The 54,277-nt window shown below is 71.9% G+C and carries 59 protein-coding genes (1 of these 59 cut by a window edge); 32 read left to right on the top strand and 27 right to left on the bottom strand.

All coding sequences use genetic code 11. From position 1 onward, the window contains the following. Window positions 1-742, top strand: the 3' portion of a protein-coding gene (locus AQJ64_RS04625) for an enoyl-CoA hydratase/isomerase family protein (RefSeq protein WP_059202427.1). Its footprint begins 62 nt before the window's first position; only the last 742 of its 804 coding nucleotides appear in the window; its start codon lies beyond the left edge, outside the window; it ends in the stop codon at window positions 740-742. Window positions 743-755: 13 nt separating this feature from the next. Here the strand turns inward: AQJ64_RS04625 and AQJ64_RS04620 are convergent, their stop codons facing one another. Next, window positions 756-1,478, bottom strand: a complete 723-nt coding sequence (locus AQJ64_RS04620; protein ID WP_059202426.1) for a hypothetical protein — start codon at window positions 1,476-1,478, stop codon at window positions 756-758. An 88-nt stretch (window positions 1,479-1,566) separates the two neighbouring features. Between AQJ64_RS04620 and AQJ64_RS04615 the strand changes: the two genes are divergently transcribed. Genes AQJ64_RS04615 through amaP form a run of 5 tightly spaced genes read left to right on the top strand, consistent with a single transcriptional unit; the run spans window position 1,567 to window position 3,864 of the window. Further along, entirely contained in the window at window positions 1,567-2,049 is a 483-nt protein-coding gene (locus AQJ64_RS04615; RefSeq protein ID WP_055637652.1) for an Asp23/Gls24 family envelope stress response protein, read from the top strand. Between the two features lie 30 nt (window positions 2,050-2,079). After that, complete coding sequence (locus tag AQJ64_RS04610; protein WP_055637653.1) at window positions 2,080-2,265, top strand: hypothetical protein; 186 nt, start codon at window positions 2,080-2,082, stop codon at window positions 2,263-2,265. Next, a complete protein-coding gene (locus AQJ64_RS04605; protein ID WP_055637654.1) occupies window positions 2,262-2,645 on the top strand; it encodes an Asp23/Gls24 family envelope stress response protein in 384 nt (127 codons plus the stop codon). The genes AQJ64_RS04610 and AQJ64_RS04605 overlap by 4 nt, the downstream gene beginning before the upstream one ends. Then, the gene (locus tag AQJ64_RS04600; protein ID WP_055637655.1) at window positions 2,642-3,280 is read left to right on the top strand and encodes a DUF6286 domain-containing protein; all 639 of its coding nucleotides are present in this window, start codon (window positions 2,642-2,644) and stop codon (window positions 3,278-3,280) included. Before AQJ64_RS04605 ends, AQJ64_RS04600 begins: the two co-directional genes overlap by 4 nt. A gap of 5 nt (window positions 3,281-3,285) precedes the next feature. Then, window positions 3,286-3,864, top strand: a complete 579-nt coding sequence (amaP, locus tag AQJ64_RS04595; RefSeq protein ID WP_055637656.1) for an alkaline shock response membrane anchor protein AmaP — start codon at window positions 3,286-3,288, stop codon at window positions 3,862-3,864. Between the two features lie 85 nt (window positions 3,865-3,949). Here the strand turns inward: amaP and AQJ64_RS04590 are convergent, their stop codons facing one another. From AQJ64_RS04590 to AQJ64_RS51645, 6 genes are all read right to left on the bottom strand, one after another. Continuing rightward, window positions 3,950-4,705, bottom strand: a complete 756-nt coding sequence (locus AQJ64_RS04590; RefSeq protein WP_055637657.1) for an SDR family oxidoreductase — start codon at window positions 4,703-4,705, stop codon at window positions 3,950-3,952. A gap of 5 nt (window positions 4,706-4,710) precedes the next feature. After that, on the bottom strand, window positions 4,711-6,498 hold the full coding sequence (locus AQJ64_RS04585; RefSeq protein ID WP_055637658.1) for a glycoside hydrolase family 15 protein: 1,788 nt from the start codon (window positions 6,496-6,498) through the stop codon (window positions 4,711-4,713). 34 nt (window positions 6,499-6,532) lie between these two features. Beyond that, window positions 6,533-6,862, bottom strand: coding sequence for a hypothetical protein (locus tag AQJ64_RS04580; RefSeq protein ID WP_055637659.1), 330 nt, complete (start codon window positions 6,860-6,862; stop codon window positions 6,533-6,535). Further along, complete coding sequence (locus tag AQJ64_RS04575; RefSeq protein ID WP_055637660.1) at window positions 6,859-7,434, bottom strand: RNA polymerase sigma factor; 576 nt, start codon at window positions 7,432-7,434, stop codon at window positions 6,859-6,861. Before AQJ64_RS04575 ends, AQJ64_RS04580 begins: the two co-directional genes overlap by 4 nt. Beyond that, window positions 7,431-8,987, bottom strand: a complete 1,557-nt coding sequence (locus AQJ64_RS04570; RefSeq protein ID WP_055637661.1) for a sodium:solute symporter family protein — start codon at window positions 8,985-8,987, stop codon at window positions 7,431-7,433. Before AQJ64_RS04570 ends, AQJ64_RS04575 begins: the two co-directional genes overlap by 4 nt. A gap of 206 nt (window positions 8,988-9,193) precedes the next feature. Then, entirely contained in the window at window positions 9,194-9,322 is a 129-nt protein-coding gene (locus tag AQJ64_RS51645; RefSeq protein WP_276206717.1) for a hypothetical protein, read from the bottom strand. Between AQJ64_RS51645 and AQJ64_RS04565 the strand changes: the two genes are divergently transcribed. The 3 genes from AQJ64_RS04565 (at window position 9,271) to AQJ64_RS04555 (ending at window position 12,632) form a co-directional block, all read left to right on the top strand. Beyond that, complete coding sequence (locus AQJ64_RS04565) at window positions 9,271-11,424, top strand: carbon starvation CstA family protein (protein WP_059202425.1); 2,154 nt, start codon at window positions 9,271-9,273, stop codon at window positions 11,422-11,424. The two genes, AQJ64_RS51645 and AQJ64_RS04565, sit on opposite strands and share 52 nt — an antisense overlap. Continuing rightward, window positions 11,421-11,612: a CstA-like transporter-associated (seleno)protein gene (locus tag AQJ64_RS04560; protein WP_059202424.1), complete on the top strand. Its 192-nt coding sequence runs from the start codon at window positions 11,421-11,423 to the stop codon at window positions 11,610-11,612. Before AQJ64_RS04565 ends, AQJ64_RS04560 begins: the two co-directional genes overlap by 4 nt. A 66-nt stretch (window positions 11,613-11,678) precedes the next feature. After that, entirely contained in the window at window positions 11,679-12,632 is a 954-nt protein-coding gene (locus AQJ64_RS04555) for a hypothetical protein (protein WP_059202423.1), read from the top strand. A gap of 6 nt (window positions 12,633-12,638) precedes the next feature. On the opposite strand, the gene AQJ64_RS04550 is transcribed toward AQJ64_RS04555, so the two are convergent. From AQJ64_RS04550 to AQJ64_RS04540, 3 genes are all read right to left on the bottom strand, one after another. Further along, entirely contained in the window at window positions 12,639-13,433 is a 795-nt protein-coding gene (locus AQJ64_RS04550; RefSeq protein WP_055637332.1) for an SURF1 family cytochrome oxidase biogenesis protein, read from the bottom strand. Window positions 13,434-13,494: 61 nt separating this feature from the next. Next, entirely contained in the window at window positions 13,495-13,728 is a 234-nt protein-coding gene (locus AQJ64_RS04545; protein ID WP_079061473.1) for a hypothetical protein, read from the bottom strand. A gap of 80 nt (window positions 13,729-13,808) precedes the next feature. Further along, window positions 13,809-14,801, bottom strand: a complete 993-nt coding sequence (locus AQJ64_RS04540; protein WP_099054089.1) for a DEDDh family exonuclease — start codon at window positions 14,799-14,801, stop codon at window positions 13,809-13,811. Between the two features lie 114 nt (window positions 14,802-14,915). On the opposite strand from AQJ64_RS04540, the gene AQJ64_RS04535 reads away from it, so the two are divergent. From AQJ64_RS04535 to AQJ64_RS04520, 4 genes are all read left to right on the top strand, one after another. Beyond that, window positions 14,916-15,650: a VIT1/CCC1 transporter family protein gene (locus tag AQJ64_RS04535; RefSeq protein ID WP_244902634.1), complete on the top strand. Its 735-nt coding sequence runs from the start codon at window positions 14,916-14,918 to the stop codon at window positions 15,648-15,650. Between the two features lie 128 nt (window positions 15,651-15,778). Further along, entirely contained in the window at window positions 15,779-16,675 is an 897-nt protein-coding gene (locus tag AQJ64_RS04530; protein ID WP_055639163.1) for a sterol desaturase family protein, read from the top strand. After that, window positions 16,672-17,364 carry a lysoplasmalogenase gene (locus AQJ64_RS04525; protein ID WP_059202422.1) on the top strand — a complete coding sequence of 231 codons (693 nt, stop codon included), beginning with the start codon at window positions 16,672-16,674 and terminating at the stop codon, window positions 17,362-17,364. Before AQJ64_RS04530 ends, AQJ64_RS04525 begins: the two co-directional genes overlap by 4 nt. A 36-nt stretch (window positions 17,365-17,400) precedes the next feature. Then, complete coding sequence (locus tag AQJ64_RS04520) at window positions 17,401-18,444, top strand: zinc-dependent alcohol dehydrogenase family protein (protein WP_055638753.1); 1,044 nt, start codon at window positions 17,401-17,403, stop codon at window positions 18,442-18,444. A 193-nt stretch (window positions 18,445-18,637) separates the two neighbouring features. Here the strand turns inward: AQJ64_RS04520 and AQJ64_RS04515 are convergent, their stop codons facing one another. Continuing rightward, a complete protein-coding gene (locus AQJ64_RS04515) occupies window positions 18,638-20,002 on the bottom strand; it encodes a CoA transferase (protein WP_059202421.1) in 1,365 nt (454 codons plus the stop codon). Window positions 20,003-20,073: 71 nt separating this feature from the next. Next, window positions 20,074-21,615, bottom strand: coding sequence for a S8 family serine peptidase (locus tag AQJ64_RS04510; protein WP_055636394.1), 1,542 nt, complete (start codon window positions 21,613-21,615; stop codon window positions 20,074-20,076). A 251-nt stretch (window positions 21,616-21,866) separates the two neighbouring features. On the opposite strand from AQJ64_RS04510, the gene AQJ64_RS04505 reads away from it, so the two are divergent. The 3 genes from AQJ64_RS04505 (at window position 21,867) to moaA (ending at window position 24,987) form a co-directional block, all read left to right on the top strand. Beyond that, the gene (locus AQJ64_RS04505) at window positions 21,867-22,223 is read left to right on the top strand and encodes a DUF485 domain-containing protein (protein WP_055636395.1); all 357 of its coding nucleotides are present in this window, start codon (window positions 21,867-21,869) and stop codon (window positions 22,221-22,223) included. Beyond that, complete coding sequence (locus AQJ64_RS04500) at window positions 22,220-23,848, top strand: solute symporter family protein (protein ID WP_055636396.1); 1,629 nt, start codon at window positions 22,220-22,222, stop codon at window positions 23,846-23,848. The genes AQJ64_RS04505 and AQJ64_RS04500 overlap by 4 nt, the downstream gene beginning before the upstream one ends. A gap of 149 nt (window positions 23,849-23,997) precedes the next feature. Continuing rightward, complete coding sequence (moaA, locus tag AQJ64_RS04495) at window positions 23,998-24,987, top strand: GTP 3',8-cyclase MoaA (protein WP_055636397.1); 990 nt, start codon at window positions 23,998-24,000, stop codon at window positions 24,985-24,987. Between the two features lie 6 nt (window positions 24,988-24,993). On the opposite strand, the gene AQJ64_RS04490 is transcribed toward moaA, so the two are convergent. Both AQJ64_RS04490 and AQJ64_RS04485 read right to left on the bottom strand, forming a co-directional pair. Beyond that, entirely contained in the window at window positions 24,994-25,209 is a 216-nt protein-coding gene (locus tag AQJ64_RS04490; RefSeq protein WP_055636398.1) for a hypothetical protein, read from the bottom strand. 195 nt (window positions 25,210-25,404) lie between these two features. After that, complete coding sequence (locus AQJ64_RS04485; RefSeq protein ID WP_055636399.1) at window positions 25,405-25,770, bottom strand: DUF3099 domain-containing protein; 366 nt, start codon at window positions 25,768-25,770, stop codon at window positions 25,405-25,407. Window positions 25,771-25,971: 201 nt separating this feature from the next. On the opposite strand from AQJ64_RS04485, the gene AQJ64_RS04480 reads away from it, so the two are divergent. Next, entirely contained in the window at window positions 25,972-26,250 is a 279-nt protein-coding gene (locus AQJ64_RS04480) for a GlsB/YeaQ/YmgE family stress response membrane protein (RefSeq protein ID WP_055636400.1), read from the top strand. Window positions 26,251-26,331: 81 nt separating this feature from the next. On the opposite strand, the gene tyrS is transcribed toward AQJ64_RS04480, so the two are convergent. From tyrS to AQJ64_RS04465, 3 genes are read right to left on the bottom strand one after another with little or no spacing between them, the layout of a single operon-like run. Continuing rightward, the gene (gene tyrS, locus AQJ64_RS04475) at window positions 26,332-27,600 is read right to left on the bottom strand and encodes a tyrosine--tRNA ligase (RefSeq protein ID WP_055636401.1); all 1,269 of its coding nucleotides are present in this window, start codon (window positions 27,598-27,600) and stop codon (window positions 26,332-26,334) included. 43 nt (window positions 27,601-27,643) lie between these two features. Further along, window positions 27,644-29,038 carry a metallopeptidase TldD-related protein gene (locus AQJ64_RS04470; protein WP_055636402.1) on the bottom strand — a complete coding sequence of 465 codons (1,395 nt, stop codon included), beginning with the start codon at window positions 29,036-29,038 and terminating at the stop codon, window positions 27,644-27,646. Continuing rightward, window positions 29,035-30,558, bottom strand: coding sequence for a TldD/PmbA family protein (locus tag AQJ64_RS04465; RefSeq protein WP_055636403.1), 1,524 nt, complete (start codon window positions 30,556-30,558; stop codon window positions 29,035-29,037). Before AQJ64_RS04465 ends, AQJ64_RS04470 begins: the two co-directional genes overlap by 4 nt. A gap of 243 nt (window positions 30,559-30,801) precedes the next feature. On the opposite strand from AQJ64_RS04465, the gene fabG reads away from it, so the two are divergent. The 3 genes from fabG (at window position 30,802) to AQJ64_RS04450 (ending at window position 32,745) form a co-directional block, all read left to right on the top strand. Further along, entirely contained in the window at window positions 30,802-31,521 is a 720-nt protein-coding gene (fabG, locus tag AQJ64_RS04460) for a 3-oxoacyl-[acyl-carrier-protein] reductase (protein ID WP_055636404.1), read from the top strand. A 5-nt stretch (window positions 31,522-31,526) separates the two neighbouring features. Further along, window positions 31,527-32,294, top strand: a complete 768-nt coding sequence (fabI, locus tag AQJ64_RS04455; RefSeq protein ID WP_055636405.1) for an enoyl-ACP reductase FabI — start codon at window positions 31,527-31,529, stop codon at window positions 32,292-32,294. A 127-nt stretch (window positions 32,295-32,421) separates the two neighbouring features. After that, window positions 32,422-32,745 carry a hypothetical protein gene (locus AQJ64_RS04450; RefSeq protein ID WP_055636406.1) on the top strand — a complete coding sequence of 108 codons (324 nt, stop codon included), beginning with the start codon at window positions 32,422-32,424 and terminating at the stop codon, window positions 32,743-32,745. Between the two features lie 25 nt (window positions 32,746-32,770). Here AQJ64_RS04450 and AQJ64_RS04445 read toward each other — a convergent pair whose 3' ends face one another. Beyond that, a complete protein-coding gene (locus AQJ64_RS04445; RefSeq protein WP_055636407.1) occupies window positions 32,771-33,463 on the bottom strand; it encodes a FadR/GntR family transcriptional regulator in 693 nt (230 codons plus the stop codon). Window positions 33,464-33,519: 56 nt separating this feature from the next. On the opposite strand from AQJ64_RS04445, the gene AQJ64_RS04440 reads away from it, so the two are divergent. The 4 genes from AQJ64_RS04440 (at window position 33,520) to AQJ64_RS04430 (ending at window position 35,994) form a co-directional block, all read left to right on the top strand. Beyond that, the gene (locus AQJ64_RS04440) at window positions 33,520-34,851 is read left to right on the top strand and encodes a CynX/NimT family MFS transporter (protein WP_079061471.1); all 1,332 of its coding nucleotides are present in this window, start codon (window positions 33,520-33,522) and stop codon (window positions 34,849-34,851) included. A 43-nt stretch (window positions 34,852-34,894) separates the two neighbouring features. Continuing rightward, window positions 34,895-35,008 carry an SGM_5486 family transporter-associated protein gene (locus tag AQJ64_RS51640; protein ID WP_099054046.1) on the top strand — a complete coding sequence of 38 codons (114 nt, stop codon included), beginning with the start codon at window positions 34,895-34,897 and terminating at the stop codon, window positions 35,006-35,008. Between the two features lie 151 nt (window positions 35,009-35,159). Beyond that, on the top strand, window positions 35,160-35,375 hold the full coding sequence (locus AQJ64_RS04435; protein ID WP_055636409.1) for a hypothetical protein: 216 nt from the start codon (window positions 35,160-35,162) through the stop codon (window positions 35,373-35,375). Between the two features lie 100 nt (window positions 35,376-35,475). After that, window positions 35,476-35,994, top strand: a complete 519-nt coding sequence (locus tag AQJ64_RS04430; protein WP_055636410.1) for a SixA phosphatase family protein — start codon at window positions 35,476-35,478, stop codon at window positions 35,992-35,994. Between the two features lie 82 nt (window positions 35,995-36,076). Here AQJ64_RS04430 and serB read toward each other — a convergent pair whose 3' ends face one another. Next, window positions 36,077-37,297 (bottom strand): phosphoserine phosphatase SerB, encoded by a 1,221-nt coding sequence (gene serB / locus AQJ64_RS04425; RefSeq protein WP_059202420.1) that lies wholly within the window; start codon window positions 37,295-37,297, stop codon window positions 36,077-36,079. Window positions 37,298-37,433: 136 nt separating this feature from the next. Next, entirely contained in the window at window positions 37,434-39,329 is a 1,896-nt protein-coding gene (locus AQJ64_RS04420; protein ID WP_059202419.1) for a streptophobe family protein, read from the bottom strand. Between the two features lie 233 nt (window positions 39,330-39,562). Here AQJ64_RS04420 and AQJ64_RS04415 point away from each other — a divergent pair, with 233 nt between their 5' ends. After that, window positions 39,563-42,115 (top strand): ABC transporter ATP-binding protein/permease, encoded by a 2,553-nt coding sequence (locus AQJ64_RS04415; protein WP_059202418.1) that lies wholly within the window; start codon window positions 39,563-39,565, stop codon window positions 42,113-42,115. Window positions 42,116-42,218: 103 nt separating this feature from the next. On the opposite strand, the gene AQJ64_RS04410 is transcribed toward AQJ64_RS04415, so the two are convergent. The 3 genes from AQJ64_RS04410 to AQJ64_RS04400 form a co-directional block, all read right to left on the bottom strand. Continuing rightward, complete coding sequence (locus tag AQJ64_RS04410; protein WP_059202417.1) at window positions 42,219-42,965, bottom strand: transglycosylase SLT domain-containing protein; 747 nt, start codon at window positions 42,963-42,965, stop codon at window positions 42,219-42,221. Window positions 42,966-43,264: 299 nt separating this feature from the next. Continuing rightward, window positions 43,265-44,404 (bottom strand): S-adenosylmethionine:tRNA ribosyltransferase-isomerase, encoded by a 1,140-nt coding sequence (locus AQJ64_RS04405; RefSeq protein WP_059202416.1) that lies wholly within the window; start codon window positions 44,402-44,404, stop codon window positions 43,265-43,267. After that, window positions 44,401-45,099: an SDR family NAD(P)-dependent oxidoreductase gene (locus tag AQJ64_RS04400; protein ID WP_055638757.1), complete on the bottom strand. Its 699-nt coding sequence runs from the start codon at window positions 45,097-45,099 to the stop codon at window positions 44,401-44,403. Before AQJ64_RS04400 ends, AQJ64_RS04405 begins: the two co-directional genes overlap by 4 nt. A gap of 239 nt (window positions 45,100-45,338) precedes the next feature. Between AQJ64_RS04400 and AQJ64_RS04395 the strand changes: the two genes are divergently transcribed. From AQJ64_RS04395 to AQJ64_RS04385, 3 genes are all read left to right on the top strand, one after another. After that, complete coding sequence (locus AQJ64_RS04395) at window positions 45,339-46,484, top strand: GAF domain-containing sensor histidine kinase (protein ID WP_055638756.1); 1,146 nt, start codon at window positions 45,339-45,341, stop codon at window positions 46,482-46,484. Continuing rightward, window positions 46,477-47,118, top strand: a complete 642-nt coding sequence (locus tag AQJ64_RS04390; protein WP_055638755.1) for a response regulator — start codon at window positions 46,477-46,479, stop codon at window positions 47,116-47,118. The genes AQJ64_RS04395 and AQJ64_RS04390 overlap by 8 nt, the downstream gene beginning before the upstream one ends. Before the next feature lie 160 nt (window positions 47,119-47,278). Beyond that, window positions 47,279-47,518 carry a chaplin gene (locus AQJ64_RS04385; protein ID WP_059202415.1) on the top strand — a complete coding sequence of 80 codons (240 nt, stop codon included), beginning with the start codon at window positions 47,279-47,281 and terminating at the stop codon, window positions 47,516-47,518. Window positions 47,519-47,654: 136 nt separating this feature from the next. Here AQJ64_RS04385 and AQJ64_RS04380 read toward each other — a convergent pair whose 3' ends face one another. Continuing rightward, window positions 47,655-48,437, bottom strand: a complete 783-nt coding sequence (locus AQJ64_RS04380; protein WP_059202414.1) for a hypothetical protein — start codon at window positions 48,435-48,437, stop codon at window positions 47,655-47,657. Between the two features lie 153 nt (window positions 48,438-48,590). Between AQJ64_RS04380 and AQJ64_RS04375 the strand changes: the two genes are divergently transcribed. The 3 genes from AQJ64_RS04375 (at window position 48,591) to AQJ64_RS04365 (ending at window position 51,009) form a co-directional block, all read left to right on the top strand. After that, on the top strand, window positions 48,591-49,388 hold the full coding sequence (locus AQJ64_RS04375) for an ABC transporter ATP-binding protein (RefSeq protein WP_055638680.1): 798 nt from the start codon (window positions 48,591-48,593) through the stop codon (window positions 49,386-49,388). An 88-nt stretch (window positions 49,389-49,476) separates the two neighbouring features. Next, on the top strand, window positions 49,477-49,911 hold the full coding sequence (locus AQJ64_RS04370) for an NfeD family protein (protein ID WP_055638679.1): 435 nt from the start codon (window positions 49,477-49,479) through the stop codon (window positions 49,909-49,911). Between the two features lie 150 nt (window positions 49,912-50,061). Further along, window positions 50,062-51,009 carry an SPFH domain-containing protein gene (locus AQJ64_RS04365; RefSeq protein ID WP_055638678.1) on the top strand — a complete coding sequence of 316 codons (948 nt, stop codon included), beginning with the start codon at window positions 50,062-50,064 and terminating at the stop codon, window positions 51,007-51,009. A gap of 116 nt (window positions 51,010-51,125) precedes the next feature. Here AQJ64_RS04365 and AQJ64_RS04360 read toward each other — a convergent pair whose 3' ends face one another. The 3 genes from AQJ64_RS04360 to AQJ64_RS04350 all read right to left on the bottom strand — a co-directional run bounded on the left by AQJ64_RS04360 (window position 51,126) and on the right by AQJ64_RS04350 (window position 53,155). Further along, window positions 51,126-51,632 (bottom strand): HNH endonuclease, encoded by a 507-nt coding sequence (locus AQJ64_RS04360; protein WP_055638677.1) that lies wholly within the window; start codon window positions 51,630-51,632, stop codon window positions 51,126-51,128. Window positions 51,633-51,785: 153 nt separating this feature from the next. Continuing rightward, on the bottom strand, window positions 51,786-52,325 hold the full coding sequence (locus AQJ64_RS04355) for a YbhB/YbcL family Raf kinase inhibitor-like protein (RefSeq protein WP_055638676.1): 540 nt from the start codon (window positions 52,323-52,325) through the stop codon (window positions 51,786-51,788). Between the two features lie 47 nt (window positions 52,326-52,372). Next, window positions 52,373-53,155, bottom strand: a complete 783-nt coding sequence (locus tag AQJ64_RS04350; protein WP_055638675.1) for a sporulation protein — start codon at window positions 53,153-53,155, stop codon at window positions 52,373-52,375. Window positions 53,156-53,305: 150 nt separating this feature from the next. Between AQJ64_RS04350 and AQJ64_RS04345 the strand changes: the two genes are divergently transcribed. Next, entirely contained in the window at window positions 53,306-53,956 is a 651-nt protein-coding gene (locus AQJ64_RS04345; protein WP_055638674.1) for a DNA-3-methyladenine glycosylase, read from the top strand. The last annotated feature ends 321 nt before the right edge of the window (window positions 53,957-54,277 follow it).

Here is a 54,277-nt window from a genome sequence, read left to right as displayed (position 1 = left end):
CGACGACGCGCTCGCCACGGTGACGCTGACCAACCCGGCCAAGCGCAATGCGCAGAGCCCCGCGATGTGGCGGGCGCTCGCCGAGGCCGGGCGGCTGCTGCCGGGCTCCGTCCGGGTGGTCGTGCTGCGCGGCGAGGGCAAGTCCTTCTCCGCCGGCCTCGACCGGCAGATGTTCACGCCCGAGGGGATCGAGGGCGAACCCTCCTTCATCGATCTCGCGCGCAGTGGCGACGCCGAACTCGACGCCGCCATCGCCGGGTTCCAGGAGGGCTTCACCTGGTGGCGGCGCAACGACGTCGTGACCGTCGCCGCCGTCCAGGGCCATGCCATCGGCGCGGGATTCCAGCTGGCCCTCGCCTGTGACCTCCGCGTCGTCGCCGACGACGTGCAGTTCGCCATGCGTGAGACCGGCCTCGGCCTGGTGCCGGATCTGACGGGCACGCATCCCCTCGTCTCCCTCGTCGGCTACGGCCGAGCGGTCGAGATCTGCCTGACCGGGCGGTTCGTGGGCGCACAGGAGGCGGTGAACTCCGGGCTCGCGAACCTCGCGGTACCGGCTGCCGAACTCGACGCGGCGGCACGGGACCTGGCCACGGCGCTGCTGGCCGCGCCGCGGGAGGCCGTGATCGAGACCAAGGCGCTGCTGCGCGGCGCGCCGGACCGGGACTACGACGGTCAGCGTGCTGCCGAGCGGGCCGCGCAGGGCAGGCGACTGCGGGACCTGGCCGGCCTGGGCGAATGAGCGGAGCCCGCCCTCACCCCACCCCCGTCACCAGCACCGTGACCGTCGGGTGATCCGCCAGGGCCTCGCTCACCGTCACGCGGACCTGCCGTGCCACGTCCACGGCCCGGTGGTCCGCCCCGACCGTGATCTCCACGCGGGTGTGCCGGTGCGGCAGGGCCGCGGCGGTGGTGTCCTCGACGCTCTCCAGACGTACCGCCCTGCCCAGCACCCCGGTCAGGCCCGTCACCCCCGGCACGGACAGGGCCGCCTCCGCCGCGAGCGCCTCCTCGCCGGTGAGGGGCGGGCCGGCGGGCGGTGCGGCCGGGGGCGCTGCCGGTGCCGGGGCGGGCTCGTCCCCGTCGAGGAGCTCCGTCACCCGCAGGTCCACCTCCGAGACCGCCAGGCCGAGCCGCTCGGTCGCGGCCGTCGCCAGTGCCCGCCGCAGCCGGGTCGCCGTCGACGGGAGCGGCTGCGCGGGTGACGCCGCGAAGTCCGCCGTCACCCGGAGGGGCCCCGGCGGCAGCCCGCTCGGCGGAGGCGGTACGACGGGTTCGTCCGCGTCCCCGGGATCCGCGGGGGCCAGCCGCAGCACCCCGAGCCGCACCCCCGGCACATCGCGGACCGCCGCCCGCAGTACGCCGTTCGCCGCCTCCTCCACAATCCACGCCCCGTCGCGCGGGCCGCCCAGGGGCAGCAGTCTGCCCAGGCCCAGCTGATGCCGTACCGCACGCGCCGCACTCGTCGACCTGTTCATTCCTCCAGCCTGCCGCATCCCCGGGGCGCGGAGGCGCAACCGCGCTTACCGTGGTCGAAGGGACGACGACCGAGAAGGACGTACGGCCATGACTGAGGCAACGGAGCAGACCCGGACGCAGGGCACGGACGGCGGCACGGAGACCGTCTCCACCCGCAAGCCGACCCGGCGCGGGGGCGGTGACCCCTCGACCCGGGGGCGGACCACCATCGCCGACGGGGTCGTGGAGAAGATCGCGGGCCTCGCGACCCGGGACGTCGTCGGCGTCCACGCGATGGGCAGTGGCCTCAGCCGTACCTTCGGGGCGGTGCGAGACCGGGTGCCCGGCGGGGCCAAGTCCGTGACACGCGGCGTCAAGGCCGAGGTCGGCGAGGTGCAGACCGCGCTCGACCTGGAGATCGTCGTCGACTACGGAGTGTCGATCACCGAGGTCTCCCGGGACGTCCGGGAGAACGTGATCGCGGCCGTGGAGCGGATGACCGGTCTGGAGGTCGTCGAGGTCAACATCGCGGTGAGCGACGTGAAGCTTCCCGATGAGGAGGACGAGGAGCCGGAGCCCCGCCTCCAGTGACGTACCGGCCGACGAGCGGAGGAACACACTATGAGCAGGGCCGTGATCGGGATGATCGCCGGTATGGCACTGGGCTTCGCCGGATACTTCGGCGGGTTCGGCGCCTTCGTCCTGGTGGCCGCCCTCGGCGCCATCGGGTTCGTCGTCGGCAGGCTTCTGGAAGGGGACCTGGAGGTCGGGGACTTCTTCCGCACACGTGACGACCGGCGCAGGTGACGGACGTGAGCGAGGGGACGGGCGCGGTCGTCCGGCGACCCGCCGACGTCCCGTCGGGAGAGCGCGGGGCGACCCGTATCGCGGACCGGGTCGTGGCGAAGATCGCCGCCCAGGCCGCGCTGGAGGTGATCAGCCCGCTGCCCCCCGAAGCGGCCCGTCCCCACGCCACCGTCGTGGTCCATCATGACGCCGCGCACCTCCACGTCCACCTCGAACTCGACTACCCCACCGACATCGGCCCCCGCTGCCAGGCCGTGCGTCGGCATGTCACCGAGCGGGTAGGCGCGTTGGTGGGAATGCAGGTTCCGGAGGTCGCCGTCCAGGTGGAGAAGCTGCATCTGACGGCGGCCCACGGCGCGCCACACGGGAGGACGCGATGAGCGAGCCCCGGGGCTCGGAGGCCACCACCCCCCTGCCCGTACTGGAGAAACCCCCGCGGGCGGACGACCCGCCCGCGGCCTCAGGCACCGGCGAGGTGCACCGCTTCTGGTCCTCGCGCCGCGTCCCGTCGGCGATCGTGGCGGCCGTGCTGTTCGTCGTCATGGGCACCTTCCTCTACGACGTCTGCGCGGTCCGGGCCGGCCGGTCCGCGCTCGCCTGGCGCCGCGAACTCGCCACCCAGCTCGCCGAACGCCCCCTCGACGACACCTGGGTGCTGGTCGGCGCGGGTGTCGCGGCGGCCCTCGGCCTGTGGCTGATCCTGCTCGCCGTCACCCCGGGCCTGCGGGCCGTCCTGCCGATGCGCCACATCCACCCCGACGTACGGGCCGGCCTGCATCGGGACGCGGTGGCGCTGGTGCTGCGCGACCGGGCCATGGAGGTCGCCGGCGTCCAGTCGGTGCGGGTCCGCGCCCACCGGCGCAGGGCCGACGTCCGCGCGCTCTCCCACTTCCGCGATCTGGACGCCGTGCACGCCGACCTCGACACGGTACTGAACCAGGCGGTCCAGGGCCTTGGCCTCGTAAGGCCGCCGCATCTGGCGGTGCATGTGCGGCGGCCCGGGAAGAAGGGGTGAGGGGCATGCTCAGGACCCTCAACCGTGTGCTGCTCGGTCTCGTCGGGCTGGTGCTCCTCGCCGTCGGCGGCGCGGTGCTGGCCGTGGGCCTGGGGGTCTCGCCGCCCTCCTGGTGGCTCCACGAGGGCCCCCACGACGTCCTGCTCAGCACCGCCGAACGCACGAAATGGAAGGACGAGAGCTGGTGGTGGCCGACGGTCATCGCCGTCCTCGCGGTCCTCGTCCTGCTCGCCCTGTGGTGGCTCACGTCGGTGCTGCGCCGCCGCCGGCTCGCCGAGGTCCTGGTGGACACCGGCGACGGCGCGGGCGCCCTGCTGCGGGGCCGCGCCCTCCAGTCGGTGCTGGCGGCCGACGCGGGCGGCCTGGAGGGGGTGTCCCACGCCCAGGTCCGTCTGACCGGCCGCAGGGACGCCCCGGAGACCCGGGTACGAATCCGGCTGGAACCCCACGTGGACCCGGGAACGGCCCTGCGCGAACTGGCCGACCGGGCCCTGGCCCACGCGCGGGACTCGGCGGCCCTGAAGAGACTCCCGGCGGACGTCAGGATGAAGGCGGCCAAGCACAGGGCAGAGAGGGTGAGCTGAGGCTTTCGGCTTCTGGCCTTTGGCCTTTCGGGGCGCGGGGAACCGCGCGAACAGCCCCCACCACCCGCACCCGGCGACGCAACGCTCAGAACCCGTGCCGCATCCCACCGTCGACAGGCACCATGATCCCCGTCAGATAGGACGCAGCCGGCGACAACAGAAACGCCGCCGTCCTGCCGAACTCCTCCGGTGTCCCGTACCGCCGCAGCGCGATCCGGGACTCGTTCGCGGCCCGGGTCGCCTCGGGATCGGCCGACAGTCCGTCCAGCTCCCGGACCCGGTCCGTGTCGATCCGCGACGGCAGCAGCCCCACGACCCGGATGCCGCGCGGCCCCAGCTCGTCGGAGAGCGACTTGGCGAAGCCCGCGAGACCCGGCCGCAGCCCGTTCGAGATCGTCAGCCCCGGGATCGGCTCGTGCACCGACCCGGACAGCACGAACCCGATCACCCCACCGGACTCCAGCTCGGCCGCCGCCGCCCGCGCCAGCCGCACCGCCCCGAGGAACACCGACTCGAACGCCGACTGCCACTGCTCGTCGGTGTTGTCCGCGACGAACCCCGGCGGCGGCCCGCCCACGCTCACCAGCACCCCGTCGAGGGCGCCGAAGGTCTCCCGGGCGGTGGCGATCAGCCGCTCCGCCGCCCGCGGATCGGCGTTGTCGACGGCCAGCCCGACCGCGTTCGGCCCCAGCTCGGCCGCCGCGTCCGCGACCCGCCGGTCGTCCCGCCCCGTCACGACCACCTTCGCGCCGTCCGCGACGAGCTCGCGCGCCGCCGCGTTGCCGAGTCCGCGCGTGGCCCCGGTGACGACGTACACCCGGTCCTTCAGTCCAAGATCCATGGCCCCTATCCTGCCTGCTCGCCCCCGTACAGGGCGAGGGCGGTGTTCACCAGGCCGAGGTGGCTGAAGGCCTGCGGGAAGTTGCCGAGATGACGGCCGGCGACGGGGTCGTACTCCTCGGCCAGCAGGCCCACGTCGTTGGTGAGGCCCACCAGCCGTTCGAACAGCTCCCGCGCCTCCTCGGGGCGGCCCGTCTCCTGGAGCGCGTCCGCGAGCCAGAACGAGCAGGCCAGGAAGGTCCCCTCGTCCCCGGGCAGACCGTCCACCGTCGCACCGTCGGTGCTGTAGCGGCGCACCAGACCGCCGTGACCCAGCTCCGCGCGGACCGCGTCGACCGTGCCCACCACCCTCGGGTCGTCCGACGGCAGGAAACCGAGGCGCGGAATGAGCAGCAGGGCCGCGTCCAGGTCGCGGGAGCCGTAGGACTGGGTGAAGGTGTTGCGCTGGGGGTCGTAGCCCTTCTCGCACACCTCCCGGTGCACCTCGTCGCGCATCGCCCGCCAGCCCGCGAGGTCCCCGCGCAGCTTCGGGTTCTCCTCCAGCGCGCGGACCGCCCGGTCGGCGGCCACCCACACCATCACCTTCGAGTGCACGAACTGCCGGCGGCCCCCGCGCACCTCCCACAGCCCCTCGTCCGGCTGCCGCCAGTTCTCGCTCAGCCAGCTCATCAGCGCGCACTGGATCGCCCACACATGCGGTTTCGTCGGCAGGCCCGCGGCGCGCGCCAGCGCCATCGAGTCGATGACCTCGCCGTAGACGTCCAGCTGGAGCTGGTTCACGGCCTCGTTGCCGACGCGTACGGGGCGGGAGTCGGCGTAGCCGGACAGCCAGGACACTTCGAACTCGGGCAGCCGGCGCTCGCCGCCGAGCCCGTACATGATCTGCAGGTCGGCGGGGTCGCCGGCGACGGCCCGCAGCAGCCAGTCCCGCCAGGCCTCGGCCTCGTCCTGGTAGCCGGCGGACAGCAGCGCGCCCAGGGTGAGGGTGGAGTCGCGCAGCCAGCAGTAGCGGTAGTCCCAGTTGCGCACCCCGCCCACCTGTTCGGGCAGGGAGGTCGTCGGGGCGGCGACGATGCCCCCGGTGGGCCGGTAGGTGAGCGCCTTCAGAGTGATCAGGGAACGGACCACGGCGTCCCGGTGCGGCCCGTCGTAGCGGCAGCGCGCGGCCCACGCCCGCCAGTCCTCGACGCTGGAGCGCAGCGCCTCGCGCGGGTCGATCAGCGGGGGACGCCGTTCGTGCGAGGGGTGCCAGGTCAGCACGAACGCGACGGACTCGCCCTCCCCGACGGTGAACTCGGAGTGGGTGGCGAAGTCCTCGCCCCAGGTGCGCACGGCCGGTTCGCTGCGCAGCCAGACCGCGTCCGGCCCGGCGACCGCCACCCGGTGGCCGTCCGCCCGGCGCATCCACGGCACGATCGAGCCGTGGTCGAAGCGCAGCCGCAGTTCGCTGCGGACGGCGACCCGGCCGCGCAGCCCTGCCACGATCCGGACCAGATCGGGATGGCGGTCGCGCTGCGGCATCAGGTCGGTGACCCGGATCGCGCCCCCGTCGGTCTCCCACTCGGTGTCCAGGACGAGGGTGTCGGGGCGGTAGGCGCGGCGGGTGCAGGCACCCTCGACGCCCTTGGGGGCGATGCGCCAGTGGCCGTTGTGCCGGTCGCCCAGCAGGCGGGCGAAGCAGGCGGCGGAGTCGAAGCGGGGCAGGCAGAGCCAGTCGACCGAGCCGTCCCGGCCGACCAGGGCGGCGGTCTGTTCGTCGCCGATGAGGGCGTAGTCCTCGATGCGGGGGTGCACGCCCTTGCGGGTTCCCGGCGGGACGGGCGGGCAATCAGGGGTTCGGCCGGGGGAGTGACGCCCCGTTCACGGCGTCCCCCGTCCCCGAGAAGATCACTCCGGGGTGGGCGGGTGCCTGGTTCAGCACCCACAGACCGATCAGGGTGGCCAGGGCGAAGACGACGGCGACCAGCACGGCCAGCACGAGCCTGCGCCGCCGCTCGCGCCGCAGCCACTCACCGCGCGCGGTGCGGTAGGCGTCGGGCAGGGGGCGCGTGGGCCGCACCCCTCCGGCGAGCGCTTCCAGCGCGTCCTGGAGCTCCCGCTCGGTCCGGGTGGGGCCGGGTCCGGTGTCGTTCATCGCCTCGGGTCCGGTGTCGTTCATCGCCGGGCCTCCATCGCCTGGGTGAGTGCGGCGAGGCCGCGTGAGGTGTGGGTCTTGACCGACCCGCAGGAGATGCCCATCGCGGCGGCGATCTCGCTCTCCTTCAGGCCCAGCCAGTGGCGCAGCACGAGCGCCTCGCGCTGCCGGGCCGGCAGCTGTTGCAGGGCGTCGATCAGCACGCGCTGGTCGTCGCGGAGCAGCGCCGCGCTCTCGGCGGAGGCGACCGTCTCGTCGGGGAGCTCCGGCGGGCTCTCGACATGCCGGCGGGCGACCTGGAGGTGCCGTATCCGCATCCGGGTCAGATTGCAGACGGTGGAGCGCAGATAGGCCTCGGCGGCCCGGACGTCCCGCAGCCGCCGCCACTTCCGGTAGATCTGGTAGTAGGCCTCGGCGACCACGTTCTCCGGATCGTCGGCGCCGAGCAGCACGGCGAGCCGCAGCATCGAGGAGTAGTGCAGCTCGAACAGCCGGGCGAGCCCGGCCTCGCGTTCCAGCTCCGCCGGGTCGGTCACGGGCAGCGCGAGCGGCTCGGCGTACGTCTCGGCCACGGGGGTCGGTTGTCTGCGTCTCACGGGTGGTTCGCTCCCGTCGTACGGGGCCGCCTGACGGTCAGGCGGGAGGGCAGGTCGGTGGTGTCGGCGCCGCGGGCGACGCCGAGGCGTTCCAGGACCGCGGTGCCGGTCACCGCGACGGTCAGATTGAGCAGCAGGGCGGCGAGCCCGGCGTAGATCTCCAGTGGTCCGAAGCCGAGGGTCACGATGGAGGAGAACCCCTCGCGGACGACCAGGACGGTCCCGGCCGTCATGCCGGCCGCCCAGCCGGCGAGCAGCGCGCGCGGATGCAGCCGCCCGGTGAACAGCCCCACGGCCACGGCCGGGAAGATCTGGAGGATCCACACCCCGCCCAGCAGTTGCAGGTTGACGGCGTCCTGGTCGCGCAGCCCGAACACGAACGCCACCGCCCCCACCTTCGCGGTCAGCGACACCGCCTTGGCGATGCGCACCTGCCGCTTGGGCGTGGCGGTGGGCTGGACGTACTCGACGTAGACGTTGCGGACGAAGCTCGTGGCCGCCGCGATCGACATCACGGCGGCCGGCACCAGCGCCCCCACGGTGATCGCGGCGAACACCAGCCCGGCCAGCGGCCCCGGCATCAGCCGGTCCACCAGCATCGGTACGGCGGCCTCGGCGCCGCCCGCCGGAGCGCGCACCCCCGCCGCGAGCGCCGCGACACCGAGGAAGCCGAACAGGGCGAGCAGCCCCGTCCACGCGGGCAGGGCCACCGAGACCTTGCGCAGGGTGCGCGCTCCGTCGGCGGCGAACCCGGCGGTGAGCACATGGGGGTACATCAGCAGCGCCAGCGCGGAGCCGAGCGCGAGGGTGGCGTAGGCGGGCTGCTGGGCGGGGGTGAGGACCAGCGGCGAGTGGGCCACGTCCGTGCCGCCGAGCCGCCGGGCCGCGCCGTCGAACACCGGGCCGGGCCCGCCGAGCTGCCGCAGCACCAGCCAGCACACGGCGGTCAGCGACACGAACACCGCCACCGCCTTGAGCGCCGAGATCACCGCCGGTGCCCGCAGCCCGTGCCGGTACGTCGCCACCGCCAGCCCCGCGAACAGCGCCACCATCACCAGATCCCCGGCCGCGCCGCGCGGGTACACGCCCCCGGCGGTCAGCACCGCCCGTATCCCCAGCAGTTGCAGCGCCAGATACGGCATGGTCGCGAGGATCCCGGTGAGCGCCACGACGAGGGCCAGCGGCGGCGAGCCGTAGCGGCCCCGCACGAAGTCGGCGGCGGTGACATAGCCGTGCCGCCGGGCCACCTCCCACAGCCGGCTCAGCAGGACGAAGGCGAGCGGGCAGACGATCACCGTGTACGGCACCGCGAAGAACGCGGGCGCCCCGTTGCCGTACGCCAGTCCCGGCACGGCCGTGAAGGTGTACGCGGTGAAGATCGTGCCGCCGAGCAGCAGCCAGGTCCACACGGGGCCGAGGGAGCGGTCGGCCAGCGCCCAGCCCTCCAGGGCGGGCAGCCGGTCGCTGGGGCGCAGCCGGCGCGCGGTCACGGCGAGCAGCGACGCCCCGCCGATCACGGCGAGGAACGTCGTCGTCATGGCGCCGTCGGCCATGGGTCACCGCCTTTGGTGTGCCTGAGCCCTCACCGGTCCAGTTGCGCGAGGGGCCCGTTCGGTTGACGGGAACCGGCGGGAAATCGCGCGGAGGATCGTCCGGGGAACCGCTGGGGAATCGCTGGGGAATCGCCGGGGGATTCGCTGTCAACCGGTGTCGGGGGGTGGGCAACTCTTGCACAGACCGACAGCGGACGGGAGAGCCGTCACCGCTGGTACCGGTCGCCGATCTCGCCCGCCTCGGGTCCCGAGGCGTACCGCACCGCCCAGGTGAGGAGCCGCCATGCCTGCGTCAGCCCTGCCCGAAACCGGCCGTCCGGCGCCGGAAAAGTCACGTATGTCACTGAAGTCCCTCGCGTTGTGGACCGGTGTCGCCCTGCTCGGCGCCGTCGCCTGGGGCGTCCTCGCGCTCTCCCGCGGCGAGGAGATCTCCGCGGTCTGGCTGGTGGTGGCCGCGCTCGGGTCGTACGCCATCGCCTACCGCTTCTACTCGGGGTTCATCGCCCGCCGGGTCCTTCAGGCCGACGACGGCCGGGCCACCCCGGCCGAGCGGCTGGAGGACGGGGTCGACTACCACCCCACCGACCGGCGGGTGCTGTTCGGCCACCACTTCGCGGCCATCGCCGGCGCCGGCCCGCTGGTCGGCCCGGTGCTGGCCGCGCAGATGGGCTATCTGCCGGGCACGGTCTGGATCATCACCGGGGTGATCTTCGCGGGCGCGGTCCAGGACATGATCGTGCTGTTCCTCTCCATGCGCCGGGACGGCAAGAGCCTCGGCCAGATGGCCCGGGACGAGATCGGCAGGGTGGGCGGCGCCGCCGCGCTGATCGGCGTCTTCGCCATCATGATCATCCTGCTCGCGGTGCTGGCGATGGTCGTCGTCAACGCCCTGGCGGAGTCCCCCTGGGGCACCTTCTCGGTCGCCATGACCATCCCGATCGCCCTCTTCATGGGCTTCTACCTGCGCTATCTGCGCCCGGGCCGGGTCGTGGAGACCAGCGTCATCGGCGTGGCCCTGCTGCTGCTCGCCATCCTCGGCGGCGGCTGGATCCAGAACTCCTCCCTGGCCGAGTACTTCGTCTGGAGCCCCGAGACCCTCGTCTTCTGCCTGGTCGGCTACGGCTTCGTCGCCTCCGTGCTCCCGGTGTGGATGCTCCTGGCGCCCCGTGACTACCTGTCGACGTTCATGAAGGTCGGCACCATCGCCCTGATGGCCGTGGGCGTGGTGATCGCGGCCCCGACCCTCAAGGCGGGCGCGGTGACCGAGTTCGCCCACACGGGCGCCGGACCGGTCTTCGCCGGCTCCCTCTTCCCCTTCCTGTTCATCACCATCGCCTGCGGCGCCCTCTCCGGCTTCCACGCCCTGGTCTCCTCCGGCACCACCCCCAAGCTCATCCAGAAGGAGTCCCAGGTCCGGCTCATCGGCTACGGCTCGATGCTCACGGAGTCCTTCGTCGCCGTCATGGCGCTGATCGCCGCGTGCGTCCTCGAACCCGGCCTGTACTACGCCATGAACTCCCCGGCCGCCCTGCTCGGCCCGACCGCGCAGAGCGCCGCCGAGGCGGTCAAGGGCCTCGGTTTCGCCATCACCCCGGACCAGTTGACCGCAGCCGCCAAGGCCGTCGAGGAACAGACGCTGGTCGGCCGCTCCGGCGGCGCCCCCACCCTCGCCGTGGGCATGTCGGAGATCTTCTCCAGCGTGTTCGGCAGCGGACTCAAGGCCTTCTGGTACCACTTCGCGATCATGTTCGAGGCGCTGTTCATCCTCACCACCGTGGACGCGGGCACCCGGGTGGGCCGCTTCATGCTCCAGGACATGCTCGGCAACGTCTGGAAGCCGATCGGCCGCGTCACCTGGAAGCCCGGCATCTGGATCACCAGCGCCCTCGTCGTCGGCGCCTGGGGCTACTTCCTCTACGCCGGCGTCACCGACCCGCTGGGCGGGATCAAGCAGCTCTTCCCCCTCTTCGGCATCGCCAACCAGCTGCTCGCCGCCGTCGCCCTCGCCGTCACCACCACCATGCTCGTCAAGTCCGGCAAGGCACGCTGGGCCTGGGTGACCGGCGCCCCGCTCGCCTGGGTCGTGGCCGTCACCTTCACCGCCGGCTGGCAGAAGGTGTTCTCCGACAACCCGAAGATCGGCTTCTTCGCCCAGCGCGACGTGTACGCCGACGCCGCCGACGCGGGCAAGCTCCTGCCCGGCGCCACCGACCTGGACGACATGCACACCATCGTCGTCAACAACACCGTCGACGGCGTCCTCATGGCGGTCTTCCTGCTGCTGGTCACGATCGTCCTGGTCAACTGCGCGGTGGTCTGCGTACGGGCCCTCAGGGCCGGCGAGCCGCTGCCGACGACCGAGACGCCGTACGTCGCCTCCCGGATCGAGGGGCCGGAGTCCCGCGACACCAAGCCGCTGGTGGGGGCGGGCTCATGACCGTCGTCCGCAGGGCGGTGGGCGTCCTGCTCTGGTACGCGCGCGAACTGACCGGCGAGGCCGAGTACGACCGCTACTGCGACCGGCACCGCCGCCACCACCCGCACGCGCCGGTACCGACCCGCCGGGAGTACCAGCGGATGCGCACGCTGTGGCGCGAGGGCGAGTCCCCCGGCCGCTGCTGCTGATGTCCGGGGCGGGCGGGCCCTGCGACGGCCCGCCCGCCCCCTGCCCTCCGTCACCCGGGGAACGAGATGCTCAGACGCCGGCCCTCCCTGCTGATCCGCCCCGCCCTCGACGACGACCTCCTCCACGCGACCCTCGCCGAACTCCGGCCCGCCCGGCAGCTCCACGGGCTCGGCGCGGGTACCACGCGTCCCGTCTGGGAGCCCGCGGCCCGGCTGCTGCGCGGCACCGGACGGGACTGGGACCGCCGGGCGCACCGGGTCTCGGTCCTGGCCGGGCAGCTGCCGGCCGTGGTCTCGCAGCGCTGGTCCGCCGACCGGCCCGGCGACGGGGACGCCCTGGTCCTGCGGGCCTGTGTGGAGACGATCCGCGCGCCCGCCGAGGGTCACGCCGCCGTGCGCGCGGCCGAACGGACCTGTCTGCGGGCCGCCGACACCTGCCCCGGGGACCCGACGCCGTGGCTGGCCCTGCTGTCCCTGATGCACTCCTGCGCCGTACCGGTGCAGGACGCGGTGCCCGTGTGGCGCGAGGCCGTCCGGCGGGCGCCGTGGCACCGGACCGCCTACCACCGGCTGCTGGGATATCTCTCCCCGCGCGGACACGGGACGCTCCCGGAGATGATGGAGTTCGCCTGGCAGGCCGCCGCCCGCGCACCGCACGGTTCACCGGTGGCCCTGCTCCCCGTCGCCGCCCGCGTCGAGCTGACGGCCCATCGTCGGGCGGCGTCCCCCCTCGACGCTCTCGGCACGAACGTCGACTGGAGCGGACCGCGCGCGGTCCAGGAGATCGACATGGCGCTCACGGGCTGGTTCCGCACCGCCGCCCCGGCCCACGCCGAGGCCGTCGCCGACCTCAACGTCCTCGCCTTCGCCCTGACCCGCGCCCACCGACCGGACGAGGCCGCCCCCGTCTTCCGGCGCGTCGGCCGCCATATGACCCGCCACCCGTGGGACCTGCTGCCCGACCCGGAACGCACCTTCGTGTACTGGCGGAACAGCCTGGCGGGCCACCGCCGGGGCTGAGGGCAGCTACACCGGAGCCGGCGCCGCTTCCTTCTCCTGCGCCGAGACGGCCGCCGCGTCCCGCTCCCGACGCTCCCGGCGGACCAGAACCACCCAGCCCACGGGGACGCCCGCGGCGAACAGCCACCACTGGATGGCGTACGCGTAGTTCAGCGCCGCGTCCTCGCTGCCGGGCTTCCCGACCAGCTCCGGGGTGTCGCCCTTCGGCTCGGGCGCGGTCTGCGCGATGTACCCGCCGAGCACCTGCGCGCCGAGCCGCCGGGCCTGCTCCTCGCTGTTGATCAGCATGATCTGCCGGTCCGGCAGGCCCTTGAGGTCCTTGATGCCGCTCGCCGCGGTCGTCTCGTCGGGCATCAGCCGCCCGGTGACGGTGACCTTGCCGGCGGGCGGCGCGGGGATCTTCGGGAACGCGGTCTGGCTCGGGCCGTTCGCGGGGATCCACCCCCGGTTGACCAGCAGCACCTTGCCGTCCGTCAGCACGAACGGGGTGAGGACGTGGAAGCCGACCGTCTCGTCGGCGTTGACCCGGCGCCGTACGACGACCTCGTGCGCGGTGTCGAAGGTGCCCGTCGCGGTCACCGCGCGGTAGCGCTCGTCACGGGTGACGGTGTGTCCCGGGGACGTCATCCGCTCCACCGGCACCGGCTTCGCGGACAGCGCGTCGGTGACCAGCTGGTTGCGCGCGGCGCGCTCGTCGTGGCGGTGCATCTGCCAGAAGCCCAGCCGGATCATCGTGGGGATGAGCAGCAGGGCGACCAGCGTGAGGATCACCCACTGCCGGGACAACAGGAAGCGGTACACCCCACGACCGTACCTCTCGGGCCGTGGGGTGCTGTCGCAGGGGTGCCGTAGGCGGGCGTCGTCAGACGCGGTCGATGATGCCCGCCTTCCCCTCGGCCCGTGCGCAGTGGGCGCCGCAGTACCAGTGGCCCTCGACCTCGACTCCCTGGCCGATGATCTGGACCCGGCAGTGCTCGCAGATCGGGGCCATGCGATGAATCGCACAGGAGAAGCAGTCGAAGACGTGCACGGCGCCCTGCGCGTGCACCTCGAAGGTCATTCCGTAGTCATTGCCGCAAACTTCGCATCTCGCCATGCGCCACAGGGTGAGCGCTCGCCCCCGCGCGGGCGAGCGGGCGGTGGGCGAGTCGCCCGGCAATCACCCGTACGTACGGCTCACCCGTCGGCTGCCTCGACATCGCGCAGCAGCTGCCCGAACGCCGCCTCGTCCACGACCGGCGTCCCGAACTGCCGCGCCTTCACCACCTTCGACGTACCCGAGTCGGGATCGTTGGTCACCAGCAGACTGGTCAGCCGGGACACACTGGTCGCCACATGCAGCCCCGCCTCGGTGGCCCGGTCCTCCAGCAGCTCGCGGTCCACGGACGTGTCGCCCGAGAAGGCCACCCGCATGCCCTGCTTGAGCCTTGTGCCGTCTTCGTACCGCCCGGGGTTCGGGTGCGGACAGAGGGGCCGCTTGCGGGACGGCCGCCAGCCGCCCGGCCGGTAGCCGCCGTAACCGCCGCCGCCCTGGCGGCCGATGCGGGGCGCGGGCCCGTCGGTCCACTCCGTCAGCGGCCGGCACTCGAGCAGCGGCAGCCGCACCCCGCCCGCCGCCGCGGCCCGCAGGCTCGGCCGGAACGCCTCCGCGAGGACGCGCGCGTCGTCGAGGGCGTGGTGCGCCTGCCGCTGGACCACGCCGAAGTGGGCCGCGAGCGACTCCAGTTTGTGGTTGGGCAGCGGCAGCCGCAGCTCCTTGGAGAGCGCGATCGTGCACAGCCGCTGCCGCACCGGCGCCTCGCGCTCCGCGCGCGCGTACTCCCGGGCGATCATCTGCCAGTCGAAGACCGCGTTGTGCGCGACGAGCACCCGCCCCGCCAGCCGCGCCGCGAACTCCTCGGCCACGTCCTGGAAGAGGGGCGCGCCCTCCAGCACCTCGCTCGTCAGACCGTGTATCCACACGGGCCCCGGGTCGCGCTCCGGGTTGACCAGTGTGTACCAGTGGTCCTCGACCTCACCGCGCGCGTCCAGCCGGTAGACGGCGGCGGAGATGATCCGGTCGTCCCGGGCCAGCCCGGTGGTCTCCACGTCAACGACCGCGTAGCCCTGGGGATACGCGGCCGGCCACTCCGTGGGGGAGGACACTGCGGTCGTGTGGTCTGCGAGCATGGTCATTGAGGATACGGGGCGCCACCGACACCGGGACACGGAAGCCCAGGAGACGCCCCCGCGGTGACGAGTCGGCGCGACACGCTGACGCACCGGATGCCATCCTCTCCTCCCGTGACGGAACGTGAGACGCACCCCGAGGCGGAACCACCCCACCGCGAGGCCCACGAGGGCACCCTCGGCTCCCGGTTGAACTGGCTGCGCGCCGCCGTGCTCGGCGCCAACGACGGCATCGTCTCCACCGCGGGCCTGGTCGTCGGCGTGGCCGGCGCCACCGACGACCGCTCGGCGCTGCTGACGGCCGGTCTGGCCGGTCTGCTGGCCGGCTCCCTGTCGATGGCGGCGGGGGAGTACGTGTCGGTGTCGACCCAGCGCGACTCCGAGAAGGCGGCCCTCGCGCAGGAGCGACGCGAACTGCGCGAACAGCCGGAGGCCGAACTGGAGGAACTCACCGAGCTGCTGGAGGAACGCGGCCTCACCCGCGCGGTGGCCCGCGAGGCCGCCGTCCAGCTGACGGAACGTGACGCCCTGCGGGCCCACGCGCGCGTGGAGCTGGGCATCGACCCCGACGACCTCACCAACCCCTGGCACGCGGCCTGGGCGAGCTTCCTCGCCTTCACCGCCGGCGCCCTCCTGCCCCTCCTCGCGATCGTCCTGCCCCCGGCCGACCGGCGCCTGCCGGTGACGGTGGTGTCGGTTCTCCTCGCCCTGGTCTGCACCGGCTGGAGCAGCGCCCGGCTGGGGGCGGCCGCTCCCCGGCGGGCGATCCTGCGGAACGTGTGCGGGGGAGCGCTGGCGATGGGGGTGACGTACGGGGTGGGGGCCCTGCTGGGGGCGGCGGGGGTGTGAGCGCCCGGCGCCTCGGCCGGCTCTCGCGGCTCTTGGCGGAGATCGCCAACAAGCAAGCGCATACCCCCGCAAATACTTGTGGGTAACAACGTCTAGCCCCGGCCGACCTGCGGTTCTACGGTGCCCACATGCCGAACCTGCCCGATGTCGTGCTGTGGTCGATACCCGCCTTCGTGCTGCTCACCCTGGTCGAGATGATCAGTGTCCGGATTCACCCCGACGAGGAAGCCGCCGGATATGAGGCGAAGGACGCCGCGACCAGCGTCGGCATGGGGCTGGGGAGCCTGCTCTTCGACTTCTTCTGGAAGATCCCGATCGTCGCCCTCTACACGGCGATCCACGAGCTGACGCCGCTGCGCGTGCCCGTCCTGTGGTGGACCGTCCCGCTGATGCTGCTCGCACAGGACTTCTTCTCCTACTGGTCCCACCGCGGCCACCATGTCGTCCGCGTCCTGTGGGCCTGTCACGTCGTCCACCACTCCAGCGAGAAGTTCAACCTCACCACCGCGCTGCGCCAGCCCTGGACGACCCTCACCGTCTGGCCGTTCTACGTCCCGCTCATCGCCCTCGGCGTCCACCCCGCCGCGCTCGCGTTCTGCTCCTCCGCCAACCTCGTCTACCAGTTCTGGATCCACACCGAGCGCATCGACAGGATGCCCCGGTGGTTCGAGTACGTGTTCAACACGCCCTCCCACCACCGCGTCCACCACGCCTCCCAGGGCGGCTACCTGGACCGCAACTTCGGCGGCATCCTCATCGTGTGGGACCGGCTCTTCGGCTCCTTCGTCCCGGAGGTGGAGCGGCCCGTCTACGGGTTGACGAAGAACATCAACACGTTCAACCCGATCAAGGTCGCCACCCATGAGTACGTCGCGATCGTCAAGGACATCAAGACGGCTAGCGGCTTGCGCGAGCGCGCGGGGCGGGTGTTCCGGGGGCCGGGATGGCAACCGGCCCAGCCCGTCACCGGCCCGTCCACGCCGGTCGGCCCGTCCACGCCGGTCGAGGAGAGCAGCGCCGCGTGACCCTCCGCCCCCGCCCCTTCCGCCCCCGCCCCCTCCTCGCCGCCTTCGTCCTCGCCACCGCGGTCGACCTCGGCTCCCTCGCGGTCGGCTGGCACCCGGGGCACGCCGTCGCCAAGCCGCTCCTCATACCCCTCCTCGCCGTTTGGGCGGCCGTGAACGGCGCACCGCGCCTGCTCCTCGCCGCCCTGCTCTGCGGCTGGGGCGGCGACGTCCTCCTCCTGTCGGACGCCGACCCCGCCTTCCTCGCCGGCATGGCGTGCTTCGCCGCCGGACACGTCTGCTACCTCGTGCTCTTCACGGCCGGCGCCCGCACCGGCCGCCCCCGCGCGCGTGGCACTGTCCTCGCCCCCTCCTACGCCGCCGTCCTCATCGCCACCCTCACCCTCCTGTGGCCCGGTCTCCCGCCGGACCTGCGCGCGCCCGTCGCCGTCTACAGCGCCCTCCTCACCGCCATGGCGTACACCGCCGCCACCCGCCTCGGCCCCCTCGCCGGAGCCGGAGGCGTGCTCTTCCTGCTCTCCGACACTCTCATCGCCACCGGCGTCGCCGGCCTGCCGCAGCCCCCGCGCCCCGACCTGTGGATCATGCTGACGTACGCCGCCGCGCAGTGCCTGCTGGTCCGGGGTGTCCTCGAGGAACGGGCGGCACCGCCGACGGCGTACCGTGAAGTGCGCTCGACCACCCCCTGAGCGCACCCACGCACCCGCACGAGAAGGACCCTCGCCATGCGCGCCACCACCATCCACGCCCCCTACGACATGCGGGTGGAGGACGTGCCCGACCCCGTGGTGCAGCTGCCCACCGACGCCGTCGTACGGGTGCTGCGCGCCTGCATCTGCGGCAGCGACCTGTGGGCGTACCGCGGCGAGGCGGCCCGGCAGCCGGGGCAGAGGATCGGGCACGAGTTCCTCGGTGTGGTCGAGGACACCGGCTCCGAGGTGGGCACGGTCCGCGCCGGTGACCTGGTCGTCGCGCCGTTCATGTGGTCCGACGGCGTGTGCGACTACTGCCGCGAGGGCCTCACCACCTCCTGCGAGCACGGCGGCTTCTGGGGCTCCGTCGGCTACGACGGCGGCCAGGGCGAGGCGGTCCGTGTGCCCTTCGCCGACGGCACCCTCGTCCGGCTGCCGAAGGAGGCGGCCTCCGACGACCACCTGCTCTCCGCGCTGCTCACCCTCTCCGACGTGCTGGGTACCGGCCACCACGCCGCGCTCGGCGCGGGCGCCCGTCCCGGCGCCACCGTCGCGGTCGTCGGGGACGGCGCCGTCGGCCTGTGCGCGGTCCTCGCCGCCAAGCGGCTCGGCGCCGAGCGGATCATCGCCCTCGGCCGCCACCAGGTCCGTACGGACATCGCGCGCCGCTTCGGCGCCACCGACGTCGTCGCCGCGCGCGGGGACGAGGCCGTCGCGGCCGTCCGCGAACTCACCGGCGGCCAGGGCGCCCACGCCGTCGTCGAGGCCGTCGGCACCGAGCAGTCCATGCGCACGGCGGTCGGCATCACCCGCGACGGCGGCGCCATCGGCTACGTCGGCGTCCCGCACGGCAGCGGCACCGGACTCGACCTGGGCGTCATGTTCGACCGCAACCTCACCCTGCGCGGCGGCGTCGCCCCGGTCCGCGCCTACATCCCCGACCTCCTGCCCGACGTCCTCGACGGCACGATCGACCCGTCCCCCGTCTTCGACCTCACGGTGGGCATCGGGTCCGTACCGGACGGCTACAAGGCGATGGACGAGCGCACGGCGCTGAAGGTCCTGGTGACGAACTAGTGCCGCGGCAGGCAACGTTTGCCCGTCAAGGAGCGGCGTCCGGTGCGTGCTCTCGGCGTGCCGGCCGGAAGTCCTCGTACTGGACGTACTTGGGCTTTCGGCCGGTGCGGCGAGAGTGCGTGCCGGGCGTCGCGACGGGGCGAACGTTGCCTGCCGCGGCACTAGAACCGGACGGCGGCCGCCCCCGAGGCGCTCACGCCCAGGCCGCCGGATCGGCCCCCCAGGGCCCCGGCGGCCGTCTCCACTCCCGGGGACCCCCCTCGAAGAACACCGGCGGCCTCGCGTACCGTAGCCGCCCCACAGGACTGTCCGTCTCCCCGAGCCACACCCCGGCCCCGGGGACGGCCTCCCCGCCCTCCGCTTCCCTCCCGGCACCGCTCATGAGCCACGCCGCCGTCCGCGCCAGCGCCACCCGCACGACCCGGCTCCCGCCGTCGTACGACTGCTCGGTGAGCGCCCGCAGCACGCCCGCCGCCAGCAGATATCCCGTGCCGTGGTCGAGGGCCTGCGCCGGCAGCGCACCGGGCCGCCCGGCCGACCCCTCGACGGCCGCGATGCCGGTGGCCACCTGGACGAGGCTGTCGAACCCCCGCCGGTCACCCCACGGCCCGTACGCACCCCACGCGGACACCTGCGCCACCACCAGCCCGGGCCGCCGCTCGGCCAGTGCCTCGGGGGAGAGGCCGAACCGGTCGAGGGCGCCCGGCCGGTAGCCCGTGACGACGACGTCCGCGTCCGCGAGCAGCTCCTCGAAGCGGCGCCGGTCGGCGGTCAGGTCCAGCAGGGCCGAGCGCTTCCCGAACCCGGTGTCGGTGTGCTGGTCGGGGAGTTCCGGCAGTCCGGGCGCGTCGAGACGGAGCACGTCCGCGCCCAGCAGGGCGAGCGTGCGGGTGGCGACCGGCCCGGCCAGCACCCGCGTGAGGTCCAGGACACGTAGCCCGGCGGCGGGCAGCAGGGCAGTCCCGGTGAGATCCGGGAACGTACGCGCGCGGGCGCCGTCCAGCCGGCCGCGCTCGACGAGCGGGCGTGCGGCCACCTCGGCCGCCTGCGGGTGCGCGGCCCACTCCTCGGGCGTGCGCAGCGCGACCGCGAGACCCCCGGCCGCGTACACCGCGTCCTCGACGTCCCGCGCGGACCGCCCGGCCATCGCGGCCTCCACGGCGGCCGGGTCGTCCGGCACGTCCAGCGACTTCAGCAGCCGCTCGCGGTGGTGCGGATAGTTGGCGTGCGTGCGCACCCATCCGTCCGCCGTCCGCCAGAACCGCGACAGCGGCGCGAACAGCTCCGGTGCCCGCCCGTCGACCAGCAGCCGCCGCTCACTGGTGAACGCGGTCGCCACCGCCCCGTCGTCCACCCGCACGCCGGGCACCCGGTCGAGTCCCGCCCGCCGCGCCCCCAGCTCGGCACCGGCCAGCGCACACGCGCCCACACAGGCCCGCGCCAGCTCCCGCACGGGCAGCCGGGCGGGCAGCAGGCCCTCGCGCACGACGGTCGACACGCGTGCGAGCCGGGCGGGATCGCCGCCCAGCTCCGACCACACGTACGTGATTGATGTCATGACTGCATTGTGCACTATTGATTAGCAGTATTGATTCAATCAATATGTGGGCCCCTGGGGTCGCGGGGTCGTTACTTGACGGCCCGCAGCGCGTTCACCACGCCGTACCCGAAGAACCCGTTGACGTGCTTGCCGCCCACGCAGGTCGCGTCCACCACGCCGTCACCGTTGCCGTCGTACGGCTCGGCCGGGCAGCCCGGGTTGTCCGCCTGCGCCTTGAGCAGCCGCTGCAACTGGGCCGGGGACGCGAAGGGGTGCGTCGACTTCAGCAGCGCGGCCACGCCGGCCACGTGCGGGGACGCCATCGACGTGCCCTGGAGGAAGCCGTACGTGTTGTTCGGCAGCGTCGACAGGATGCGGCCGTTGGCCGACGGCGTCTCCGGGATCTGGTACTTGTCGCCGCCCGGAGCGGCCACGTCGACGGCGCCCAGTCCGTAGCTGGAGTAGTACGACTTGGTGCCCTTGACGCCCGTGGCGCTGACCGTGACCACACCCGGCAGCTGGGTCGGCACGTCGAAGCACTCGTGCGGGTCGACCGTCCGCGTCACCGGCGTGGAGTCGTCCGGGCTGGACGAGTCCTCCAGCGCGTCGGAGTCCAGGTCGTGGTTGGAGTTGCCCGCCGAGGCCACATTGAGCGTGCCCTTCTTCTGGGCGTACAGCTGGGCCCTGTTGACCGCGTCCACGATGGCCCGCTGGTCGGGGTCGTCCATGCAGTTGTACAGCCATGGATCAACGTAGTAGCTGTTGTTCGTGATCTCCACGCCGTGGTCGGCGGCGAACACGAACGCGCAGACGACGTTCTCCGGGTAGAAGAGGCCGTCCTTCGGGTCGCTGACCTTGATGCCGGCGACCTTCACACCGGGGGCGACACCCGCGACGCCGATGCCGTTGCGGGCCGCGGCTATCTCACCGGCGACATGCGTGCCGTGGTAGTCGTCCGCGGTGTACGGCCGCCAGGCGCCCTCGCTGGTGTCCGCGACACCGCCCACGCAGTTGGCCGACTGGGACGCCGAGAAGTTCGGCGCGAGGTCCGGGTGGGTGTCGTCGACGCCGGTGTCGATCACGGCGACCGTGACCTTCCGGCTGCCCGGGTTGATCGCGGCGGTCCTGTCGGCGCCGATCGCCCGCAGATCCCACTGGTCGGCCTCGAGCGGCTCGCTCTGGCCGGCCGCGTCGGACGCCTTCTCGATCTTCGCGGCCTCCGCCTTCGACAGGACCTGCGCGGCCCCCTCGTCGGTGGTCCCCGCGGCGCTCAGCGGCGCGGTGCGCGTCGCACCCGCCGACTGCACCCCGCGCACCGCGCGGATCCGCGGCCCGAAGTCGGGGTTCGCCGAGTGCACGACGAGCACACCGATCCTGTCGTACGACGCCACCAGGGTGCCGTCGGCCGCGGCGATCGCCTTCTTCACCGACGCGATCGTGCGGTGGTCCACCTTCGTGTTGACGACATAGGCCAGCGTCCCGGCCTCGGCCGCCTGGGCGGTCGACACCGCGGCCGTGGCCGAGGCCGGAGTCGCGGTGGCGGCCGTCGGCAGGAAGCCGACGGCGGCGGTCAGCGACAGCACGACGGGCACCGCGAGAGCGAGGCGGCGTCTGGAAGGCAGATGAGCCATGGGGTCTCCACATCATCCGGAAGAAGAGGACCCGCCCGCGGCGTCTGGGCAGGTACATGACGGGTGGTGCTCCGCCGAAGCTATCTCCCCGACTCACCCCCCAGCAACGGCCATCGGACGATCAAGGCGACGACTTACGAAAGAACCCGATCGGGTTGAACCCGCCCTAGCGTGCCGCCGTGCCCTTGGACAGGGAGCCCGTGCACGATCGAGCACCCGCCCGACCCACCGTCCGCAAGCGAGGAGACTCCGTGGCCACCGAGACACCGCCCCCCTCGAAAACCCAAGCCCAACTCCCCTCCACCGAGGAGTTCGTCGCGGTGCAGGAGAGCGCGGAGTTCGGTGAACTGCGCGGCTCCTACCGCGGGTTCGCCTTCCCGCTGACCGTCGGCTTCATCGCCTGGTACCTGCTCTACGTCCTGCTCTCCAACTACGCGGGCGACTTCATGGGCACCAAACTCCTCGGCAACATCAACGTGGCCCTGGTCCTGGGCCTCGCCCAGTTCCTCACCACGTTCCTCATCGCCTGGTGGTACGCGCGCACCGCCGCCGCCCACCTCGACCCCAAGGCCGAGGCCATCAAGTCCCGGATGGAGGGCGGCGCATGAGCCCCGCACAGCACACCACCTGGCTCGCCGCCGGTGAGGCGAGCGAGCACCGGCCGCTGATCATCACCCTGTTCGCGATCTTCGTCGCGGCGACCCTCGTCATCACGGTCTGGGCGGGCCGTCAGACCAAGGACGCGGCCGACTTCTACGCGGGCGGCCGCCAGTTCACCGGCTTCCAGAACGGCCTCGCCGTCTCCGGCGACTACATGTCCGCCGCGTCCTTCCTCGGCATCGCCGGCGCCATCGCCCTCTTCGGCTACGACGGCTTCCTCTACTCCATCGGCTTCCTCGTCGCCTGGCTCGTCGCCCTCCTCCTGGTCGCCGAGCCGCTGCGCAACTCCGGCCGCTACACCATGGGCGACGTCCTCGCCTACCGCATGCGCCAGCGCCCGGTCCGCACCGCCGCCGGCACCTCCACGATCGTCGTCTCGATCTTCTACCTCCTCGCCCAGATGGCGGGCGCCGGCGTCCTGGTCTCGCTGCTCCTGGGCATCACCAGCGACGGCGGCAAGATCGGCATCGTCGCCCTGGTCGGCGTACTGATGATCGTCTACGTGACCATCGGCGGCATGAAGGGCACCACCTGGGTCCAGATGGTCAAGGCGGTCCTGCTGATCGCCGGGGCCCTCCTGCTGACCTTCCTGGTCCTGCTGAAGTTCGACTTCAACGTCTCCGACCTGCTCGGCTCGGCCGCCGACAACAGCGGCAAGGGCGCCGCCTTCCTGGAGCCCGGCCTGAAGTACGGCGCCACCGGCACCACCAAGCTGGACTTCATCTCCCTCGGCATCGCCCTGGTCCTCGGCACCGCCGGTCTGCCGCACATCCTGATCCGCTTCTACACGGTCCCCACCGCCAAGGCCGCCCGGAAGTCGGTCATCTGGGCCATCGGCCTGATCGGCTCCTTCTACCTGATGACCCTCGCCCTCGGCTTCGGCGCCGCCGCGCTGATCAAGCCGGACGAGATCGTCGCGTCGAACAAGGCCGGCAACACGGCCGCACCGCTCCTCGCCCTCCACCTGGGCGGCGTCGACTCCAACTGGGGCGCGATCCTGCTGGCCACCATCTCGGCGGTCGCCTTCGCCACGATCCTCGCGGTCGTCGCCGGCCTGACCCTGGCCTCGTCCTCCTCCTTCGCGCACGACATCTACGCGAACGTGATCAAGAAGGGCCAGGCCGACGAGAAGCAGGAGATCAACGCCGCCCGCTGGGCCACCGTCGGCATCGGCGCCGTCTCGATCCTCCTCGGCGCCCTCGCCCGCGACCTGAACGTCGCCGGCCTGGTCGCCCTCGCCTTCGCCGTCGCCGCCTCCGCCAATCTCCCCACCATCCTCTACAGCCTCTTCTGGAAGCGGTTCACCACCTCCGGAGCCCTCTGGTCGATCTACGGCGGCCTGGTCACCGCGGTCGGCCTGGTGCTGTTCTCCCCGGTCGTCTCCGGCAAGCCCACCTCGATGTTCCCGGACGCCGACTTCCACTGGTTCCCGCTGGAGAACCCCGGCATCATCTCCATCCCCGTCGGCTTCCTCCTCGGCATCCTCGGCACCCTCCTGTCGAAGGAGGAGCCCGACCGGGGCAAGTACGCCGAGCTGGAGGTCCGCTCCCTGACGGGCACCGGAGCCCACTGATCCCCTCCGGGAGCGCGGCCGCGTCGTGGACCCCCGCGACGCGGCCGCGTCTTGTCTCGTGGGATCGGCCTCTTTCCTTGTCAGCGGCGTCACGTAGGCTCGCAGGTGACGACAGACGAAACGCGATCCGCTACGGGGAGGGGGCCCACGTGCTCATCGACACCTACGGCCGAGTGGCCACCGACCTGAGAGTCTCGCTGACCGACCGCTGCAACCTGCGCTGTACGTACTGCATGCCCGAGGAGGGCCTGCAGTGGCTGGCCAAGCCCGACCTCCTCACGGACGACGAGATCGTCCGCCTGATCGACATAGCGGTCTCCACGCTCGGCATCGAGGAGGTCCGCTTCACCGGCGGCGAGCCGCTGCTGCGCCCCGGCCTGGTCGGCATCGTCGAGCGCGTCGCGGCCCTGACCCCGCGCCCCCGGATGTCCCTGACGACGAACGGCATCGGCCTGGGGCGCACCGCGACCGCGCTCAAGGCGGCAGGCCTGGACCGGGTCAACGTCTCCCTCGACACCCTCCGCCCGGACGTCTTCAGGACCCTCACCCGCCGCGACCGCCACCAGGACGTCCTCGACGGCCTGCGGGCCGCCCGTGCCGCCGGCCTCACCCCGGTCAAGGTCAACACCGTCCTCATGCCCGGCCTCAACGACGACGAGGCCCCCGACCTGCTGGCCTGGGCGGTGGAGCACGACTACGAACTGCGCTTCATCGAGCAGATGCCCCTGGACGCCCAGCACGGCTGGAAGCGCGAGGACATGGTCACCGCCGGGGACATCCTCGCCTCGCTCCGTACCCGCTTCGACCTCACCGCAGAGGGCCAGGACGAGCGCGGCTCCGCCCCCGCCGAACGCTGGCTGGTCGACGGCGGTCCGCACCGCGTCGGCGTCATCGCCTCCGTCACCCGCCCGTTCTGCGCGGCCTGCGACCGCACCCGCCTCACCGCCGACGGCCAGATCCGCACCTGCCTCTTCGCCCGCGAGGAGACCGACCTCCGCGAGGCCCTGCGCTCCGGCGCCCCCGACGAGGAGATAGCCCGCCTCTGGCGGCTGGCGATGTGGGGCAAGAAGGCGGGAGCGGGCCTGGACGACCCGAGCTTCGTCCAACCCGACCGCCCCATGTCGGCGATCGGCGGGTGACGGGCTTCAGACGTCCCGCGCGTCCCAGTCGCTCAGCAGGACCACGTCCTTCAGGAACCCCCGGACACCGAGGAACTGCGAAAGATGCTCCCGGTGCTCCTCACACGCCAGCCACGTCTTCCGCCGCTCCGGCGTATGGATCTTCGGGTTGTTCCACGCGAGGACCCACACCGCGGCGACCCGGCACCCCTTGGCGGAACAGATAGGCGTCTCGTCAGTCACAGTTGCGTCGTTCCGTCCCACAGATACCCATAAAAAGGCGACGCCGAGCAGCCACGGGGGGAGCTGCCCGGCGTCGGTCCGTCGCTCCGACGGGGGATGCGGAGCGCGTACGAAGTATGTCACGGCCGACCCGTCGCACGGCACTGGAACAGCATGATTGATCTGAGCTTTTCCTGAGCTTGTCGCACAGGCCCGTCATGGCCGCCGCTCAGCCTGGTCCTCCGGAACCGATTCCGTCCCGGAGTCGTCCGCCCGGGGCGGCGCGATCACGGGCCGCACCTGGGCGGTGACGAACGTGGAGGGCAGCCCCGGCGCGTTCTCCCGCCCCGCGTTGGCGATCACCACCGCGATGTACGGCAGGACCGCCCCCAACACCAGGGCCACGAGGGCGACATGACGCTCCACGTTCCAGAGGGTCGCCGCGAGGATCACCGCCACCGTACGGACCGTCATCGAGATCACGTACCGCCGCTGCCGGCCGCGCACATCCTCCTGGAGGCCCTGCCGGGCCCCGGTGATCCGGAACACCTGGGCTTTCCCGCCGCCACCCTGCTTCCGCATCGCATTCCACCGTCCGCCCACATCGAACACTCCCCGGCATCCACGTTACGCCGCGGCTGCGCCGCCTTCGAGACCGGGTCGCCTCCCGCCCGGGCGAACGTCCTGCGCCGTACCGCGTACGGCCGCACCCGACATGCGCCGTACGGGGCACGGAACAAGACTGTGGGCAAAGCTCACGTCGAGCCGTACGAGGAGGCAGCCATGGGCTGGTTGTGGGCGATCATCGTGGGATTCGTACTCGGTCTGATCGCCAAGGCGATCCTCCCGGGCAAGCAGCACAGCCCGCTCTGGCTGACCACCATCTTCGGCATCATCGGCGCGGTCATCGGCAACGCGATCGCCCGCGGCTTCGGCGTCGAGGAGACCGCGGGCATCGACTGGTGGCGCCATCTCTTCCAGCTGGTGGCAGCGGTCGTGGTGGTGGCCCTGGGGGACAGGGCGTACATGGCGACGCTCGGCAAGAGGAAGCAGCGGGCGTGAAGCGCCCGCGGGGGCGCGGGGAACTGCGCGACCGGCCACGGCGAACCCGCAGCCCGCAGAAGACCCGCACCCCTACGGCGCCTACGCTCCCGTCACCTCGACGGCGGCGAGGTTCTTCTTGCCCCGCCGCAGCACCAGCCACCGCCCGTGCAGGAGCTCCTCCTTCACCGGGACCGCGTCCTCGGCCGTGACCTTCACGTTGTTCACGTAGGCCCCGCCCTCCTTCACGGTCCGCCGCGCGGCCGACTTGCTGGCCACCAGCCCGACCTCCGCGAACAGGTCCACGACCGGAGCCGGCTCGGCGACCCGGATGTGCGGCACCTCGGAGAGCGCCGCGGCCAGCGTCCGCTCGTCGAGGTCGGCCAGCTCGCCCTGCCCGAACAGCGCCCGGCTCGCGGCGATCACCGCGGCCGTCTGGTCGGCGCCGTGCACCAGCGTGGTCAGCTCCTCCGCCAGCGCCCGCTGCGCTGCCCGCGCCTGCGGCCGCTCCGCGGTCTCGCGCTCCAGCTCCTCCAGTTCCGCACGGGACTTGAAGGACAGGATCCGCAGGTAGCCGGAGATGTCCCGGTCGTCCACGTTCAGCCAGAACTGGTAGAACGCGTACGGCGTCGTCATCTCGGGGTCGAGCCAGACCGCGCCGCCCTCGGTCTTGCCGAACTTGGTGCCGTCCGCCTTGGTCATCAGCGGCGTCGCCAGCGCGTGGACGTCGGCCTGCGGTTCCAGCCTGTGGATCAGATCCAGACCGGCCGTGAGGTTGCCCCACTGGTCGCTGCCGCCCTGCTGGAGCGTGCAGCCGTAGCGCCGGAAGAGCTGGAGGAAGTCCATGCCCTGGAGGATCTGGTAGCTGAACTCGGTGTAGCTGATGCCCTGGTCGGACTCCAGGCGCCGGGCCACGGAGTCCTTCGTCAGCATCTTGTTGACGCGGAAGTGCTTGCCGATGTCCCGGAGGAACTCGATCGCGGACAGACCGGCGGTCCAGTCGAGGTTGTTGACCATCACGGCCGCGTTCTCGCCCTCGAAGGACAGGAAGGGCTCGATCTGGGAACGCAGCTTGCCGACCCAGCCGGCGACCGTCTCCGGGTCGTTCAGCGTGCGCTCCGCCGTCGGGCGCGGGTCGCCGATCAGTCCCGTGGCCCCGCCGACCAGTGCCAGCGGCCGGTGACCGGCCTGCTGGAGCCGGCGCACGGTGAGCACCTGCACCAGGTGCCCCACGTGCAACGAGGGCGCGGTCGGGTCGAAGCCGCAATAGAACGTGACGGGGCCGTCCGCGAGCGCCTTGCGCAAGGCGTCCTCGTCGGTGGACAGGGCGAACAGGCCCCGCCACTTCAGCTCGTCGACGATGTCCGTCACGGTTCTCGTATCTCCTTGTGGTGGGCTCGTGGTCAGTACGAGGTTATACGCCCTGACTGACAGAGCTCATATTGAAGTCCGGCACCCGCAGCGCGGGCATCGCAGCCCTAGTGAACCAGTCGCTCCACTCCCGGGGCAGCGTCTTTTCCGTGCGCCCGGCCTCCACGGCGCGGCCCAGCAGGCCGACCGGCGACTCGTTGAACCGGAAGTTGTTCACCTCGCCCACGACCTCGCCGTTCTCGACGAGGTACACGCCGTCCCGGGTCAGACCGGTCAGCAGCAGGGTCGCCGGGTCGACCTCGCGGATGTACCACAGACAGGTCAGCAGCAGCCCGCGCGTGGTGCTCGCGACCATCTCCTCCAGGGAGCGGTCCGCGCCGCCGTCGAGGATCAGGTTGTCGACCGCGGGCGCGACCGGCAGCCCGGTCAGGCCGGCGCTGTGCCGGCTGGTGATCAGGTTCTTCAGCGCCCCCTCGCCGACCCACTCGGTGGCGGCCAGCGGCAGCCCGTTGTCGAACACCGACGAGTCGCCCCCGGAGGAGTGGGCGAGGACGAAGGGCGCCGACTCCAGGCCCGGCTCGTTCGGGTCGCTGCGCAGGGTCAGCGGCAGGTCGGACAGCTTCTCGCCGAGCCGGGTGCCGCCGCCGGGCCTGGAGAACACCGTCCGGCCCTCGGCCGCGTCCCGGCCCGACGCCGACCACATCTGGTAGATCAGCAGGTCCGCGACGGCGGTCGGCGGCAGCAGCGTCTCGTACCGCCCCGCCGGCAGCGCGATCCGCCGCTCGGCCCAGCCGAGACGTACGGCGAGCTCGGCGTCGAGCGCCGCCGGGTCGACGTCCTTGAAGTCCCGCGTGGAGCGCCCCGCCCAGGCCGAGCGCGTACGGTCCGGGGACTTGGCGTTGAGCTCCAGCGTGCCGTTCGGCTGGTCGTGCCGCAGCCGCAGCCCCGTGGACGTCCCCATGTACGTCGACACCAGCTCGTGGTTGGCGAAGCCGTACAGCTCACGGCCACCGGCACGCGCGCGTGCGAAGGACTCGCCCAGCGCGGGCGCGAAGTCGGCGAAGACCGCGGAGGAGGTCTCCGCGGGGGCCTCGGTGAACTCCGGGACCACCACCTCACCGGTGACCAGCGGCTGCGCGTCCTCGGCGGCCCCGGCGCCGCGCGCCGCGGCCTCGGCGGCCCGCACCAGCGGCTCCAGCTCGTCGGCGGTCACGGCGGCCCGCGAGACGACCCCGGAGGCGGTGCCCTCCTTGCCGTCGACCGTCGCGATCACGGTGAGCGTGCGCGAGCGTGTGACGCCGTTCGTCGTCAGCGCGTTGCCGGCCCAGCGCAGATTCGCCGTCGACTGCTCGTCGGCGATCACCACACACCCGTCGGCCCGCGACAGCTCGAGGGCGCGCTCGACGACCTCGTGCGGCTTGTTGGTACGGGCGCTCATCGACCGGCCTCCTGCGTGGTGTTCAGAATGTTGACGCCCTTGAACAGGGCCGACGGGCAGCCGTGCGACACTGCCGCGACCTGCCCCGGCTGGGCCTTGCCGCAGTTGAACGCGCCGCCGAGGACATAGGTCTGCGGACCGCCCACCGCCGCCATGGACCCCCAGAAGTCGGTGGTCGTCGCCTGGTAGGCCACATCCCGCAGCTGCCCGGTGATCCGCCCGTTCTCGATCTTGAAGAACCGCTGGCCGGTGAACTGGAAGTTGTACCGCTGCATGTCGATGGACCACGACCGGTCCCCGACGACGTAGATCCCCCGGTCGACGCTCCCGATCAGATCCTCGGTCGACATCCCCGCCGGATCCGGCCGCAGCGACACGTTCGCCATCCGCTGCACCGGCACGTGCCCGGGGGAGTCGGCGAAGGCGCACCCGTTGGAGCGGCCCAGGCCGGTCAGCTTCGCGATCCGCCGGTCGAGCTGGTAGCCGACGAGCGTGCCGTCCTTCACCAGGTCCCAGGACTGGCCCTCGACGCCCTCGTCGTCGTAGCCGACCGTCGCGAGGCCGTGCTCGGCGGTGCGGTCACCGGTGACGTTCATCAGGTCGGAGCCGTAGCGCAGCTTGCCGAGCCGGTCGAAGGTGGCGAAGGAGGTGCCGGCGTAGGCGGCCTCGTAGCCGAGCGCCCGGTCCAGCTCGGTGGCGTGCCCGATGGACTCGTGGATGGTCAGCCACAGGTTGGACGGGTCGACGACCAGGTCGTACAGCCCGGCGTCCACGCTGGGCGCCCGCATCTTCTCGGCGAGCAGCTCCGGCATCCGCTCCAGCTCGTCGTCCCAGTCCCAGCCGGTCCCGGTGAGGTACTCCCAGCCCCGGCCCGCCGGCGGCGCGATCGTCCGCATCGAGTCGAACTCACCGCTGGACTCGTCGACCGAGACCGCCGTCAGCGAAGGGTGCAGCCGCACCCGCTGCTGGGTGGTCACCGTCCCCGCCGTGTCCGCGTAGAACTTGTTCTCGTGGACGGTGAGCAGCGAGGCGTCGACGTGGTTGACGCCGTCGGCCGCCAGCAGCCGGTTGCTCCAGTCGGCCAGCAGCGCGGTCTTCTGCTCGTCCGGCACGCTGAACGGATCGATCTCGTACGACGAGATCCACGTCCGGTCGGTGTGCACCGGCTCGTCGGCCAGCTCCACCCGCTCGTCGGACCCGGCGGCCTTGATGACCTGCGCGGACAGCTTGGCCATCGCCACGGCCTGCGAAGCCACCCGGGCGGCCGCGTCCATCGTCAGATCCACGCCGGACGCGAACCCCCACGTACCGCCGTGCACCACCCGTACCGCGTACCCCAGGTCGGTCGTGTCCGACGACCCGGACGGCTTGGCGTCCCGCAGCCGCCACGACGCACTGCGCACCCGCTCGAACCGGAAGTCCGCGTGCTCGGCCCCCAGCGCACGCGCGCGTGCGAGAGCGGCGTCGGCGAGGGCGCGCAGAGGTAGGGCCGTGAAGCTTTCGTCGATGGTATGAGGCACCTACGTATCTCCCTGGTGTCGTCACGTGTGTGGCCCCGATCATGTCGCGCCGGGTGGCTCCCGGACCACACCTTTCGGAGCCCCTCCCGCAAAGTTTCTGTAGGGACCCCACAGTCAGTCCCGTGCCCCACTGTCGGTGCCCGAATGTCCGCGCGCGTGGCCGGACCGATAGGTTTCGAGGGAAGCCGCCTGCCGTCCAGGTCCCGGGCAGGTGTGTCAGACCCCTATCGAAAGGGTGATCCGTTGAGCCGCTCGGTTCTCGTCACCGGAGGAAACCGGGGCATCGGCCTCGCCATCGCCCGCGCGTTCGCCGACGCCGGCGACAAGGTCGCGATCACATACCGCTCGGGCGAACCGCCGCAGGCCCTCACCGCATTGGGCTGCCTGGCCGTCAAGTGCGACATCACCGACGCCGAGCAGGTGGAGCAGGCCTACAAGGAGATCGAGGCCGAGCACGGCCCCGTCGAGGTCCTGATCGCCAACGCCGGCGTCACCAAGGACCAGCTCCTGATGCGCATGTCCGAGGAGGACTTCACCTCGGTCGTCGACACCAACCTCACCGGCACCTTCCGCGTGGTCAAGCGCGCCAACCGCGGCATGCTGCGCGCCAAGAAGGGCCGGGTCGTCCTGATCTCGTCGGTCGTGGGGCTCTACGGCTCGCCCGGTCAGGCCAACTACGCCGCGTCCAAGGCCGGCCTCGTCGGCTTCGCGCGCTCCCTCGCCCGTGAGCTGGGGTCGCGCAACATCACGTTCAACGTCGTCGCGCCCGGCTTCGTCGACACCGACATGACCAAGGTGCTCACCGATGAGCAGCGCGCGGGCATCGTCTCGCAGGTCCCGCTCGGCCGGTACGCGCAGCCGGAGGAGATCGCCGCGACGGTGCGGTTCCTCGCCTCGGACGACGCCTCGTACATCACTGGAGCCGTCATCCCCGTTGACGGCGGACTGGGAATGGGTCACTGATCACCATGAGCGGAATTCTCGAGGGCAAGCGCGTCCTGATCTCCGGTGTGCTGATGGAGTCCTCCATCGCGTTCCACGCCGCCAAGCTGGCCCAGGAGCAGGGTGCCGAGATCATCCTGACCGCGTTCCCGCGGCCGACGCTGACCGAGCGCATCGCCAAGAAGCTGCCGAAGCCCACCAAGGTCATCGAGCTCGACGTGACGAACGCCGAGCACCTGGGCCGCCTGGCCGACGTCGTGGGCGAGGAGCTCGGCGGCCTCGACGGTGTCGTGCACTCCATCGGCTTCGCGCCGCAGGACGCGCTCGGCGGCAACTTCCTCAACACGCCGTTCGAGTCGGTCGCCACGGCCATGCACGTCTCGGCGTACTCCCTGAAGTCGCTGACCATGGCCTGCCTGCCGCTGATGCAGAACGGCGGCTCGGTCGTCGGTCTCACCTTCGACGCGCAGTACGCCTGGCCGCAGTACGACTGGATGGGCCCGGCCAAGGCCGCCCTGGAGGCCACCAGCCGCTACATCGCGCGTGACCTGGGCAAGCAGAACATCCGCTGCAACCTGATCTCCGCGGGCCCGCTCGGCTCCATGGCCGCCAAGTCCATCCCGGGCTTCAGCGACCTGGCCGCGGTGTGGGACACCCGCTCCCCGCTGGAGTGGGACCTGAAGGACCCGGAGCCGGCCGGCAAGGGCATCGTCGCCCTGCTGAGCGACTGGTTCCCGAAGACCACCGGCGAGATCATCCACGTCGACGGCGGTCTGCACGCCATCGGCGCCTGACGCCACCCCCCTTCCGTGTCACCCGTCCGGCCTATCAGGCCGGGCGGGACACGCCCGCGAACAGGCACGATGAAGTGCGCGTCCACCTCCGCGCAGCCCTCCCCAGCCCTGCCGAGGAGGTTCCCTTGTGCGTCTGTTCCGAGCTCTCGCCCCAGTGACCGCCGCCGTCGCGCTCGTGCTCTGCGCGCCCCACGAGGCACTGCCCCACGAGCATCCCGACCCCTTCGGCGCGGAGTGCCGCATCACCGTCGACGGCTCCCATGTCGTCGCCCACTGCCACAACCCCTACGCCGACACCGACCGCGTCACCCTGCACATCGAGTGCGCGCGCTGGTGGGACCTCGACACCGACGGCACCCCCGTCGACGCCGGCCCCGCCCTGACCGTACGGCTCACCGGGCGCTGCTGGAAGGAGGTGGGCAGGGCCTGGATCACCCACGAGAAGGTGTGACCGACCATGTGTGACCGGTCCGCGCTCAGCCCTCGCCGGACCCCGTGATCCGCCCCGGACGGCAGGACAGCGGATAGCCGGCCGCCTGCGCCGCGGCCGTCTCCGCGTCGCCCGCGCGGATCGCGTCCACGAGCCGCGTGTGGTCCATGTACGTCTCCGGCGTCAGCTCGTCGCCGACGTCCTCACGCAGCCAGTCCCGCAGCACCTCGCCCAGGTCGGCGTGGAGCGCGGTCATGACGTCGTTGTGGGAGGCGGCCACCACCGCCAGATGGAAGGTCGCGTCGGCCGCCACGAAGGCCTCCGCGTCCCCCGACTCCCAGGCCTCCTCGCGCCGCAGCAGCAGCGCGTCCAGCTGCTTGAGGTCCTTCTCCGTGCGCCGCTCGGCCGCGAGCCGCGCCGCCCCCGACTCCAGGTTGGAGCGCAGCTCGGCGATGTGCCGGGGGTCGGCGTCCGCGAACCGCCGGTGCATCACGCCCGCCAGCTCGCTCGTCGCCACGACATACGTCCCCGACCCCTGCCGGATGGCCAGCAGCCCGTTGTGCGCGAGGGCGCGCACGGCCTCACGGACCGTGTTGCGGGCGACGCCGAGCTGCTCGACCAGCTCGGGCTCGGTGGGGATCCGCGAGCCGACCGGCCACTCGCCCGAGGTGATCTGGTGGCGCAGCTCGGCGATGACCTGCTCGGAGAGGGCCGAGCGACGGGGATGGCTCAGGGGCATGGCACACCTTCTCACAGGGCGTCACAGGACTGGACAGGCATTCATCCCATCATTCTATGATGGGCGGCATGGCCAGCGAGGACACCAGGACGATCAGCACGACGACACCCCCGCCCACCCGTACGCCGGTGGCCGCCTCCGCCACGCGCACGGGCACGCACGCGTGGCGCACCCGGCTGCTCATCGCCGGCATCGTGCTGGCCGCGCTCAACCTCCGGCCCGCCATCACCAGCCTCGGCGCGCTCCTGGAGGAGGTCCGCGACGGACTCGGCATGAGCGGCGGCATGGCCGGGCTCCTCACCTCCGTGCCCCCGCTGTGCTTCGCCGTGTTCGGCGTCATGGCCCCGCGCCTCGCCCGCCGCTTCGGCCCGGGCGCGGTGGTCTGCGCGGGCATGGCGGCGATCACCGCGGGCCTGCTCATACGGCCGTACACGGGCGGTACGGCCGGGTTCCTGGCCGCCAGTGCCCTCGCCCTGATGGGCATCGCCGTCAGCAACGTCCTGATGCCGGTCATCGTCAAGCGCCACTTCCCCGACCGGGTCGGCTCCATGACCGGCCTCTACTCGATGGCCCTCGCCCTCGGCACCTCGGCCGCCGCCGCGCTCACCGTGCCCCTGACCGAGGCACTGGGCGGCGGCTGGCGGCCCGGTCTCGCACTGTGGGCGGGCCTGGCCGCCGCTGCCGTACCGCCGTGGCTGTTCTTCGCCCGGGAACACCGGCAGCGGCCGAAGACACCCGCCCCGGAGCCGGCGCCCGGCGGGCCGGCCGCCGCGCACGCGCGCGGGGAGCTACCGGACCGGCTGCGCATCACCCGCAGCCGCACCGCCTGGGCGCTCGCCGTCTTCTTCGGGCTCCAGGCCACCGCCGCCTACATCACCATGGGCTGGATGGCCCAGATCTTCCGGGACGCGGGCGTGTCCGCGGGCGAGGCCGGTCTGCTGCTCGCCGTCACCATGGCGATGGGCGTGCCCCTGGCCTACGTCATCCCGCGCGTCGCCTCCCGGCTGCCGCGGCAGGGCCCGATCGTCGTCGTGCTCGGTGTCTGCGGCCTCGCCGGCTACACCGGTCTGTACCTCGCGCCCGCGGAGGGAGCCTGGGCCTGGGCCGTGCTGCTCGGCGTCGCCAACTGCGCCTTCCCGCTGGCCCTCACCATGGTCGGCATGCGCGCCAGGACCGGCGCGGGCGTGGCCCAGCTGTCCGCCTTCGCGCAGAGCACCGGCTATCTGATCTCGATCCCGGGCCCTCTCCTGGTGGGCGTGCTCTACCAGCACAGCGGCGGCTGGGGGCCGCCCCTGGCGCTCATGGCGGCACTCATGCTCCCGCAGATGGCCGTGGGCGTCCTGGCGGGCCGCCCCCGCACGGTGGAGGAGGAGGCGGCCGCCCGCTGACCCCGGCGGCCGTGCGGCGGACCACGGGTGCGACACTGGGCGCATGGTGCTCGACCCGAACCCCCAGAACGGCCAGAAGAAGATGCTGATGGTCTTCGGCTCGTTCCTCGCCATCTTCGTGATCATCGCCGTCATCGCCACGATCGCCGCACCCTGAGGGTGGGGTTAACCCCCCTGTCCCCTAGGGGGTGAGGGTCAGGGTCAAGTGGGTGGATCACCGGATGGGTTGCGGGCCGCCGATTCCGTAGCTTCGAGATGTGGCCGCACGACGCGGACCACGGACCGCTCGAAGACGACCGGAGGCATCCATGTCGGCCCCTGTGCTCACCCGGCCCCGCCCGACCGCCACCCGGGCCCGGATCGACGCCCGGCTGCCCTGGTGGGCCCTCGCCCTGCCGACGCTCGCCTTCATCACCCTGCTCGTCCTGATACTGAACCCCTCCGACGCCCACGCCGCCGGCAGCGACCCGGCGATCACCCACCTCGTCGAGCGCGTGCAGCTACTCCTCGCGCGCCAGCCGTGACGAGCACGCCCCGGACGCACTCCACACCCCCGGGGCGAGCGGCAAAGCCCCATGTCAACTCCCTGCGCCCCATGGCCTGTTTCATGCGAAGCTGGGACGCATGAGCGTCGCAGAACCCCGCAGGATCGTCCTCTTCCGGCATGCGAAAGCCGACTGGCCACAGGTGAACGACCGTGAGCGCCCGCTCGCCGAGCGGGGCCGGAAGGACGCCGCCGTCGCCGGACGCAGACTGGCCGACAGCGGCATTCCCCTCGACCTGGCGCTGTGCTCCACCGCGGTCCGGACCAGGGAGACGTGGAAGCTCGCCGTCCACGAACTCCCGCACCGGCCGAAAACGGTCTACGAGGAGCGGATCTACGAGGCCTCCCCGGGCGAGCTGATCGCCCTGCTCAACGAGACCCCGGACGACGTGCACAACGTCATCCTGATCGGCCACAACCCCGGCGTCCACGCCCTCACCGACATCCTGACCGACTCGGCCGAGAGCGAGGCCCACGAGCGGATGAGCCGCCGCGGTTTCCCGGCCTCCTCCTTCGCCGTCCTCACCTTCGACGGCTCCTGGAAGTCACTGGAGCCGGCCGTCGCCACGCTCACCGACTACTGGGCGCCCGAGGAGTGACCCGTCCGGCACGAGCGAGGGCCCGGCACCCATCGGTACCGGGCCCTGCCTGTCCTCCGAGGCCTCCTCGACGTACGAGGTGCTACTCGGTGTGGGTCTCCGCCGCCTCGACCTCTTCGCGGGTGATGCCCAGCAGATACAGGACCGTGTCGAGGAACGGCACGTTCACCGCCGTGTGCGCCGCCTCGCGCACCACCGGCTTGGCGTTGAAGGCGACCCCGAGACCGGCCGCGTTCAGCATGTCCAGGTCGTTGGCGCCGTCGCCGATCGCCACGGTCTGCGAGAGCGGTACGCCCGCCTCCGCGGCGAACCGGCGCAGCAGCCGCGCCTTGCCCGCCCGGTCCACGATCTCGCCGGTGACCCGGCCGGTCAGCCTGCCGTCGACGATCTCCAGCGTGTTGGCCTGGGCGAAGTCCAGCCCCAGCCGCTCCTTCAGATCGTCGGTGACCTGGGTGAAGCCGCCGGAGACGACCCCCACCTGGTAGCCGAGCCGCTTCAGCGTACGGATCAGTGTGCGCGCGCCCGGCGTCAGCCGGACCTCGGCGCGCACCTTGTCCACCACCGAGGCGTCCAGCCCCTCCAGCAGCGCCACGCGCGCGTGCAGCGACTGCTCGAAGTCCAGTTCACCGCGCATCGCCGCCGCCGTCACCTCGGCGACCTTGTCCTCACAGCCTGCGTGCGCCGCGAAGAGCTCGATCACCTCGTCCTGGATCAGGGTCGAGTCGACGTCCATGACGACGAGCCGCTGGGCCCGCCGGTGCAGACCCGCGTCCACCACGGCGACATCCACCCCGAGCACCCGCGCGTCCGTGACCAGCGCGGTGCGCAGCGGCCCGGTCTCCACCCCGGAGATCGCGAACTCGACGGCCGTGACGGGGTACTTGGCGAGCCGGAAGATCCGGTCGATGTTGCCGCCGGCCTTGGTGATCTTGGCGGCGACCTTGGCGGTGGCCTCCGCGGTCAGCGGATGACCGAGGACGGTCACCAGGGAGCGACCGAGGCCGCGCGGACGGTTGTCGCCGAGACCCGAGATGATCTCTGCCTGCATCTTGATCGACTCGGCCCAGTTGTGGACCGTGCGGCGGAGGTCACCCTCCTGCGACCGCGGTGGCGCGGTCACGAGCGCGCACAGCACCATCCGGCCACGCGTGACCACCTGCTCGATGTCGACCACGTCGACGGAGTAGGCCGCGAGGGTGTCGAAGAGACCGGCCGTGATGCCGGGCCTGTCCTTGCCGAAGATCTTGACAAGGAGCGTGGGGGCATCAGAGGACGAGGTCGGCGAAGTCTGCGAAGCTCTCATGATGTATCCCACCGTATCCGGCACCCAGTGCCTTTCGCCTCAGAGGTCCGTCCAGCGGACACGGAACACTGGGCGAACCGGTGATGTCGGCTTCATGAACTCCGCCGATCGGCCCCGTGGAGCCCTCGCCCCCCGGTCACCGGGGCCGCTCGGGGCGCTCAGGCCGCTTCGGCGGCAGCGGGGGAGGAGGAGGGGGAGGCGGAGGCGGCCCGTCGTCCCCGGCGGGGCCCCCGGGCCGCCGAGGAGCCGGCCCGACCGGCCCGACCGGTCCCACCACGGTCGGCGCACCGAACACATCCCCTGACCGCCGCCCCCCGGCCGAAGGCCCCGCCCGCCCGTCACCACCGGGCGGCACCGGCCCGCCCCCGCGCCGCCCCTCGTCCGGGCGCTCCACGCCGGGCCGCTCGCCGGGCCGCGCGTCCTCCGGCTCCCGCGGCCCGTCCGGCTCCCGCAGCCCGTCCGGCACCCGGAGATACGGATTGGTCGCGGGGTTCGGCGCCCGGTACGACGCACTCGGGGCATACGGCCCCGCCTTTGCCCCGGCGGGCCGCGCGGCCCCGCCCTCGCCCGGGTACGCCCCACCCGCCCCCGTCACGTCACTGAGTGCCAACGGCGCGGCACGCCGTCCCGCCGCCCCCGTGGCGCACGCCAGCAGCGCCCCCGCGGCCCCCGCTCCGGCCCCCCACGCGGCCCCGAGGAGCAGCGCCGCACCGAGGTGCGCGCGCAGCTCGATCCCGGCCCCGAACGCGTCGAACCCCAGCACGGACAGCGAAGCGTCCACGGACAGCCCCGTCAGCAGCCCGAGAGACGGCACCGCCACCGCGGTCACGGCCCCCAGCCGTACGGCACACCCCCCGACGAAACCCCGGACCCCGGCCCCCCGCGAGCCGCGCCCCCCGGCCCCCGCCGCCACCCCGACCGGCGTCCGCACCGCCACCAGCACCCCCGCGAACAGCATCATCACGGCCGTGGCCACCGCGAGCAGCCACACACGGCCCTCCAGGCCGGCCAGGCGGCCGAGGGTGACCGGCTGGTCGGTGCCGACGGAGAGGAGCCTGTCGAGGGGGTCCGGCAGGACCTGCGTGAGGGCCCCCGTGGCGCGGCCGTCCCAGGGGACGAACAGGCCGATCGAGACACCCAGCCACACCCCGTTCGGCGCGCCGAGCAGCGCCGCTCCCGCGATCCGCTTCGGATGGTCGTCGCCGATCGCCGCGTACGCCGCCGCCGCGAGCCCGGCCGCCACGGCCACCAGCACCACGGTGACCACGGCGGACACCGCGGGCCGCACCACCCGGTGCACCGCCTCCCACCCGCGCGGCAGCGGCGTGCGGCGCGAGGCCAGCAGGGCGATCAGCAGGATCCCCGCCGACCAGAGGAGCCCGCCCAGCAGGGTGGGCGCCGTGTCGACGGTGAAGCCGACCGCCGCCTTCGCGTCGATCAGATCCCCGATCCGGTCGGGCAGCAGCCCCCCGATGTCACCGAGCCCGGGGATCTCCAGGCCGCCGCCGCCCCCACCGCCGCCTCCGCCGGGCAGGTCGTCCAGGCCCAGCGCGCCGCCGTCGAGGGTGATCACGTCGTGCCCCGCCCAGGCCAGCCCGCCCAGCATCGCCACGAACAGCGCGACCACCGCGCCCGCCCGGGCGAGGAGTTCGGCCGGGGCGACGACAACCCCGGCCGCGCGCAGGGACCGTAGGAAGAACCACGACAGCAGCAGCGCGCCGACCAGGCTCACCCCCAGTGGCGTGATCTCGATGGCGGTGTTTGCTTCGGCTCCGGTGAGGCCGAAGGCCGACACATCGCCCGACGGCGTGACCGAACCACCTGCCCCCAGTGCCACGACCGCCGCCGTCATCGGGCCCAACGAGCCCGCCGTGTCCGCCCCGAGCAGATGCAGACCGAGCGCCGCGGTCCCCGCCATCCCGATCAATGCCCAGCTCACGGAGGCGATCGCGGCCAGCGCCACGTCCACCCACGGCACACCGCCGCCGTACCCCGCGTGCCCGTTGCTCTCCACCCCAGTGCCGGCACTCATGCAGACCCCCCGATCCGCGGTGCGGTTCGGCGAAGATCGCCGTATCCGTCCCCCTCGCGTGCGTTTACCACTCTCCGGGGCGATTTCAACCCCGTCAACGGGAACGGCCGATGTGCTCGTGCAAGCTCGTCCCCAGGCCCGACTTTCGGTCAGGGGGCCCGTACTGAAATAGTTCCCGACGATGTTCGACATCCCTAGACTCCCTGTGATGGGGGTAACTCGGGGGACTACTCATGGGGCATGGAGTGCCGGAACTCGTACTGGAATTGAACGGACGTACCTGGACGCTCGATCCGTCCAGGTCATACACCCTCGGACGTGATCCGCAGGGGGACATCGTGTTCGAGGACGCCAGGGTCTCCTGGCGCCACGCCACGGTCAGCTTCAACGGCCGCAGTTGGGTCGTCGAGGACCACGGCAGCACGAACGGCACGTTCGCGCAGGGGCAGCGGATCAGCCAGTTGGAGATCGGCCCCGGCTCGGCGCTGCACCTGGGCAACGCCAACGACGGCCCGCGCGTGACCCTGTCGGGAGCGCAGGCGCCGGTCGCGCAGCCCGCGGCACAGCCTCAGCAGCAGCCTTACGCCGCACAGGCCGCGAACCCCGGCTGGGCCGCCCCGCCGGCCGCCCAGCCGCAGGCCGCGCAGGCCGGCTGGCAGCCGCCGCCGCAGGCCGCGCCGCAGGTCCCGCAGCAGCCGGGGCCGAACGAGCCGTACGCGCAGAACGTGTCCGGTGGGGGCGCGGGGGCGCCGCCGGTCTACGGAGACCGCAGCCCGACCACGTTCCACCAGTTCTCCCTCGGCCGTGTCATGCGCATCGGCCGTGCCCTGGAGAACGAGCTGGTCGTCTCCGACCTCCAGGTGTCCCGCAACCACGCCGAGTTCCGTTCCATGCCCGACGGCAGCATGGAGATCCGCGACCTCGGCTCGCACAACGGCACCTATGTCAACGGTCAGCCGATCCCCAAGGGCGGCACCCAGCTCCTGGGCGCGGCCGACATCGTCGGCGTCGGCCACTCGACGTTCCGGATCGTCGGCGACCGGCTCGAGGAGTTCGTCGACACCGGTGAGGTCTCCTTCTCCGCACGCCACCTCACCGTCACGGTCGACGGCGGCAAGCAGATCCTCAAGGACGTCTCCTTCGGCGTCCCGGAGAAGTCCCTGATCGCGGTCATCGGACCGTCCGGTTCCGGCAAGTCCACGCTGCTCAAGGCGCTGACCGGCTACCGCCCCGCCAACCAGGGCGATGTCCTCTACGACAACCGGAACCTCTACAAGCAGTTCGCCGAGCTGCGCCAGCGCATCGGTCTCGTCCCGCAGGACGACATCCTGCACAAGGAACTGACCGTCAAGAAGGCCCTCAAGTACGCGGCCAAGCTCCGCTTCCCGGCCGACACCACGGCCGCCGAGCGCGAGGCCCGCATCGACGAAGTGCTGCGCGAGCTGAAGCTGGACATCCACAAGGAGAAGAAGGTCACCTCCCTCTCCGGCGGCCAGCGCAAGCGCGTCTCGGTGGCCCTGGAACTGCTCACCAAGCCCTCGCTGATCTTCCTGGACGAGCCCACCTCGGGCCTCGACCCGGGCATGGACCGCGATGTCATGCAGCTGCTGCGCGGCCTCGCCGACGACGGCCGCACGGTCCTCGTGGTCACCCACTCGGTGGCCGAGCTGGCGCTGTGCGACAAGCTCCTGGTGATGGCGCCGGGCGGCGCGGTCGCCTACTTCGGCCCGCCGGAGGAGGCGCTGAACTTCTTCGGCTACGACACCTGGGCCGATGTCTTCTCCGCCTTCGAGAACTACCGCGACTACGACTGGGCGGGCCGCTGGAAGGGCTCGCAGCACTACCAGATGTACGCCGCGGACATCGACGCCGTCGCGCCGCAGTCCGTACAGATGCCGCCCATGCAGGCCATGAAGCCGCCGAAGCCGCAGGGCTGGATGTCGCAGTTCATGACGCTGGTGCGCCGCTACACCTCGGTGATCGTGTCGGACAAGGGCTTCCTCGCCCTGTCGGTGATCCTGCCGGTCGTCCTCGGCGCGGTGAGCCTGCTCATCGACTCGGGCAACAGCCTGCTGCCCAACCCGGTCAACCCCAAGAGCGGCCGGATCATCCCCAACGGCACGGCCACCACGGTCCTGCTGATCCTCGCGGTCGGCGCCTGCTTCGCGGGCGCGGCGAACTCCGTCCGTGAACTGATCAAGGAACGGGTCATCTACGAGCGTGAGCGGGCCACCGGCCTGTCGCGCTCGGCGTACCTGATGTCCAAGGTGTTCGTGCTCGGCCTGGTCACCGTGATCCAGGGGCTGCTGGTCGGTGTCATCGGCTTCTCCAGCCGGGAGATCCCGGAGGAGGGCCTGATCCTCACCAACGCCCCGCTGGTGGAGCTGTGCCTGCCGATCATGGCGCTGGGCTTCACCTCGATGATGTTCGGCCTGATCATCTCCTCGCTGGTGAAGACGGCCGAGAAGACCATGCCGCTGCTGGTCATGTTCGCGATCATCCAGGTGGTCTTCACCGGCTGTCTGTTCGCCCTGAACGGCTCGATCGGCGTCAACGAGTTCTCGTACCTGATGCCCTCGCGCTGGGCGGTCGGCGCGGCCGGCGCCACGCTGGACTTCAACAAGATCAGCCCGCCCAAGGACGGCGGCGACAACGACCCGCTGTGGGAGCACACCGTCGGTGCCTGGAGCCTGGACATGATCGCGCTGATCGCCCTCGGTGTGATCTGCGCCTTCTTCGTGGCCCGCTTCCTGCGCCGGCACGAGCCCGAGGTGATGCGCAAGTAGTCCGTCCCGAACGACGCGAAGGGCGGCACCCCGGACCGGGGTGCCGCCCTTCGGCGTGCGTGTGTGCGTGTGTGTGCGTCCGTGCGTCCGTGCGGACGAAGGATCAGTACGCGCTGTTGACGTTGTCCATGGAGCCGTACTTGTCGGCCGCGTAGTTGCAGGCGGCGGTGATGTTGGCGACCGGGTCGTAGATGTTCCAGGAGGTGCCGGCGACGTGGTAGGCGGTGAACGTCGGCGGGATGACCTGGAGCAGGCCCTTCGACGGGACGCCGTTGACGGCGTTGATGTCCCAGTCGTTGATGGCGTTCGGGTTGCCGGAGGACTCCCGCATGATGTTGCGCTTGATGCCCTCGTAGGAGCCCGGGATGCCGTGCTTCTTCATGATGTGGAGCGACTCACGGATCCAGCCGTCGAGGTTGTTGGCGTAGCTCTTGGCGGCGACCGGCTTCACCGTCACGCGGTGCGTGGAGCGGCTCGCGGCCTGCTTCGCCTTGTGCGCGGCGGCGGCCTTCGCGGCGGCGGCCTTGCGGGCGGCCTCGGCGGCCGCCTGCTTCTTCGCGGCGACGGCCCTGCGCACCGCCTCGGCGGCGGCCTTCTTCTGCGCGGCGGCGTCCGTCGCGGCCTTCTTCTTCGCCTCGATGGCCTCGATCTTCAGGTTCGAGCCGGCGAGCTGGTCGGTCACCGTGCCCTTCACGCCCTGCACCGGCTCGGTGCTGTAGGCGACCCGGGCCGAGGAGACGGCGTCCGTCGTGGTCGTGTGCGCGTCGGCCGGCACCACGGAGAAGGCGAGGGCGGCCGCACCGAGGGTGGCGGCACCGACGATCGCGATCTTGTGAGTGTTCTTGGGCATGGCGAATGACCTCTTCGAAGGAGCGCGGAGGTCGCTCGTCCGACGGTGGACACGGTGCTCTTGGCACGAACGAACGCCGCGGCGGAAACCCGCGGCGCTGAGCGACGAGAGCAATTCTTAGCGGCCGCAAAATGCCCAGGCAAAGGTGTGACCTACGATCCCGGGTAGTGGATCAGGGAAGGGCAAAACGGGACAGACTGGAATGTCTGCCCCGTTCGCAAGGGACCGCTTTCTCTCCTATGTGCCGTAGTACGTGATGTGCGCCCTATGCGAGGCCTCACATCGCCCCACCCTCGTTCTCACGGGCAGTTGCTGAAGCAATGCTCTCCGTGAGGGCCCTCTGCCGGACCCTCCTCCGGCAGGAGGAGATGGACGTCCCCGAACTCGTGCCACAGATAGCGCCCCCGCAGCGCCTCCTCGTACCCCCGGTCGATCGCGGCCCGCCCCGCCACCGCCTCCAGCATCAGCAGATGCGAGGCCTCCGGCTCGTGCAGCCCGGTCAGCAGCCCGTCCACCACCCGCACCCCGCGCCCGGGCGTCACCACGAGGTCCGTCCACCCCTCACGCGCGCGTACGACCCCGTCCGGCCCCATGGCCGACTCCACCGCCCGCACGGCCGTCGTCCCCACGGCGATCACCCGCCCGTCCCCGGCCCGCACGGCGTTGATCAGCCGCGCCGAGGCCTCCGGCACCGAGAACCGCTCGGGATACGGCGGCTCGTGCACCTCCGCCGAAGCCACCCCGGTGTGCAGCGCGACCGGCGCGAACTGCACCCCCCGGCTCACCAGCTCCGCCACCAGCCCCGCCGTGAAGGGCCGCGCCGCACTCGGCATCTCCGCGCTGCCCGCACCGTCGGCCGACGGCAGCGCGAACACCGTCTGATGCACGGACAACGGCTGGTCCCGCTCCGTGTAGGAGTAACGGATGGGCCGCCCGTGCTCCCGCAACAGCCCCGGTACGTCGGCCGCGCCCCGGCCGCCGGCCCCCGCCCCACCGGCCGCCCGTGCCCACCACAGCCGCCCGCTCCCGGGGCTCAGCGGCTCCTCCAGCGTCAGCCGCACACCCCCGGGCAGCCGCACCTCCGTCCCGGCGGGCCCTCCCGCACGCGCGCGTGTCGTTCCCCTCCCGTCCGGATCCCGCAGCTCGACCGCCCACCGCGCCGCACCGCCGTACGCCGCGTCGCCGCGCGTCGAGAAGTGCACCACCACGCGCGCGTGCGCGATCCGCCCGTTCACGGCCGCCGCCAGCGTCGGCGAGGTGTTCACCACCAGCAGGTCCCCGGCCCGCAGCAGACACGGCAGCTCCCGGAACGCGTGATGCGCCGGCTCCGTCCCCCGCGACACCAGCAGCCGTACGTCGTCCCGCTGCCGCCCCGGCCCGCGCTGCTCGGCCGGCACCCGCGCCGACAGCTCCTCCGGCACCCTCACCGCCAGCGTCATCGCCGTCCCTCCAGCAGCGCCGGAGCCGCGTACCGCCCGCTCGCCGGACGCTCGTCCAGCAGCCGCAGGAAGGCCGGCACCACACTGCCCGGCTCCGGACGCGGATCGTCGTCGTCCGGTACGGCCGCCGCGTACAGGTCCGTGCCCATGTCCCCGGGATCCACCGCCCACACCCGCAACCCCGGCTCCTCCTCGCCGAGCACCGCCGCGAGGTGGTCCAGAGCCGCCTTCGACGCCCCGTAGCCGCCCCAGGTCTCATAGGCCTCGGCCGCCGCGTCCGAGCTCACGGTGATCACCGCGCCCGCCCGCGCCGCCCGCAGCAACGGCAGCGCCTCCTGGACCAGCCCCAGCGCCGCCACCACGTTCACCTCCAGCGCCCGCCGCAGTCCTTCCAGCGGCAGCTCGTCCAGCCGTACCAGCGGCTCGGCACCCAGCGCGCTCGCGTTGCTCACCACCAGATCGCACCCGCCCAGCCGCCGGGCCGCCGCCACCAGCGCCGACCGGTGCGCGGGATCCGTGACATCTCCCGCCGGCGCCCGGACCTCCGTCCCGTGCCCCGACACCCGGGCGGCCGTCTCCTTCAGCACCCCCTCGTTCCTCGCGTCCAGCACCAGATCCCAGCCCCGCGCGGCCAGCGCCTCGGCCAGCGCCCGCCCCAGTCCCTTCGAGGCCCCCGTGATGATCGCTACCGGCATGACAACCGTCCCCTCGTCAGCCCGCCTCCGCTCGGCGGTGACCCCAACCTAGGAACCGGACCCACGCCCCCGCCTCCGGCGCGGGACCGGGTCCGCCGGGCCCTTCGACGTACGCCCGCGCACCCCGTCCGGGCGCCCTACGCCGAGGGACCGGGGACCTGCGGCCTAGGACCCCCGCCCTACCCCCGGCCGTCACAGGTCGGATCCGGGCTGTCACACCCCGCCGGTACCGTGAAGACATGAGTCAAGGTCCCCGGTCCGGCCTCGCCGCGGTGAGTTCCGCGCTGCTGGCCATGAGCAGGCATCTCGAGGTGCGCGACGTCCTCAAGACGATCGTCGCCTCCGCCCGCGAGCTGCTCGACGCCCAGTACGCCGCACTGGGCGTCCCCGACGACCACGGAGGCTTCGCCCAGTTCGTCGTCGACGGCGTCACCGACGAGCAGTGGAAGGCCATCGGCCCCCTGCCCCGCCAGCACGGCATCCTCGCCTCGATGCTCCGGGAGGCCCGCCCCGAGCGCCTCGCCGACGTACGCAAGGACCCCCGCTTCGAGGGCTGGCCCTCCGCCCACCCCGACATGTCCGACTTCCTGGGCCTGCCCATCCGCGACGGCGACGAGGTCATCGGCGCCCTCTTCCTCGCGAACAAGAACTGCCCCAAGCCCGAGGGCCGCTGCGGCTTCACCGAGGAGGACGAGGAGCTCCTCGCCATCCTCGCCCAGCACGCGGCCATCGCCCTCACCAACGCCCGCCTGTACGAACGCAGCCGCGAACTCACCATCGCGGAGGAACGCTCCCGGCTGGCCCACGAACTGCACGACGCCGTCGCCCAGAAACTGTTCTCCCTGCGCCTGACCGCCCAGGCCGCCGCCGCCCTCGTCGACCGCGACCCCTCCCGCGCCAAGGGCGAGCTCCAGCAGGTCGCCACCCTGGCCGCCGAAGCCGCCGACGAACTGCGCGCCGCCGTCGTCGAACTGCGCCCCGCCGCCCTCGACGAGGACGGCCTCGTCGCCACCCTGCGCACCCAGATCCAGGTCCTCGACCGCGCCCACACCGCGCGCGTCACCTTCACCAGCCACGGCGTGCGCGCCCTGCCCGCGGCCCAGGAGGAGGCCCTGCTGCGGGTCGCCCAGGAAGCCCTGCACAACGCCCTGCGCCACTCCGGCGCCCAGCACGTCGACGTGACCCTCCGCAAACGCGGCCCCGACACGGTCCTGCGCGTCACGGACGACGGCACGGGCTTCGACCCCACGGCGGTCCGCAGAGCCGGCCGTCACCTCGGCCTGGTCTCGATGCGGGACCGGGCCGGCGGGATCGGCGGCGGCCTGACGGTGCAATCGGCGCCCGGCAAGGGCACCACGATCGAGATGGAGGCCCCCGGTGGCTGACGCAATCAAGGTGCTGCTCGTCGACGACCACCAGGTCGTCCGCCGCGGTCTGCGCACCTTCCTCGAGGTCCAGGACGACATCGAGGTCGTCGGCGAGGCCGCCGACGGCGCCGAAGGAGTCCAGCGCGCCGAGGAACTCCGGCCCGACGTCGTCCTCATGGACGTCAAGATGCCCGGCATGGACGGCGTCGAGGCCCTGCGCCGCCTGCGTGAACTCGACAACCCCGCGCGCGTGCTGATCGTCACCAGCTTCACCGAACAACGCACGGTGGTCCCGGCCCTGCGCGCCGGCGCCGCCGGATACGTCTACAAGGACGTGGACCCCGACGCCCTCGCCGGCGCCATCCGCTCGGTCCACGCCGGCCACATCCTGCTCCAGCCCGAGGTCGCCGGCGCCCTGCTCTCCCAGGAGGAGACCAACTCGGGCCAGGGCAGAGGCGGTTCCCTCACGGAACGGGAGCGCGAGGTACTCGGCCTGATAGCGGACGGCCGCTCCAACCGTGAGATCGCCCGCGCCCTGGTCCTCTCCGAGAAGACCGTCAAGACCCACGTCTCGAACATCCTGATGAAACTCGACCTCGCCGACCGCACCCAGGCCGCGCTGTGGGCCGTACGGCACGGAGTGGCCCGCTGAGAGACAGCCCGGTCCGCTTGTCACTCCATAGCCCTGTCGAGCGAATGATCCGAACGGGCCGTTCCCCCACGGTCTCCCGCACCGTTCCCGATCACTCCCCGTTGATCAGCGCACGACCCGTGGCCGGGTCGGACACGCACACGCAGGAGGATCGCAACCCATGAACATCGCCAAGAAGGCTGCTGTGGCCCTCACCGTCGCCGGTGTGGCCGCCGGTGCCTCGGCCGGCGTCGCTGCCGCCGACTCCGGCGCCGAGGGCGCGGCCGTGAAGTCGCCGGGCGTCGCCTCGGGCAACACCGTCCAGATCCCGGTCCACATCCCGGTCAACATCGTCGGCAACACCCTCAACGGCCTCGCCGCCCTGAACCCGGCCTTCGGCAACACGGGCATCACCAACTGACCCGCGCCGACGACACAGGGCCCCTCACGGCACAGGGCGTGAGGGGCCCTGCCCGTGCGGGCCCCGGGCAGCACAGACCGGCACGACCCAGCCCGTCCGGCGCTTGAGGACGAGTCCGTTCAGCCACCCCCGACGGTCACCCCCGCTCCTGCTCCTCCACATACGCGTTGTAAGCCGCGACCTGCGCCCGCCGAGCCGTCCGCTCCACCGGCCGCAACGCCTCCGCCCGCGCCGCCATCTCGGAGGAACTCACCGCGCCTCCATGCCCCCGATCCACCGCCAGCGACACCAGCAACCCCACCCGCCGCGCCAGCTCCAGCACCCGCACCGCCCGCGGCGGATACCCCGGCGCCAGCACCTCCCGCCCCCGCTCGGCCCGCGCCCGGTACGCGTCGATCGCCGCCTCCGCCACCGGCCCCGACCCCGCCACATCCAGCCTCGACAGCACCGCCGTGGCCTCCCGCAACGCCTCCGCCAGCTCCCGCTCGGCCTCACCCAGCGACGGCACATCGGCCGGTGGAGCCTCCCGCACCGGCAGACAGTGCCACACCACCTCGACATGGACGTCGCCCGCGGGCCCGGCCTCGTCCACCTCCGGCACCAGCCCCAGCGCGACCCCGTGACAGACCACGGCCTCCTGGGCCTCCAGCGCCCGCGCGTTGAACTCCGGCGGCCCGCTCAGGCCCAGCGGATGCCCCGGCGCGGGCAGCGCCACCCGCAGCCCCCGTACCCCCAGCGCCCGCAGCCGGCCCAGCGCCAGCGTCAGCCCGACGGGCGCCGACTCACCGGGCAGCCCGAACACCCGGTGCACGGCGTCCTCCCCGACGACGGCGAGCACGGCGTCGTCCGGCGAGACAAGTCCGGCCAAAAGGGCATTTCCCCAAGCGGCAAGGCGACCAGAGCGCGGTTCCGAGATCATCCCCCCACCCTAAGGACCGGACCGATGGAACGGCCCACCCGGCCGGTGGCGTAGATTTTCCCGAGGGGCCGCGCCCACCCGCGCGCGGCGGTCCAGCCACAGGCACCCGCGACAACCGAGACCGGCCACACTGCAAGGGGAGACAACGCGCTCATGAGCGATGTTCTGGAGCTTCAGGACGTATCGGTGGTCCGCGAGGGCAGGGCTCTGGTCGACCAGGTCTCGTGGTCCGTGAAGGAAGGCGAGCGCTGGGTCATCCTCGGTCCCAACGGAGCGGGCAAGACCACCCTCCTCAACATCGCCTCCACCTACCTCTTCCCCAGCTCGGGCACCGTCTCCGTACTCGACGAGACCCTCGGCGCCCCCGGCACCGACGTCTTCGAACTGCGCCCCCGCATCGGCATGGCCGGCATCGCCCTCGCCGAGAAGCTCCCCAAGCGCCAGACCGTCCTGCAGACCGTCCTCACCGCCGCCTACGGCATGACGGCCGCCTGGCAGGAGGAGTACGAGGCCATCGACGAGCAGCGCGCCCGCGCCTTCCTCGACCGCCTCGGCATGAGCGAGTACCTCGACCGCACGTTCGGCTCCCTCTCCGAGGGCGAGCGCAAGCGCACCCTCATCGCCCGCGCCCTGATGACCGACCCCGAACTGCTCCTCCTGGACGAGCCCGCCGCCGGCCTCGACCTCGGCGGCCGCGAGGACCTCGTACGCCGTCTCGGCCGCCTCGCCCGCGACCCCATCGCCCCCTCGATGATCATGGTCACCCACCATGTCGAGGAGATCGCCCCCGGCTTCACCCACGTCCTCATGATCCGCCAGGGCAAGGTCCTCGCCGCGGGCCCCGTCGAGCTCGAACTCACCTCCCGCAACCTCTCGCTCTGCTTCGGACTCCCGCTCGTCGTGGAACAGGTCGGCGACCGCTGGACCGCCCAGGGCCTGCCGCTGTCCTGACCCCGCCCCGGGGCCCACGGCGGCCCTGCCCCGTTCCTGACCCCGTGCGCCCTGTCCGCAACGGGACATACGGTCCTACCATGACCCTGTGAACGACATCGACGCGTGGGTCTGGTGGCTCGTCGGCGCGGCAGCGCTCGGAATCCCGCTCGTGGTCACCGCGATGCCGGAGTTCGGCATGCTCGCCGTGGGCGCGGTCGCCGCCGCGATCGGCGCCGGCCTCGGCCTCGGCGCGGTCGCCCAGGTCCTCGTGTTCATCGTCGTCTCGGTCGCCCTCATCGCCGTGGTGCGCCCCATCGCGGCCCGGCACAGCGCACAGCGCCCCCAACTCGCCACCGGAGTGGACGCGTTGAAGGGCAAACAGGCCGTCGTGCTGGAGCGCGTCGACGGTTCCGGGAACGGTCGGATCAAACTCGCCGGAGAGATCTGGTCGGCTCGCTCCCTCGACACGGACCGCGCGTACGAAGTCGGTGAGGAAGTCGACGTCGTGGACATCGAGGGGGCCACGGCGATCGTCATCTGACCTTGCACAACTCCCGCACTACGCAAGTGAGGCGAAGGCCTCCCGAGGTACGCGACGGTCTGTCAGACTCGACCAGCAAGATCTTCACAAACGTAGGATCTTCCGAAAGCGCTCGTGGCGGAGAAGCGGAGAAGGGGACGGGGACGCACGATGGAACCGGTCATCATCGTCTTGATCATTCTGGTGGTGTTGGTCTTCATCGCCTTGATCAAGACCATCCAGGTCATCCCACAGGCGAGCGCCGCCATCGTCGAGCGCTTCGGCCGTTACACACGCACCCTGAACGCGGGCCTCAACATCGTGGTCCCGTTCATCGACACCATCCGCAACCGCATCGACCTGCGTGAACAGGTCGTGCCGTTCCCGCCGCAGCCGGTGATCACCCAGGACAACCTGGTCGTCAACATCGACACGGTCATCTACTACCAGGTCACCGACGCCCGCGCCGCGACCTACGAGGTCGCCAGCTACATCCAGGCGATCGAGCAGCTCACCGTCACCACGCTCCGCAACATCATCGGCGGCATGGACCTGGAGCGCACCCTGACCTCCCGCGAGGAGATCAACGCGGCCCTGCGCGGCGTCCTCGACGAGGCCACCGGCAAGTGGGGCATCCGCGTCAACCGGGTGGAGCTGAAGGCCATCGAGCCGCCGACCTCCATCCAGGACTCGATGGAGAAGCAGATGCGCGCCGACCGTGACAAGCGCGCCGCGATCCTCACCGCCGAAGGTACCCGCCAGGCCGCGATCCTCACCGCGGAGGGCGAGAAGCAGTCCCAGATCCTGCGCGCCGAGGGTGAGGCCAAGGCCGCCGCCCTGCGCGCCGAGGGCGAGGCCCAGGCCGTCCGTACGGTCTTCGAGGCCATCCACGCCGGCGACCCGGACCAGAAGCTCCTCAGCTACCAGTACCTCCAGATGCTCCCGAAGATCGCCGAGGGCGACGCCAACAAGCTCTGGATCGTCCCCAGCGAGATCGGCGACGCCCTCAAGGGCCTCTCCGGCGCGATGGGCAACTTCGGCGCCATGGGCGGCGGTTCCGGCAACGGCGGCTCGGACAAGAAGATCCCGGAACGCCGCGAGAAGCCGTCGATCGACTGACGGCTCTTGACAGCAGAGTTCCCCGCACCCCACCTGCTCAAGGGGCGCGGGGAACTGCGCGACAAGCCACGACGAACCCGCGGCCGACGAGGGACAGCACCCCTTACGGCGAACAGCTAGGCCGCGTCCAGCGACAGCCACTCCGGCAGCGCAGCCAAGTCGTCCTGCCCGAGCGCGAGCAGCATCGCGTCCTGAGGACTCGGCTCGAACGGCACCCGCAGCAACGGCATCCCCGCCTGCTCCGGAGTCCGGTCCGCCTTACGGTGGTTGTCCTCCGAGCAGGACGCCACCGTGTTCAGCCAGGTGTCCTGACCACCCTGCGCCCGGGGCACCACATGGTCCACCGTGGTCGCCCGGCGACCGCAGTACGCGCACCGGTGCCGGTCCCTGACCAGCACCCCCCTCCGCGACCAAGGCGCTTGTCTTCGGAACGGCACCCGTACGTACCTGCACAGTCGGATCACCCGAGGCGCCGGTATGTCCACATCGGCGCCCCTCATACGCAGTTCGGGGTGGGCCTGCTCGACGACGGCCTTGTCCTGGAGCACCAGGACGACAGCTCGGTTCAACGTCACCGTAGACAGCGGCTCGAAGCTCGCGTTCAGGACCAGCGTGTCACGCATCCAGCCCACCTCCCCATTGCATCTGCCCGCCCTGCGGCGAGCTCGGATCAACTCTGGACGGGCACGCCGAGATGGACAACGCAATAAAAAATGCCCGCCTCTGATCACTTCCAAGACCAGAGGCGGGCAAACGTTCAATGAACGATGAGCTGACTATCCCTGCGCGGGGTTCTCGTACTCACCGATCAGCTGAGCGCGCGCGATCGCGTGGAACCGCAGGTTGAACCCGACGACGGCAGGCGAGGCGTCGGCATCCGGACCGAGCTTCTCCTGGTCCACCGCGTACACCGTGAAGACGTACCGGTGCGGGCCGTCCCCGGGCGGCGGCGCGGCACCGCCGAAGTCCTTGCCGCCGTAGTCGTTGCGCGCCTGTACGGCACCCTCCGGCAGCCCCTCGAACGTGCCGCTGCCCGCCCCCGCCGGCAGCTCGGTCACCGAGGCCGGGATGTCGAACAGGACCCAGTGCCAGAACCCGCTGCCCGTCGGGGCGTCCGGGTCGTAGCAGGTCACGGCGAAGCTCTTGGTCTCGGCCGGGAAACCCTCCCAGCGCAGCTGCGGCGAGGTGTTCCCCTGCGCGTGGACCTGCGCGGCCTTGAGCGTCGCACCCTCCTCGACGTCCTCGCTCGTCACCGTGAACGACGGCACGGGCGGGTGGAAGTCATGGGGGAGCGGCCGGCGCTTGAGCTCGGTCACCTCGGTACCTCCTGAACGAATGCTGATGGAACTCGGTGATGCCGAGCCTAGAACCAGTTGCGCTTGCTGCCGACCTCGGACAGCCACTGGTTGAGGTACGCCGCCCAGTCGGTCGCGTGGTAGTCGTGCAGACCCACCTGGAAGGACCGGAAGGTGTCGCTCCCCTCGCTGAACAGCCCCGGCTTCTTGTCCATCTCCAGCACGACGTCCATCGCGTGCTCGTCGGCGACGAAGCTCAGTTCGACCTGGTTCAGCCCCCGGTACTGCGACGGCGGGAAGAACTCGATCTCCTGGTAGAACGGCAGCTTCTGCCGCGTACCCCGGATGTGCCCGCGCTCCATGTCCGCGTTCTTGAACCGGAAGCCGAGCTGGAGGAACGCGTCCAGGATCGCCTTCTGCGCCGGCAGCGGGTGCACGTTGATGGGGTCCAGGTCCCCGGAGTCCACCGCGCGGGCGATCGCCAGCTCCGTCGTGACACCGATGTGCATCCCGCGCAGCGCCTGCCCGTCGATCATCGTGACGGGGGTCTCCCAGGGGATCTCCAGACCGAACGGCACCGCGTGCACCGCACCCGCCTGGAGCTCGAAGGCACCGCCCAGCTGCAGCTTGGTGAACTCGATGTCCTGCTTGTACTCCTGGTCGCCGCTCTCGACCTCGACCTTGGCCTGCAGCCCGACGGACAGTCCCTCGATGTTCTGGTTGACGGAACCGCCCTGGATCCGCACCTCGCCCTGGACCACACCGCCCGGGACGACGTTGACCTCCGTCAGCACCGTCTCGACCGAAGCCCCGCCGGCCCCCAGACTCGCGAGCAGCTTCTTGAACGCCATGACTCTCCCTCTACGACTACTTCTGACGGGATCCCTTGATCCCTAGAAACGCGATCCGGACCTGGCCGGTTCCGCGTCCCACACCCTGGCAAGCCGAGTGCCCGCTGACCACCCCGGCGCACCCTTCGTTCTCCACTACGCTCGGAGGGCATGATCGCGACCCCCGACCGTACGCCTCTCTCCAGGGCCTTCTTCGACCGCCCTGTCCTGGAGGTCGCCCCCGACCTCCTCGGCCGCCTCCTCGTCCGTACGACGCCCGACGGTCCGATCACTCTCCGCCTCACGGAGGTCGAGGCCTACGACGGCCCGAACGACCCGGGTTCCCACGCCTACCGAGGCCGCACGCCCCGCAACGAGGTGATGTTCGGTCCCCCCGGACATGTGTACGTCTACTTCACCTACGGCATGTGGCACTGCATGAACCTCGTCTGCGGCCCCGACGGCAGGGCGAGCGCGGTGCTGCTCCGCGCCGGCGAGGTGATCGAGGGCGCGGAGCTGGCCCGCAAACGTCGACTCTCGGCCCGTAATGACAAGGAACTGGCCAAAGGCCCCGCCCGCCTGGCCACGGCCCTGGACGTGGACCGCACCCTCGACGGCACGGACGCGTGCGCCCCGGACGACACCCCCCTCAGATTGCTGACCGGCATGCCGATCCCCTCCGACCAGGTATGCAACGGTCCCCGCACCGGGGTCGCCGGCGAGGGCGGCGACGGGGACGTCCACCCCTGGCGCTTCTGGGCGGCCGACGACCCGACCGTGAGCCCTTACCGCGCGCACGTCCCCAGGCGCCGCCGAAGTTGACTCGCCTTTGACGGGGGCGTAACGTAGCCCGAGCCGCTTGAACCGGGTACGGCATTCGCCAGCAGCCGGAAGCGGCCAACCCACTACCTACGACATCCCTCAGCGGGATCGTTTTCGGCATGCCCGCATGCCTGAATTCGAACTCGCAGGAACTCGATTATGAGTTGCCGAGGGAATCGGCTAACGTAGTGAATGTCGAAAGGCCGACAGGCGAAAGCCGGAAGCCGGAAGACAATCCCGCCGACAGGGAATCGGACACTGAAAAGGTCTGATAGAGTCGGAAACACCGAAGGGAAGCCCGGAGGAAAGCCCGAGAGGGTG

The organism is Streptomyces griseoruber (assembly GCF_001514205.1).
Taxonomy (GTDB): Bacteria; Actinomycetota; Actinomycetes; order Streptomycetales; family Streptomycetaceae; genus Streptomyces; species Streptomyces griseoruber.
This window is presented reverse-complemented; position numbering and strand designations above follow the sequence as displayed.

Bases quoted from the DNA above. Each gene is read 5' to 3' on its own strand.
- AQJ64_RS04620 (WP_059202426.1), bottom strand. From the start codon at position 1,478: ATGAACAGGTCGACGAGTGCGGCGCGTGCGGTACGGCATCAGCTGGGC.
- AQJ64_RS04615 (WP_055637652.1), top strand. From the start codon at position 1,567: ATGACTGAGGCAACGGAGCAGACCCGGACGCAGGGCACGGACGGCGGC.
- AQJ64_RS04610 (WP_055637653.1), top strand. From the start codon at position 2,080: ATGAGCAGGGCCGTGATCGGGATGATCGCCGGTATGGCACTGGGCTTC.
- AQJ64_RS04600 (WP_055637655.1), top strand. From the start codon at position 2,642: ATGAGCGAGCCCCGGGGCTCGGAGGCCACCACCCCCCTGCCCGTACTG.
- amaP (WP_055637656.1), top strand. From the start codon at position 3,286: ATGCTCAGGACCCTCAACCGTGTGCTGCTCGGTCTCGTCGGGCTGGTG.
- AQJ64_RS04590 (WP_055637657.1), bottom strand. From the start codon at position 4,705: ATGGATCTTGGACTGAAGGACCGGGTGTACGTCGTCACCGGGGCCACG.
- AQJ64_RS04580 (WP_055637659.1), bottom strand. From the start codon at position 6,862: ATGAACGACACCGGACCCGAGGCGATGAACGACACCGGACCCGGCCCC.
- AQJ64_RS04570 (WP_055637661.1), bottom strand. From the start codon at position 8,987: ATGGCCGACGGCGCCATGACGACGACGTTCCTCGCCGTGATCGGCGGG.
- AQJ64_RS04565 (WP_059202425.1), top strand. From the start codon at position 9,271: ATGCCTGCGTCAGCCCTGCCCGAAACCGGCCGTCCGGCGCCGGAAAAG.
- AQJ64_RS04560 (WP_059202424.1), top strand. From the start codon at position 11,421: ATGACCGTCGTCCGCAGGGCGGTGGGCGTCCTGCTCTGGTACGCGCGC.
- AQJ64_RS04555 (WP_059202423.1), top strand. From the start codon at position 11,679: ATGCTCAGACGCCGGCCCTCCCTGCTGATCCGCCCCGCCCTCGACGAC.
- AQJ64_RS04545 (WP_079061473.1), bottom strand. From the start codon at position 13,728: ATGGCGAGATGCGAAGTTTGCGGCAATGACTACGGAATGACCTTCGAG.
- AQJ64_RS04540 (WP_099054089.1), bottom strand. From the start codon at position 14,801: ATGCTCGCAGACCACACGACCGCAGTGTCCTCCCCCACGGAGTGGCCG.
- AQJ64_RS04530 (WP_055639163.1), top strand. From the start codon at position 15,779: ATGCCGAACCTGCCCGATGTCGTGCTGTGGTCGATACCCGCCTTCGTG.
- AQJ64_RS04520 (WP_055638753.1), top strand. From the start codon at position 17,401: ATGCGCGCCACCACCATCCACGCCCCCTACGACATGCGGGTGGAGGAC.
- AQJ64_RS04515 (WP_059202421.1), bottom strand. From the start codon at position 20,002: ATGACATCAATCACGTACGTGTGGTCGGAGCTGGGCGGCGATCCCGCC.
- AQJ64_RS04510 (WP_055636394.1), bottom strand. From the start codon at position 21,615: ATGGCTCATCTGCCTTCCAGACGCCGCCTCGCTCTCGCGGTGCCCGTC.
- AQJ64_RS04500 (WP_055636396.1), top strand. From the start codon at position 22,220: ATGAGCCCCGCACAGCACACCACCTGGCTCGCCGCCGGTGAGGCGAGC.
- AQJ64_RS04485 (WP_055636399.1), bottom strand. From the start codon at position 25,770: ATGCGGAAGCAGGGTGGCGGCGGGAAAGCCCAGGTGTTCCGGATCACC.
- AQJ64_RS04480 (WP_055636400.1), top strand. From the start codon at position 25,972: ATGGGCTGGTTGTGGGCGATCATCGTGGGATTCGTACTCGGTCTGATC.
- AQJ64_RS04470 (WP_055636402.1), bottom strand. From the start codon at position 29,038: ATGAGCGCCCGTACCAACAAGCCGCACGAGGTCGTCGAGCGCGCCCTC.
- fabI (WP_055636405.1), top strand. From the start codon at position 31,527: ATGAGCGGAATTCTCGAGGGCAAGCGCGTCCTGATCTCCGGTGTGCTG.
- AQJ64_RS04445 (WP_055636407.1), bottom strand. From the start codon at position 33,463: ATGCCCCTGAGCCATCCCCGTCGCTCGGCCCTCTCCGAGCAGGTCATC.
- AQJ64_RS04440 (WP_079061471.1), top strand. From the start codon at position 33,520: ATGATGGGCGGCATGGCCAGCGAGGACACCAGGACGATCAGCACGACG.
- AQJ64_RS51640 (WP_099054046.1), top strand. From the start codon at position 34,895: ATGGTGCTCGACCCGAACCCCCAGAACGGCCAGAAGAAGATGCTGATG.
- AQJ64_RS04435 (WP_055636409.1), top strand. From the start codon at position 35,160: ATGTCGGCCCCTGTGCTCACCCGGCCCCGCCCGACCGCCACCCGGGCC.
- AQJ64_RS04430 (WP_055636410.1), top strand. From the start codon at position 35,476: ATGAGCGTCGCAGAACCCCGCAGGATCGTCCTCTTCCGGCATGCGAAA.
- serB (WP_059202420.1), bottom strand. From the start codon at position 37,297: ATGAGAGCTTCGCAGACTTCGCCGACCTCGTCCTCTGATGCCCCCACG.
- AQJ64_RS04420 (WP_059202419.1), bottom strand. From the start codon at position 39,329: ATGAGTGCCGGCACTGGGGTGGAGAGCAACGGGCACGCGGGGTACGGC.
- AQJ64_RS04415 (WP_059202418.1), top strand. From the start codon at position 39,563: ATGGGGCATGGAGTGCCGGAACTCGTACTGGAATTGAACGGACGTACC.
- AQJ64_RS04410 (WP_059202417.1), bottom strand. From the start codon at position 42,965: ATGCCCAAGAACACTCACAAGATCGCGATCGTCGGTGCCGCCACCCTC.
- AQJ64_RS04405 (WP_059202416.1), bottom strand. From the start codon at position 44,404: ATGACGCTGGCGGTGAGGGTGCCGGAGGAGCTGTCGGCGCGGGTGCCG.
- AQJ64_RS04400 (WP_055638757.1), bottom strand. From the start codon at position 45,099: ATGCCGGTAGCGATCATCACGGGGGCCTCGAAGGGACTGGGGCGGGCG.
- AQJ64_RS04395 (WP_055638756.1), top strand. From the start codon at position 45,339: ATGAGTCAAGGTCCCCGGTCCGGCCTCGCCGCGGTGAGTTCCGCGCTG.
- AQJ64_RS04385 (WP_059202415.1), top strand. From the start codon at position 47,279: ATGAACATCGCCAAGAAGGCTGCTGTGGCCCTCACCGTCGCCGGTGTG.
- AQJ64_RS04380 (WP_059202414.1), bottom strand. From the start codon at position 48,437: ATGATCTCGGAACCGCGCTCTGGTCGCCTTGCCGCTTGGGGAAATGCC.
- AQJ64_RS04375 (WP_055638680.1), top strand. From the start codon at position 48,591: ATGAGCGATGTTCTGGAGCTTCAGGACGTATCGGTGGTCCGCGAGGGC.
- AQJ64_RS04365 (WP_055638678.1), top strand. From the start codon at position 50,062: ATGGAACCGGTCATCATCGTCTTGATCATTCTGGTGGTGTTGGTCTTC.
- AQJ64_RS04360 (WP_055638677.1), bottom strand. From the start codon at position 51,632: ATGCGTGACACGCTGGTCCTGAACGCGAGCTTCGAGCCGCTGTCTACG.
- AQJ64_RS04350 (WP_055638675.1), bottom strand. From the start codon at position 53,155: ATGGCGTTCAAGAAGCTGCTCGCGAGTCTGGGGGCCGGCGGGGCTTCG.
- AQJ64_RS04345 (WP_055638674.1), top strand. From the start codon at position 53,306: ATGATCGCGACCCCCGACCGTACGCCTCTCTCCAGGGCCTTCTTCGAC.